The sequence below is a fragment of the Mesorhizobium xinjiangense genome (assembly GCF_009749525.1).
GTDB classification, from domain to species: domain Bacteria; phylum Pseudomonadota; class Alphaproteobacteria; order Rhizobiales; family Rhizobiaceae; genus Mangrovimarina; species Mangrovimarina xinjiangensis.
On record NZ_WOAC01000030.1, the window covers coordinates 1 to 51,611 of the forward strand.

The window sequence follows — 51,611 nt, forward strand, 5'->3', positions numbered from 1 at the left end:
CGCCGCCGCGGACGGCCGCGGCCCTGCCGGACAGCGCAGCAGCGCCGCCCTTCGCGGCCAGCATGGCCCCGCCGCCAGCGGCGACGCCTGCACCTGCGACCGCAAGCCCGGTTCCCACGGCTGCGCCCGCGCCGAGCTGCGGGCCGCCCGAGACGATGCCGTTTGCTATGCCGGGGCCGAAGATGCCGAGGCCGAGCAGCGACAGAGCGGCGAGCACAATCGCCATGGCGTCATCGATGGTCGGGGCCGCCCCGCCGAAACCGGCCGTGAATTGCGAAAACAAGGTGCTGCCGATACCGATGATGACGGCGAGCACCAGAACCTTGATGCCGGACGACACCACGTTGCCGAGCACCTTTTCGGCCATGAAGGCGGTCTTGCCGAAAAGGCCGAAGGGGATCAGCACGAAGCCGGCAAGCGTGGTCAGCTTGAACTCGATCAGCGTCACGAAAAGCTGGATGGCGAGGATGAAGAAGGCCAGAACGACCAGCGCCCATGCGAACAGCAGGCACGCGATCTGGATGAAGTTCTCGAAGAACGCGATCCAGCCCATGAGGTCGGAAATGGAATCGAGCAGCGGACGCCCGGCGTCGAGGCCGGTCTGCGCCACGCGACCCGGCCGCATAAGGTCGGCAACGGAAAAGCTCGTCCCCGATGCCATGAGGCCGAGGCCGGCGAAACTCTCGAAGACGATGCGGGCGAGGTTGTTCCAATTGCCGATGATGTAGGCGAAGACGCCGATGAACAGCGTCTTTTTGACCAGCCGTGCGATAATGTCGTCATCCGCGCCCCATGCCCAAAAGAGCGCGGCGAGCGTCACGTCGATGACGATCAGGGTGGTGGCGATGAAGGCGACCTCGCCGCCGAGCAGCCCGAAACCGCTGTCGATGTAGGAGGTGAAGACTCCGAGGAAATTGTCGATGACGCCCGTGTTGCCCATGTGTCAGCGCGCCTCGCTGCGATCACGGCCGAGGAAGCGGTCGCGGGATTCAGCCCATGCGGCGAGGCAGCCGGCGTCACTCGCCGCCGCCTCGCCGAGCTGCTGGCAACGGCGCAGGGTTTCGCGCAACGGATCGGCCGGGGGCTGGAAGGCCGGCGCAGAGGGTGGCGCGGAAGGCTCGTCCTTCCGCGCCATGTCGATTGCGGTCACTGTCAAGGCAATCGCAACGAACACCACGGCCCCGAGCCGGGCCAGCATCTTGCCGTCCATGGCGAGCCTCCCGGTCAGTTGTTGCCGTTGTTGAACATCTGAGCGTTGCCGGGCTGGTAGCCGGTGCCGGGTGTCAGAAACCGCTCACGCTGGATGCGGCCCTGTTCGGCGGCGGTCGCGCGCTCGGCCTCGGTCAGCGCGCCGGCGCGGCCGTTCGCCGAGATGACCGCGATCAGGTCGGAAAGCTGCTGTGACTGGAGTGCGAGAAGCTGATTGCCGGCCTGCGTGGCTTGCAGCGCCCCGGTCGCACCTTGGCTCTGGCCGACAAGGGCAGCCATCTCGGCGCGGTTACTGTCGATATTGCCGACCGCCCCCGCCTGCACGCGCATAGCGTCCTGCAAACCGCCAACCGTGTTCTCCCAGCGGCCGCGCGCGTCGGCGACAAGCTGGGAGTCGGTCGCCGATAGCGAGACATTGCCATATTGCTTCTGGAACGCTTGGTCGATCTGGCCGACCTCGAAGGCGATGTTCTGTGCCTGCCCGAGAAGCTGCTGCGTGCGCTGGACGCTTTGCTGGAGCTGCTGGAGCGACGAATGCGGCAGGCTTGCCAGATTGCGGGCCTGATTGATGAGCATCTGCGCCTCGTTCTGGAGGCTCTGAATCTGGTTGTTGATCTGCTCCAGAGTCCGCGCGGCGGTAAGCAGGTTTTGCGCGTAGTTGGTCGGGTCATAGACGATCCGGCCGAAACCGAATTGCGCATGGGCCGGGCTTGCCAGCATGGGCGAAAGCGCGACGGGCACGGCGAGCGCCAGCGCGAGGGCCGAGGCCCCAACGATCTTGGGATAGGTCATGGAAGAATCTCCTGTGTGGGGTGGTTATCGAGCGGGGCCGGCGCGGCGGATTCCGGCCGGTCGGCAAGATTGGTGAGGTTCGGGATCAGGTCGGCCGCCCAATCGACGCCGCGATGACGCAGCCAGCCGGCAAGGAAACCGGCGCGGCCGTGTTCGGCATGGATGCGCGCGATTTCGGTCTGGTCGGATTTGGCGGATGCGGCGCAGAGCGCGAGGCCGACTTCGGACAGGCCAAGCTCGAACAGGCGATTGCCCCTGCGGCTTTGGCAGTAATAATCCCGCTTGGGTGTGGCCCGTGCGAGGATTTCGATCTGCCGGTCATTGAGGCCGAAGCGGCGATAAATGGCGGTGATCTGCGGTTCGATAGCGCGCTCGTTCGGCAGCAAGAGCCGCGTCGGGCAGCTCTCGATGATGGCAGGCGCAATGTTGCTGCCGTCAATGTCGGACAGGCTTTGCGTGGCGAAGATGACGCTGGCGTTCTTCTTGCGCAGCGTTTTCAGCCATTCGCGGAGTTGGCCGGCGAATCCCTCGTCGTCGAGCGCAAGCCAGCCTTCATCTATGATGAGCAGCGTGGGGCGGCCGTCGAGCCGGTCGCCGATGCGATGGAACAGATAGGCGAGCACGGCCGGGGCCGCGCCGGTCCCGACAAGGCCCTCGATCTCGAACGCCTGCACGTCCGCCGATCCCAAATGCTCTGTCTCGGCGTCGAGCAACCGGCCATAGGCACCGCCGACGCAAAACGGACGGAGCGCCTGTTTCAGATCGTTGGATTGCAGTAGCACCGCGAGGCCGGTGATCGTGCGTTCCTCGACCGGCGCGGAGGCGAGCGAGGTCAGCGCCGTCCAAAGATGCTCCTTCACCTCGGGCGTGATGGCGATGCCTTCGCGCATGAGGATGGCGGCAATCCAGTCCGCCGCCCATGCGCGTTCATAGGTATCGTGGATGCGGGCAAGCGGCTGGAGCGAGACGGACGCCTCGTCCCCTTCCGTCAGGCCACCGCCCAAATCGTGCCAATCCCCGCCCATGGCGAGCGCGGCAGCGCGGATGCTGCCGCCGAAGTCGAAGGCGAAGACTTGGCTGCCCGCATAGCGCCGGAACTGGAGCGCCATGAGGGCGAGCAACACGCTCTTGCCCGCGCCCGTGGGGCCGACGACAAGGGTGTGGCCTACGTCGCCGACATGGAGACTTAGCCGGAACGGGGTTGAGCCTTCGGTCCTAGCGTAAAGCAATGGAGCGTCGCCGAAATGCTCGTCCCGTTCCGGCCCCGCCCACACCGCCGAAAGCGGGATCATGTGGGCGAGATTCAAAGTGCTGATGGGCGGCTGGCGGACATTCGCGTAGGCGTGTCCGGGTAGCGAGCCGAGCCATGCGTCAACCGCGTTGACGCTCTCGGGCATGGCGGTGAAGTCGCGGCCCTGAACGATCTTCTCGACCAGGCGCAGCTTCTCTTGCGCCACGCGCGGGTCGGCATCCCATACGGTGACGGTCGCCGTGACATAGGCCATGCCCGCCACGTCCGCCCCAAGCTCCTGCAACGCCATGTCGGCGTCGAGCGCCTTGTTCGCGGCGTCGGTGTCTACAAGGGCGGACGCCTCGTTGGTCATCACCTCTTTCAGAATCGCGGCGATGCTCTTGCGCTTGGCGAACCATTGGCGACGGATGCGGGTTAGCAGCCGGGTCGCATCGGTCTTGTCGAGCAGGATCGCGCGCGTGCTCCACCTGTAGGGGAACGGCAGCCGGTTCATGTCGTCGAGCAGGCCCGGCGTCGTCGCGGTCGGAAATCCCACGATGGTCAGGACGCGCAGATGCGCGTCGCCAAGACGCGGCTCCAGCCCGCCGGTCAACGGCTGGTCGGCGAGCAGTGCGTCGAGGTGCATCGGCACTTCGGGCACGCGCACGCGATGCCGGTTGGTTGAGATAGTCGAATGGAGATAGGTCAGCGTCGCGCTGTCATCCATCCAACGGCACTCGGGCATGAAGCCGTCGAGCAAGGCCAGCACGCGGTCAGTGCGGTCGATGAAGCCGCGCAGCAGCTCCCACGGGTCCACGCCGGTTTTCTCGCGGCCCTCGTAGAGCCATGTTTCCGCACGGGCGGCTTCCTCGGCCGGGGGCAGCCAGAGGAAGGTGAGGAAGTAGCCGGACACGAAATGCGTGCCCGCTTCCTCGAACCCGGCCTTGCGCTCGGCATCGACCAGCGCCGATGCGGGATCGGGAAACATGCTGTCGGGATAGGTCGCGGCCTCGCTGCGCTGCGCCTCGACGAAGATGCTCCAGCCGGAGCCGAGACGGCGCACGGCGTTGTTGATGCGACCGGCGACGGCGACCAGCTCGGCCGCGACGGCGGAATCCAGATCCGGACCGCGAAACTTCGCGGTACGCTGGAATGAGCCATCCTTGTTCAAGACGACGCCGGAGCCGACCAGTGCCGCCCATGGCAGATAGTCGGCGAGCCGGGTGGCGGTGCGGCGGTATTCGGCAAGGTTCATCATCGACGTGCCTCCCTCAAACCGCCAGATGACCGGGGATACGCAGATGCCGCCGCCCGACCTCGACAAAGAGGGGATCGCGCTTTGCCGCCCACACGGCCGCGAAATGACCGATGGCCCAGATGGCGATGCCGACCAGCCAAAGGCGCAGGCCGAGGCCCACGGCCCCGGCCAGCGTCCCGTTCATGATGGCGATCGAGCGCGGAGCGCCGCCGAGCAGGATATGCTCGGTCAGCGCCCGATGGACCGGGACCGTGAATCCCGGCACCGCGTCGAGCTGTTCGAGGCCGCCCGCCATCAGATGAGCGCCCCGCCGCCGAACGAGAAGAACGACAGGAAAAAGCTCGACGCCGCGAAGGCGATGGACAGGCCGAATACGATCTGGATCAGACGACGGAAACCGCCGCTGGTATCGCCGAACGCGAGGGTCAGGCCGGTCACGATGATGATGATGACGGCGATGATCTTGGCGACCGGCCCCTCGATGGACTGGAGGATTTGCTGCAAGGGCTGTTCCCATGGCATCGACGAACCGGACGCATGGGCGGCCGGGGCGAGCATGAGGCTGATGGCGAGGGTGGATGCAGCGGTCGCGGCGAAGCGATGGCCGCGCGTAAGGATGCGGATCATTCGGGTTCTCCTGTGCTGGTGGGGATTGCCAATGGGCTGGGATGTGTGATGCGGTAATCGCCGTCCGGCCCCAGCCCCTCGACGCGGGCAAGCTCGGCGAGCCGGCGCGCGGAACCGCGCCCGGCGAGGACGGCAACAAGGTCGATGGTCTCGGCGATCAGCGCACGAGGGACGGTGACGACAGCCTCTTGAATGAGCTGTTCGAGCCGGCGCAGCGCGCCGATGCCGGTGCCGGCATGGATAGTTCCGATCCCGCCCGGATGGCCGGTGCCCCACGCTTTCAGAAGGTCGAGGGCTTCCGATCCGCGCACCTCGCCGATGGGGATGCGATCCGGGCGCAGGCGCAGCGAGGAACGGACCAGATCGGAAAGCGTCGCCACGCCGTCTTTCGTCCGCATGGCGACAAGGTTGGGCGCGGCGCATTGCAGCTCGCGCGTGTCCTCGATGATGACGACGCGATCCGCCGTCTTCGCCACCTCGGCGAGCAGCGCGTTGGTCAGTGTGGTCTTTCCGGTGCTGGTGCCGCCCGCAACGAGGATGTTGGCGCGGGAGGAAACGGCCGCGCGTAGCGTCGCGGCCTGATCGGCGGACATGATGCCCGACGCCACATAGTCGTCGAAGCTGAACACGATGCTGGCGGGCTTGCGTATGGCAAAGGTCGGCGCGGCGACCACGGGCGGCAGTAGGCCCTCGAACCGTTCGCCGGACTCCGGCAGTTCGGCCGAGACGCGAGGGCTGCGGGCATGAACCTCCGCGCCGACATGGTGCGCAACCAGCCGCACGATGCGTTCGCCATCGGCGGCGGACAGCCGCTCGCGCGTGTCGGACAGTCCTTCGGAAAGGCGGTCGATCCACAACCGCCCGTCCGGGTTCAACATCACCTCGACTACGGCCGGGTCTTCGAGCAGTCGCGCGATTGCCGGCCCCAATGCCGTGCGCAACATGCGTGCGCCGCGCGCAATGGCTTCCGGTCTTTGGTGGTTAGTGGTCATGTCGGCCCCGGTTTCTGGCGGGGACGCGACAGGCGATCCCCGGATCGGGGTCGATTAAGAAAGCCCGGAATTGGGCCGGTTCAACAAGTATCTAAGCGGCGGCGGTGATCGGCGGCGAACGGCGGTAAATAGGATGGGTCCGAATACTTACTCTTGATCGCCGTTGCTCTCGGACTCGTCCGGCAACGGATTGTCGGGAAGTGAGTCGAGGTCACGCGACAGCTCTTTGAGGAACCTGTCGCCCGTCGCCAACCGCCGGCCGAGATTCTGCATGAAGCCCTCGAACCGCTCCGCGCCTTTGGCGCGGGCGGCGGATTGTGCGGCTCCCGTAAGCGGCGGTGTGATGGTCATCCAGAAATGGATGAACTGCGCGACCGTCTCGCCGAGGACGGCGAGATCTAGGTCGAGCGTGTCGATCTGGCGGCCGAGCTTGTCCAAACGGCGAGACATGGCGGCTTCAAGCTGGTCGTCGGCATCGCCGGACAGGTAGGACATGACGGCCGCCTCCACGATGGCGGATTTCGAGACATTGCGGCGCAGCGCCACCGAGCGACGCAGCGCCATCGCCTCAATCTGTGGAATGAGCGCGGGGTCGAAATAGAGATTCAGGCGGGTTCTGGTTGCCATGGGCGTGTCCTCAAAGCTCGATTCCATCATCGGGGTTCAACGCCACCTGCCGCGCCACCATCCTCATGCGCTGGCGCATGGCGCGGGCCTTGGCCGCGTCAACGTCCGGCTCGTCGTCCAGAAACTCGAACTCCTGTTCGGGGGATGGCGGCGAGGCGACGATTTCCTCATGCTCGGGCAATTCTGGCTCGCGGCGGATGCCGGCATTGGCCGCATCGCCCTCGGCCCCGTCTGCGGCAGCCGGCGCGGAATGGCTTTCCACCGCGACCACGCGGCCGGACCAATCATCGGCGGATGGGCTGGGCGCCAACGGTGCTGCGGAAAGATCGGGCGGCGGCAGGATGCGTTCCTGAAACCGCGCATCCTCGAAATAGCGCGCCTTGGTGGCGCGGATCGGCGGCGTGCCTGCGACCATCACGATTTCGTCGGTTGGCGGAAGCTGCATGATCTCGCCGGGCGTGAGCAGCGGCCGGGCCGTCTCCTGCCTCGACACCATCAGATGCCCGAGCCATGGGGCCAGCCTGTGCCCGGCATAGTTGGTGGAATCGCGCAGCTCGGTCGCGGTGCCGAGCGCGTCGCTCACCCGCTTGGCCGTGCGTTCGTCGTTCGTCGCAAAGCTGACGCGGACATGGCAGTTGTCGAGGATCGCATTGTTCGGCCCATAGGCGCGCTCGATCTGATTGAGGCTCTGCGCGATCAGGAAGCCCTTGAGGCCGTAGCCCGCCATGAAGGCCAAGGCGGACTCGAAGAAATCCAGACGGCCGAGCGCGGGAAACTCGTCGAGCATGAGCAGCAGCCGATGGCGCTTGCCGGAGCCGGTCAGTTCCTCGGTCAACCGCCTGCCGATCTGGTTGAGGATCAGGCGGATAAGCGGCTTGGTGCGGTTAATGTCGGACGGCGGCACGACCAGATAGAGCGTGACGGGCTGGCGGCTGCCGACCAGATCGGCAATGCGCCAGTCGCAACGCGCCGTCACCCGCGCTACCACGGGATCGCGATACAAGCCCAAGAAGGACATGGCGGTGCTCAACACACCCGACCGTTCGTTCTCGGATTTGTTCAACAGCTCGCGGGCCGAAGACGCGATGACGGGATGAACGCCCGCCTCGCCGAGATGCGGCGTGTCCATCATGGCGCGCAAGGTCGCCTCGACCGGACGGCGGGGGTCGGACAGGAAGTTGGCGACGCCCGCCAGCGTCTTGTCCTTCTCGGCATAGAGGACATGCAGGATCGCGCCGACCAGCAAGCTATGGCTGGTCTTTTCCCAATGGTTGCGCTTGTCCAAACTCCCTTCGGGATCGACCAAAATATCCGCGATGTTCTGCACGTCGCGGACCTCCCATTCGCCTTGCCGGACCTCCAGCAGCGGATTGTAGGCGGACGATCTGGCGTTGGTCGGGTCGAACAGCAGCACGCGACCATGCTTGGCGCGGAAGCCCGCTGTCAGCGTCCAGTTCTCGCCTTTTATGTCGTGGACGATGGCGGATGCGGGCCATGTCAGCAGCGTCGGCACCACCAGCCCGACGCCCTTGCCGCTGCGCGTGGGCGCGAAGCATAGGACATGCTCGGGACCGTCATGGCGCAGATAGTCTTGTGTATGTCGGCCGAGCACCACGCCATCCGCGCCGAGCAATCCAGCCGCGCGGATTTCTTTATCTTCCGCCCATCGCGCCGAACCGTAGGTGGCGACGTTGCGGGCCTCACGTGCCCGGATGATAGACATGAAGATGGCGGCGGCGATGGTGATGAAGCCGCCGGACGTGGCGATGATCGCGCCTTCAACGAAGATTGCGGGCGCGTAGGCATCGAACGAAAACCACCACCAGAAGAAGGCCGGCGGGTAATAGACTGGCAGGCCCGCCAGCTCGAACCATGGTGCTCCAAGCTGCGGTTGAAATCCGAGCCGGAAGGCAACCCATTGCGTCGCCGCCCACGTCATCACCAGAACGATGGTGAAGACTACGGCGATCTGACCCCAAAGGATTCGGCCTCCACGCAATGCAGGCTCCAGTCGGCAAAAGAGACGGAGCCAATCAGAGAATAGCCGAAAGCGGGATGGGCAACAGGAAAGAGGATGCGGGAGGGCTGCCGGATACTATCGACGGTAAATAGGATGGATTCCCTTCACGCTATCCGGCCGAGTGGTCGCCGTCGCGCCACTGGCCAGACGAATCGCCCCAACGGTTCATCCGGCCTGCAAGGTTGAGCAGGTTGCGGAGCGCGGCGCTGCGATTGAACGGCGACCAGACGGCGGTAAATGCAACCGGCTCTGGTTCATCGGCAAAAGGTAGGAAGACGATTCCGGTCGTCGGCAGCAGCGCCGTGGCCGCGCCGACGATGGTGAGGCCGAAGCCCTGCCCCACCATGGACAGCATTGTTCCACGCTCCACATCGAAGCGCAGGATCGACGGCGCGGGCCAGCGTCCGGCATGGCGCAGCACGATATGGTCGTGGACTTGCGGGCCAGTGCCGCCATAGCGGACAAGGAAGGTCTCGCCGGCCAGATCGGTCCATGTGATTGCCGACTGCCCGGCCAGGCGATGTTGTTCCGGTAGCACCGCCACCAGCGGTTCGGTCCAGATCGGGCGAGTATGGCAGTCGGGCAGATTGGGCGTGCCGGCGACGAAAGCCACGTCCAGCCGGTCCGCTCGAAGCTGCATGACCGCATCGCGGGCCGTGCCTTCGCTCATCTCGATCTCTATGCCGGGATGGTCTTCCCTATATTGCGCGATCAGATCGGCAAGGAAGCTGCCGGGTATCAGGGCATGAATGCCAATGCGCAGGCGACCCCATTTCCCTGCTGCCGTCATGCTTGCGGTCTTCACCGCATGGTCGAGCTGATCGACGCCGGCAGCTATCCGCTCGACGAAGTGGCGTCCGGCCTCGGTCAGCCTGACGCCGCGTGCGTGACGCTCGAACAGGAGGACGCCAAGGTCTTCCTCCAGCGCCTTCACACGCGCGCTGACGCTGGATTGCGCCACGCCGAGCGCTTTGGCGGCGTGACGGAAGTTGAGATATTCGGCGACGGCCAACGTCTGGATCAGCGACGCGAGGGGAATGCGACCGCCGAGGATTTGAGACGATCTATCCAGTTGCGCATCTTTCAGACGCCGCCGTCGCATGGTGGCAGGCTACTTTCTCGTTGCCACGCCAGCGGCGAAGATGCCCAACAGAGTAAGAAGCGCGATGCCGAGCGTAACATAGCGAGCGGATTCCACCGCAGATTCCCCGCCTGCCGCCATCAGCGTGCCGGCGAGCGCAGAGGTGATCGAGAAAGCAATAAGTTGTGTGATGGTGATCGCAGCGGCAGCCTTACCCCCTTCGGCGGGGTCGTGGGTACTGCTCATCGCGGCCACACCGAGCAGCGGCCATGCCAGTCCGATGCCGATGCCAGCGAATGCGAGGACGGCCGCCCAAATCAGCACCATCGCAATATCAGCACCTGAGACCTGTAGAAGCCCATAAGCGATCAGCCCGGCCGTCAGCAGCAATGGGCCAACGCGGATTGCCCGGCGGCGGCCGCTCTCACTCTTGACCGACACCACGAAAAGCTGAGCGACGACCCACGCCAACGAGAGAACCGCGCCGAGAAATCCTGCGATCAGCGGGGAGAGACCCGCCAGTTGCTGGCCAAACAGCGGAATGAAGTTCTCCACCATCACGCCCGCGCTCAAGGCAGCGACCGTAAGATAGACCCATTTCAGGGAGTTGCCGCGCCGATAGGTGATGTGCGGAAGGATGGTCTCCCTTGCCCGCCGCTCCACGACGACGAACAGCCAGAGCAGCACTAGACCGATCCCGACCATTGCCAGCGTCGGCCAGCCTATCGGAACGATGGCGCTGAGGCTGATAGCGATGGTGGCAAGGACAAGCGGAATGAGAGAGGCAACGGGAACAGGCGAACGATGCCCCGAGCCGGCCATGCGGCCGAACGCGCGCTGCGCGATGATTCCAAACAGCAGCGAAACCACCGCCAGCGCACCGTAGGACCAGCGCCAGAGTCCGAGTTCCGCGAACACACCGCCAAGGGCCGGGCCGAACAGCGTTCCCAAGCCCCACATGGCTGACACGACGCCGGTTGCCCGCGCCCAATGGCGTTCGGGGAGTGCGGCACGGATCACCGCGTAGCCAAGCCCTGCCAGCAAACCGCCGCCGAGTCCTTGCACCACTCGGCCGACGATCAGCAGTTCCATCGTTGGGCTGGCGGCATTGGCCGCTGCGCCGAGCGCGAAGACGACGAACGCCGTAACATAGGCAAGCGCCGGCCCCTTCCAGTCGAGGATACGGCTGACAAACAGCGAGGCCACAATTGCCGAGATGACGAAGGCTGTCGTCACCCACGCATAATATTGCTGCCCGCCAATGTCCGCGACGATGGAGGGCATCAGCGCAGCGGTGAAATAGAGGTTCATGGCATAGAGCAGGACGCCGCTTGCCATGACCAGAACGATGGCGAGGTGGCGGCCGGACAGAAGATCGGACCATCCGTCCAGATGCGCCGTAGGCGCATTTTCGGGATCGGCCGAATTGGCCGGAGTTGGTGAGCTATTCATTGACGATACTCCGAAACGGGGGAAATTCAGTTAGCTGCGCGCCGGACGGCCAAGGAGAGAGCCAGCACGACAAGCGAAACCAGCAGGACGATGCTGGGAGCAACTGCATGGTCGTAATCGGCGTTCACCAGTGTTGTGAGAGACGCGGCAGCCATCACTATCGCCCCAAGCCCGGCTCCATAGGGCCGCGAGCCAGCGAGGATCAGCAACAGCCCAGCGGCCAGCTCGAGAATGGCGGTTATGTAGTGGAACCAGTCGGGGTACCCCCAAGCCACATAGGCCGCCGCATTTTCCTCTGAGATGAAGATGTTGCCGTAAGCGCCGAAGAGAAAGAAAGCGGCCAGAAGCCAAGCCAGGCTGGTCGCTATGATCGGAAGGGGTCTGTTCATGTGGCCTCGCATCTTAGAAATCGGACCGGCTGAGGCAGCATAGGACTAGACCCACCAGCCGTACCGACATAGATTGAATGCTCACTCTAGTTATGATCGGCGTGCGGTCAAGCTATATTAGAGCGATCGTTCTATGTTTATGGAGGCCCCATGGTCCGCAAGCGCGTTCCCGAGCAGCATGAAGGCAGACGGCAGGAGATTCTCGCAGCGGCACATCGGTGCTTCCTGCGCCATGGTCTGCAAGGCGCGTCGATTTCGATGATCTGCAAAGAGGCGGCTATGAGCCCGGGCCACCTCTATCACTACTTCCCTAGCAAGGACGCTATCATTGAGCAGATGGCCGATGATTACCTTGTCAGCCTCCACAGCCATTTCAGCGGCCACCCCGAAGGCGAACAGACGGCGACTGTTCTGCTATCGGAATTGTGGAGCATGAAGGGGTGGGACGATCTCGGTCATTGCCGCATTTTGTTCGAGTTGTTGGCAGAGGCGGGACGCAACGAAAGAATCAGGGCCATCCTCAAAGAGAACACTGACGGTGTTCGAACATTGCTGACAGAAGCGCTGACAGCGGGTCAGGCGCGTGGCGAAGTCGATTCCGCTCTTGACGCTAAGCACACGAGCGCGGTTCTGGTGGCGGTCCTTGATGCCGCGCCTATGCTGCCGTTGATGACAGCGGACCTTGACTTCGAGGAGAGCCGCAAACTGATCACGACCATGGTCGGCCGATTTCTGAAGCCTCAACAATGAGGCAGATTAGGAAAATGGGGGATGACGGCCGGTCGAAGCATTGGTGCCAGTCGAGCCAAAAATCTCCTTTTGACGCCGCGGATCGCGTCAAGTCATGATAGATATTTCACAATTACCCGCTCCTGATTTGTCCGGATTACAAGCATTTCTGGCGCTGTGTCTCTATACAGCCGTAACATCGGTCACGCCCGGACCGAACAACATGATGGTGCTGGCATCCGGTGTTAATTTCGGCATTCGGCGGACATTGCCACATATTGCGGGCATCAGCATTGGTTTCGCCGCGATGATCGTCATCATGGGGATGGGCCTTGGAATGATTTTCGAGACGTATCCCGTGCTCAACACCGTCCTGCGATGGGTTGGCGGCGCCTATCTTCTGTATCTCGCATGGAAGATCGCCGGGGCCGCAGCACCGGAGGATGCAGAAAGATCGGCTGCCAGACCCTTGGGCTTCATTGGCGCTGCTGCGTTCCAATGGGTCAACCCCAAGGCATGGGTCATGGCGCTCGGTGCCGTCGCCACTTATCTTCCGGGTTCCCCCTCGCTGTCGTCCGTGGCCGCAGCTGCGCTGCTGATGGCAGTGATCAACGCGCCCTGCGTCGGTATCTGGGCTGCGTTCGGTGTGGGCCTCCGCCGGCTTCTTACGGAGCCTGCGAAGCTGCGCGCCTTCAATCTTACCATGGCAACGCTGCTGGTTGTCTCACTCTATCCGATCTTCATGGCATAGATGACAAATGCTGAACACATGATCGTCGTGACCGGTGGTCCCGGTTCCGGCAAAAGCAGTCTGATCGATGCCATGGCACAGCGCGGCTTCCGCACCATGCCCGAGGCCGGCAGGGCGATCATTCGAGACCAGATCAGAATCGGCGGTAAAGCTTTGCCTTGGGCGGATCGCGAACTCTTTGCCGAACTCATGTTGGGCTGGGAACTGCGTTCCTATCATGAGGCACTTGCACGCGACGCGCTTGTCCTGATGGACCGTGGAATACCGGATGTCATTGGTTATCTCACACTCTGCGGCCTGCCTGTGCCTGCTCATTTCGAGGCGGCGGCCAAAACCTACCCTTACAACAAGCGGGTTTTTCTCGCCCCGTATTGGGATGCCATCTTCACGCAGGACACTGAGCGCAAACAGGACAGACAAGAGGCCGAAGCGACCGGTATGGTCATGGCTGAGACTTATGGCAGGCTTGGCTATCAGATAGTCGAGCTACCGCTGGTGGGAATCGAGCAGCGGGCCGACTTCGTTGCTGAAAATTTGAGAGCGTAGAGCGAAGTGACCGTCCTCATCCAATTGGCGCTAACTCATCCAGCAACTTCCGAGGCCGCGCCGGCTTCGCGCTCCGTCAAGATGCGATCGATCAAACCCCATTCCAACGCTTCTTCCACCGTCATGAAGCGGTCGCGGTCCATGGCTTGTTCGAACTCTTCATAACTGCGTTTGCAATGCTCCGCGTAGAGCCGGGTCATGCGCTGCTTGGTTTTCAAGATCTCCTCGGCATGGATCAGCATATCCGACGCCTGCCCTTGGAATCCGCCTGATGGTTGGTGAATCAGGATGCTGGCGTTCGGCAATGCCGCGCGCTCGCCGGGTTCGCCGGCCATCAGCAGGAATGACCCCATCGAACGGGCCGTCCCCATACAAAGAGTATGCACCGGAGCGCGGATGTATCGCATGGTGTCATACATTGCGAGGCCGCTGGTAACGACGCCACCGGGAGAATTGATGTATAGCTGAATTGGCTTCTTGGGATTCTCTGCTTCCAGAAACAGTAGCTGCGCGCAGACGAGCGCGGAAACGGTGTCGTTGACCTCGCCGTTCAGGAAAATAATCCTCTCGCGCAGAAGGCGGGAATAGATGTCGAAAGAGCGTTCGCCACGGCTGGATTGCTCGATGACCATAGGGACGAGTTGCATCGCTTCGCACATAGGCGAACTCCTGTCTTCTAGATTTTGATGTGTTGTTTGAGGTGCTATGCTGCGAGCATAAGCACCGGCCAATTGTTGTTCGCGGCAGGGGGTGTTCGCCGAACGGATCGGGCGTCCACAAGATGATGGATGATCCTCAACCTCGTGCCGCCATGGACATTGGGACCGACTTGGAACGTCACAATGCTTTCGAGGAAAGGCGATTCTTCTTCGCGCATCCGATAGCGGACTTCCTCTCCAGGTTCTGCCGAGATCGGGACAGCATCGGCCAAGTCTTTTTCAGGCAGCCATTTTTCTCGAAGCTCTGGAATACTAATCGCCCGCCAAACCATTTCAGGGGGAGCGTCGATTTCATATTCCACTACGAGATTATCCTTGGGTTTCTTGGCCTCCGTGTCGCTCATTGGTCCATGTCCTTTAGTAAGCTCTTCAAAGCGTCAATTCGCGCAGGCCAATAGGCCCGATACTTCGCCAGCCATTCCGCGATGAGTGCCAGCCCCTCTGGATCGACCTCATAGTTCACAAAGCGGCCCTGACGTTCTTCCCGCACCAGCTTGGCGTTGCGCAGGACAGAGAGATGTTGCGACATCGCCGGCTGACTAATTTCCATACCCTGCCGCAGTGTGACGGCGTTCATGCTGCCGGACGCCAGCTTCTCGAAAATCGCGCGGCGTGTCGGATCGGCCAGAGCTTTGAATATGTCGTTCTGGATCATGACAATAGATAAGCACACACTTATCTGATTCGCAAGGGCGAACCATCATCACAACATAATCCCTCGGTGCCGCCCCAATTGCCACGACACCGATCCGCCCTGCACGACGCCCACGACCTCGCGGCCGAGCTGGCGGTCGATGACCGGCCGCCACGGGACAAGGGTAAACTCATAGGATTTCTCGACCACGGCGAACTTGCCGCTCGATAGCTGCACGGTGCCGGTGAACTTGCCGCTGACGTTCTCGCCGTCCGTGGTAGCGCGGAACGGCAGGCCCTTGCTTTCGACCATCTCCGCGCCGATGCGGGCAACCTCCCGCTCGCGCATGGTGGCGAGAAGGTTGCGCCGGTAGAAGATGCGGCCGTCCTGCGCTCGGGTAGCATCGCCCTGTTCGATATGATGCTCGCGCCGCTGCTCCATGGCCTCGCGCACCTGCTGGCCGAAGCCGGTCGGCGCAAGGTCGGCCGTCTCGCCATGGATCAGCCGCCGGTCCAGCCAGGTCGCGCCGTCCGATCCGATCTGCTTATCCAGATTGACGGGGGAAAGGACGCGAACGCTGGCCTGCCGGTCGCGGCCGGCGTCGTAGGCGGCCGCGCGGCTGACCAGATCATCGGGGATACGCCATTGATCGGCGTCGATCCGCTCGACGATCCCAGCCCGGCGCAACGCCTCCAGCCGGCGGACATGAGCATCGACATAGCCCTCATAGTCACCGCCCGGAACGCGGTCCTCGAATTTCGCCTGCTCCAGATGACGGCTCGGCCGATAGATGCCGTCCTCGGCGATGGCGGTGATGGTGCGGTCGGACGGCCGGGCTGCCGCCTCGGCCGGGCCGATCTGGATGACGCTGCCGATGCGGGCGTCGTCCAGCCGCTCGGGCGCGATGCCGGCGATGTGGTGGGTCCGCCCGTCGATCCCGTCCACCACGATTGTCAGGTTCTCGCCCAACTCATCGGACAGGTGCTTGTCCACGACGCGGCCGACGATGGGCGTCTCGGGCGCTCCGTCATGGATTTGGAAGCTCATGGGATCGCGTTCGCCGCCCTGCTGGCCGAGCGCCTTCTGCATGGTGCGGATGATGTCGCCACGCTCGCCCAGCTCTCGCAGGGCCGGCTCCATGTCCTTGCTCAATTCCCAAACGGCGGGCGCGTGCTCGGTCGCCAGCCCCATCTTCTCCAGCTTGGCGAGCCTGCGCAGGCGCAGCGTCCGCTCGAACTGCCGTTTTGGCTCTGCCGGTTCATGGCGCAGGTCGAGGAAACGGGCATCGGCTTCCTCGACCATGGCGCGGTCGATCCGGGTGAAACGATCTTGGTCGATTTCGGCGGACAGCTTGCGGGTCTGCTCGATCTCGGTGACGGGGCCGAGTTCCAGACCGGCAAGCTCGCTGGCGCGCTCGCGCAGGCCGGCGGAAAGATAATCGCCGTTGATGACTAGATCCCCGCCCGTGTCGTCGCGGCCGTTGACGATGATATGCACATGGGGATGGCCGGTGTTGTAGTGATTGACGGCGACCCAATCCAGTTTCGTGCCGAGGTCGGCTTCCACCTGTTTCATGAAATCGCGGGTGTAGGCCGTGAGGTCCGATAGCTCCGCGCCATCCTCGGGCGAGACGATGAACCTGAACTGATGGCGGTCGTCCTTGCCGCGATCAAGGAAGGCTTGCGGCTCGGCGCGGTCCTCGGTCGCCGAATAGAGCTGGCCGCGCTCGCCGTCGCGTGACGTGCCGTCGCGCTGGACGTAGCGCAGATGCGCGCGGGCACGGCCGCCCTTCCATGCGGCCCGGACGCTGCGCTGCTTGACGATGACGCGGCGATTGCCGGGTTGGCGATGATGCCAATGGCCGGAGATGTTGCGGGCGCGGACGAAGCTCGCGCCCCGGCCGCGCTTCACGCCCTTGCCGCTGGCGACCACGGCACGGGACCGGCCCGGCGATGACGGGCGGGCGGATGACGGCATGGAAGGATCGCGGGAGGCCGCTGCCTGATGCTGGCGGGTGATCTTCTTGACCTGCGTGAAAAAGCTCTTGGTCTTGCCGGCCTTCGGCGTGTCGGATCGGATGCGGCCGGGCTTCGGACGGAAGCGGTTTTCGTCGTCGGCGCTCAAGGGCGCGACTCCAGCCCAAACCGCCGGAAAACGGCCGATCTGCGCCTATGGTGCCGCTCGAAACCCTGCAAAGCCAAGGCTTTGCACGAAATCGCGGCACGCGGCCCCTCAAAACCATGGTGCCGGAACCGGCAACCTAACCAGTGTGCAGACAACAATAATTTCCAGAAGCGGCCCGATAGGGTGCCGTCTTCTTTAATCTTGCCCTCCGCCCTTTCTGTCTTTTCTGCCCCTCCTGCCGGGAATCCTGCCGGGCGCAAACCTGCCCGACCGGATGCCGAAACCAGCGCCGCCGAGCGCGGGAACGCCGCCCTCATGGCGTTCCCCCGTCGCTGGCGCTCGCCACGAAAATGCTGCCGTCCTGCGGCTCCGCACGGGCGGGGTCGCGCGCCGGAACGGCAGCGCGGCCGTCGCCTGTTTGCACCTCGGACGGCGGCGCGGCGGCAGCCCGCGTGTCGGCCGGACGCATGACGAATAGTGGTGCCTCGCGCCAATCGGGCGGCGGTGCCGGTTGCGGGGACGGCGCATCCGATGGAGCCGCGCCGCCAAGGATCGGGGCGAGCGCGGCGACATAGGCGCGTGTCTCGGCGGGCAGTGGGCGGCCCGTCGCGCGGTGCTCGTCATAGCGACCGGGGCCGGCGTTATAGGCCGCAAGCATCGCGCCGACATTGCCGTAGCGGTCGAACATCTCGCGCAGATAGGCCGTGCCTGCGAGGATGTTGTCGCGCGGGTCGTAGGGATCGCGGCCGAGGCCATGGCGGACGCGCAGGCCCGCCCATGTGTCGGGCATCACCTGCATCAATCCCATCGCCCCGGCCGACGAAATCGCGCGCACGTCGCCCGCGCTCTCGGCGCGCAGCACCGCGACGATCCAATGCTCGGGGATGCCGAACCGCTGCGACGCCTCGGCGATGTGCGCCGCATAAGGATGGGCGGCGACCGGGCGCTCGACCGACGCGGATTGCGCGACAGCGACGCCCGATCCGATGCAGACGGAAAGCGCCCCCGCCAGCAGCAGGACGGCATAATGCCATGCCGGCCTGTCTCCGCTTCGCCGCCAGTCTGCCAGCGTGCTCGCTGCGGTCAAGGGCAAGGCGCAAGCGCCGGCCGATGGCCGCCCCTGACCTTCGCTGCGCGCGCCGGCCGTCTGGTCGCCGAGCGGGACGAAGGGATGAGACGGCTTTTCCGCGAACAAAGGGATGCCGGTCTTTGACCGGATGGCGGGCCGGACTCGCGCGACCGTCATTCCTCATCCTCGATCTTCCGGGCGTGCTTCCAACGCAGGGTCCAGACCGAAGGATCGTCGTTGGACTGGAACAGTTTGGCGCGGATCGGGGACGGGAAGATTGGCCCCTCCAATCGCATCGACAGGAACTCGCCAGCGTTCTCGCTGGAGTCTTTCCATGCGGGGCCGGCGTCCGGGCCGTCCTCGCTATCGAGGTGCACGCGATAGTCGGGCGCGTTCTTCATGTCGCTCGGCTTGGCCGGGACGATGAACAGCTTTTCGTGGAGGCCGAACGAATGAAGCTCCCCCGCATAGCCGGTTTCGGTGCGGGTGAAGGTGCCTATCTCTGCCATGGGAAATCTCCTGCGTTTGGTTTTCGGGGGTGGTTTCAGTGCGTCGGCGCGCGCCACTCGTAGCGGCCGACGCCTTCCTCATCGGTCCAGAGCGGGACCGCTCGGCCGATGACGGAAGCTGCGGGGATGGGTCCGAAGTAGCGGCCGTCGAGGCTGTCGCGGACCTCCCAATTCATGAGGAAAAGCTGGCCGTCGCCGATGACGCGGCAGCCCTGCCAGATGGGCAAATCGCGGCCGAGGCTGTCGCGCTCCAGCGCCTCGCCCATCTCGATCCCGTCAACCGTGATCGTGCGGCCGGCGCGGCAAACGCGCTGTCCGGGCAGGCCCAAGACGCGCTTCAACAGCGGGACGCCTCGCGCGATATAGCCGCGCTCGACCATGAAGCCGACGAGCGGTTCGGGCGGCATGATGGCGACCAGCTCGGGCACGTCGATCCGGTCGGCCGGCTCGACGGTGTAGAAGCCGACTGGCGCGCTGGCGGTGGCGTTCCATATGAGTTTCGTCGGCGTCTCGACCGCGCTTGCAGCAGCGATGCCGATGACGGCGAGCGCCGTCACCGTGAGGGTGCGGCGGCGCGTCATGGGTCGATCCTTCGGCGATGAAGCCAAGCGGCATGTCGCTCGGGGGTGTAGGCGTGCGGCTCCAGATTGGCGGTCAAACGGTTATGGACGTGCCGCCAATGCTCCGGCGAGGCGTCGGCCGGATCGAGGCCGAGCGCATCCACGGCGTCGATAGCGACAAGCGCGCGCTGCACCTTGGGCCAGCTATCGAGGCGCAACAGGATTTCGCCGCCGGGGCGCACGAACGGCAATGTCTGGAACGGCTCGCCGCGACCGATGGCCCGCATGATGTCGATGCGCGAAACGACAGTGCCGTGCTCGCCCTTCGCCCATCGCACGAAGGCAAAGACGCTGCCCGGCGCGAAGCCGACGACACTCCGGCGACGGTCGATGATCTGCTCGTAGCTCTTGCGGCCGAAGCGTATCCAGTGCTCGACCTTGCGTTTCTCGAAGGTCAGCTCGACCAGTGTTGTGAAAGGCGCAGGCCCGTCCGGCAGCGGACGGCCGTGCGCGCTGCGGTGGGCGCGACGGGTCATTGTTCGTCTCCGGTGATGTGCTGGGGGCTGCGCAGGCGCAGCGCGTCGGGCGCGGCCGTCATGGCTCGCCCCTTCGGGCAGAACCGGCACCACGCTTCGCCTGCGCGCGCGTCAAAGAAAAAGAGTTAGATTCTCTGTTAGATAAGTTAGCGGTCGGATTCCGCTTTTCAGGCCAAAGCGTTAGCTGCGGTTCGTGCGCCTGATCTGCCGATAGTGGTGCGCCCGATGTGCCGATACCCCGTGCGCCTGATCTGCCGATGGCATTAACAGGGTTATCAACAGTGCCTGTTGACAGGTTTTCGGGGCGGATGCGTAGCATCTCGCGGCCGTCTTCCCGCTCGATCTGGAGCAGGTAGCCGGGGAGTTGTTGGCGGGCCGCGATCCGGCGCAGGTCGAGCGCGAAGTCGGACGGCCGCGCGAGGCTGCCGGATTTCTGATGAAGGTGCGCGACCTCGAAAATCCAGCCGTGGCGCTGGTGGCCGGCGTGTTTTCTGGCGACGCGGTAAAGCCATCGTTCGATGCCGCCAGTCAGCCGGAAATAGGCCGGGTCGATGGTCAGGACCAGCGAACGGTCGATGACGCTGTTATAGAACCATTCGGGCAGGACGAACTCCATGCCCTCGACGCGGCCGGCGCGCGTCGTCATTTCCTCCCACTCGTTGATCCACGAGAATTGCCGGCGACGCCAATGCGGGCCATTGCGGATGGTGGTGGCAATGACGGTCGATTGCAGCCGCGCCAGCGCGGCTTTCAGAAGCCGGTATTGGTGATTGCCGGTCGGCCGCCCGATGGCGCGCAACAGATGGTAAGGCGTAAACCGGACAAAGCGCGACGTGGTGAGGCCGTTATTCTCGGCCGCGACGATCTGCGAGGCCGCCCATATCAGCACATCGGCGTCCCATATGGTCGCCATCCCGTGCTCGGGCATCCCGAACACCTGCACCTCTATGTCGGCGGCCTTGTAGAGAATCGGCTTTGTGCGCGGGGTCTTCGCCAGCGAGAAGAATGGCCGCTCCATCAAGTCGCGCTGGTCGCGCGGCGGCGCGTCGCCCGTTGCGACCACGAAGGGGTCTAGGCGGCTGCGCTCGCTGTCCTCGGTCGGCTGCGCGGGGGCATGATCGTCCTCGCGCAGCATCTAGCACTCGTCCCGTTCTTCGGGCGTGAGCGGACGCGCGGGAAAGACCGTGCCGGCGGTCTTGTCGCGGGTGGATTTGCGCTCGCCCGCCGCGCTCCAGTCTTCCAGATCGCGGACGGTGTAGAGGACGCGACCGCCGACTTTGCGATAGGTCGGCCCGGTGCCATAGGTGCGATGCTTCTCAAGGGTGCGGATGGATATGCCGAGGAAGCGCGCGGCTTCCTTGGTGCGCAACAGGCGCGGCGGCAGGCCCGCAAGTGGGTTGGGCATGGATCACCTCCAGTCGGGATTGGGCTGCCGGGGACGGCAGCGGACTGTGGCGAACGATGGCGAGGGATCGGCGGCGCGTAGCGTGCCGCATTTGCGCCTATGCGCTGGCGGCACCCCCCTTCGGGGCGGTGCGTTGCTAATAGTTGAGGGATTTCAGCGGCTCGCTGCCTGCTGCGCCGAATAGGCGAAGACATTCACGGCCGGTTCGGATAGAAACGTAGACGGAGCAGACGCGCTGCTCTGGGGCGTAGTAACCCCTGACTAGCGGTTGGTGCCGGCCGTGACGGCACCACCATCCTCGAACCTTATGGTCGGGGAGCTCATGGCGTATGTCCAGGGCTTCTCGCCTAAAGGTCATGGGGCCGTCTAGTCACGGTTACTAACTCCCCGATCACCAGGTAGAGGGGCCAATTGCGGGGGCGCACCGCAAGCAAGGCTCTCTGGAACCTAGGGGGAATGGCTATGCGGGTTCCCGTCGAACTCGATCCCGATGTAGATGACGAAGCGCCGACCGGCGACACCATAACCGTCTATGACGAACGGCATTACGTCACCTATCTGCGTTTGCTGGATGCGAAGGCCGAGGGCGCGGACTGGAAGGAAGTCGCGCAGATCGTGTTGCACCGTGATCCGGTCGCCGATGAACTTCGCACCCGCCGTTGCTGGCAAAGCCATCTCGAACGCGCACAATGGCTGTCGCGTGGGGGCTATCGGAAGATTCTGGAGCAGGCGTCAGCCAACAAGGAGTGAGGGTCACGCTAGCACGGTTAACGTTTGCTGGGTTTGATCGGATAATGGAGCAGTAGGCGATAGCCCCCGCGCATCATTTTGATGCCGTGCGCGACCAGGCGGCGCGCTTTGTTCTTGCGCGGATCGTTCTCAAAGTCTTCCTTGGTGCCGCGAAAGGCAAGCAAGACTTCGGCGATGGTGCGATAGCTCTCGCCATGCAGCCGAGCGTCGAGCGCGCGCAGGGATAGGATATGCCATTGCCGGAGTTGGGCGGGGACCGCTCGAAAATCGGAACCGGGTGCGCGGCCGTTGAGGGATCGCCAGAAGCGGCGCGCCGCGTGCGTGCGCAGCTCCAGAAATGAATCCATGGGCAGCGTCACGGCATAGAAAGCGTCGGCATCCGGCGCAGCCTCGGGCAGCCAGAATTGGTGCGCGACGCCATCCACCTGCCAGATGCCGTGCCAGCCATCGTCGGCGCGGCGCAGGTCAAGGCCGTCGAGATGCGCCAGCGTCAATATTGGTTCGGTGTCGTCGTCCTTGTGATCGACGGGCGACAACATCACGGCTTGCGGTTGAAGGCGCGGACTCCAGATCGGCGATTGCTGGTCATGCGGCGCTTCGGGGTCGCACGGGAAATCGCAAACCCCAGCGATGCGCGAACGCTTCAAGGTCGCGGGTGGCCGTCCCTTCGGTCAATGCGACGGTCTGGCAGTCCTGACGATATTCGTCGTTGCGGCGCAAATATTCCCAAGCGAAACCAGCGGCAGGGATGTGCTTTGTGTGCCCGTATGCCGCCGGTGATCGCCAATCGATGCTGAGCATGGCGTCACCTCCCCAAGCCGGGATGCTGGGCAGCGCCCGGCAAGAAGAGGTTCAATCATCACTGGAAATATAGAAGCCGCTCAAAGCAGATACCTTGAGCGGCTAACCCGATCATTTTAGGTATTTGGGCTTGGCGACAGCCGGTGATTCCGCGACGCGTGCCCGTATGAGCACGAACAGGCAGTCATGTTTCACCTGTTGGAAAACACATGCACCTCACCGTCCGCAGTTTCGATGGTGAACAGGTCGCCGCCAATCTCAGCGTCGCGCGCCATCGCCTGCCAATCGACATAGTAGCGTAGTGCCTCGGGGATCGTGACGCTCTCGGTGATCAATTCCTCCATGTAGTCGGCGAGGCTGGCGAACTGACCATGATAGCAATCCTGCAAGGCGGTTTCGGCTTGGTCCATGTCGCCGCTGAACTGCTCCAACAGGCCCGCGCCTAGTGCGCCGTGTTCTGCGATGAAGGCGGCCATCCGCGCCACGCTGTCGATGCCCGCATATTCGGAGATGCTGACGCCCTCGAAGCCCTCATAGTCATGAATGGCGTACTCCTCCGCTTCCTCGACCGGAGAACGGGCAAGCATCGCGGCAATCTCGTCCCTGATCTGGTCCGCGTCCTGATCCGCGTCGATCCAAGCTCCATGCAGAAAACCGTTATTGTAAGCTGCAAGGCAGGCGACATAAATGCGGGGGCTGCTGTCGGATACGTTGGTCATATCTCTGATCCTCGGGTCTGAAGGTCAGCGAAGCGGAACGCCGCGCCTGACCTTCTGGCCGTCGCCGAGACCGGGTGTGCAAACGGAGTGAGGCTTCGCGGGGAACCGGCTGCACGGAGCGCGGCACGCACGTAGGAAGCTGGGCGGAAGCCTCTCGAAGTGCGCCGAGGGCGGAGCCCTAAGTTCTATGAAAGGGGATAATTCAGTATTACGCTCGCAGGCTCATCTGGCTTGGCTCTCGATTCAGTCAAGCGAGCGCATCCTGCGAGAGAATATCCGCTTCTGGAAATAGTCCGAGCCCGCGAATATGCGCAATCGCCGCTGCGGGATCAGCGACGAAAAGGATAACGACCAAGTCTTGCCGCGCGCGTGTGCAGCAAACGTAGAAAAGTCTCCGCGTCCGCTCGACGCCTGTTTCGCCACCGTCCTGCAAAGTCTTTTTGTCTCGCGCAGAAAGCTCTTTCAATCCGAGGTATTTCTCGTAGGAGAATTGAAAGTGCGTGCCTTCCTCGTCATCGAGGACGACGAGCACACGATCGAACTCGGCCCCCTTCACGCCTTGCTGCGTGGAAAAAGGCGATTCGTCGTTAACGTAAGCCTGGTATGGTCGAAGCTGCTTAGCCGGACAGGCTAGGAACGCGGCCATTGAATTGATCTCGTTTGAAAGGCCTTCCTCGCCTTCGTCTACGTTGTCATCGGCCTCGACTTCGGCCTCGTTCACAGCAACATCCTCAAGGTACGCGGACAGGCGCGGGTCGAACTCTACCAAGCGACTTTCCTTGGCAAGAGTCAGCACGTCACGAATGGTAGCCTGCGACTGAGGTCCCATCAGCTCACCGACCTGATTGCTCACCGCCTGAAGTTCATTGAGCCTCTCGGCGATGTTCACGCCTTGGAGGTTGGCCTTTTCTAGCAACGGTGAATGGAGCCGAAGCAGCCGCATCGTCTCGAAGTCTCGCCCGTCCCGAACAGCCTCCGCAAGCGGCAGTAGAAACGACACCAACGGGCGCAGCGGCCAGGCGGACGCGTCCAGAAAGCCATTCTTGAAGGCCTCAGGCGCCTTATCGTTGAGCGCCGCATACAGATCGCCGAACCCCAATCGCTTCGCTGCCATGCGATGCACGATCACCAACATTTTAACCGGGTCGTTCTCGTCGGCGGGCTGCCACAACTCGTCATCGTTTGCGTTCGCAATCCACGCCCGAACCTGCGCCACGCGTTCGTCGCGATGAGCATCTGTCGGCAAGACAAACAATCGCGCCGTTCCGATCACCGGCACTTCCTGATCACCGTTTTTTTTCTTTCGGCCACCAATCTGAACCAGATCGTCACCTTCACGCCGAATGGCGTTTGCGAGATTCAATATCGAGGTGGGCGAACGGAAATTTTCCGGCTTGGGGATCGCCCGCCAATCGTCGGGTTTGGGAACTGTGCCGATGCCGGTGGGATAGATGCGCTGCATCGGATCGCCGAAGAACCCGAGGCAGAAGCGGGCCTGCTCCTGCTGCTGGACCGCCATCAACGCTTCGACAATAATGGGAAAGGTATCTTGGCTCTCATCCACGAAAACAAACGGAAATTGTTGTGCGACGAGAGTTCGGAAAAGCGGCCGTTGAATCATCAACTGCGAAGCCATTTTGATAATGTCATCGTGGCCGAGGATACCTTTGGCGTAGTCAGTTCCTGTTCCATAAGTGAAGCTGCGAACTTGAGTGATAGCCTCACGCTGCTGCTCGTAGCGCGTTATATCGTGGGCGTTCTTGTCTCGCGTTTTCTGCTGAACGCGTGGGCCAAAATTGGCGGCATCGTGCTGTAATTCTGTGATCCGCTCGTCGATCCTGTTTGCAACCCAAGCGGCGATATCTTGTTGGAAGCCGCGTGCGATCGACCAAAGAAAACTATGAATCGTGGAGACGTGGACGAGAGGATTGTTTCCCACGTCAGCCCAAATCTCTCCGGCGGCGATCTCTGTATAGGTTATGCAGGCCACGCGCTGCCTGCGTAGTCGCAAACGCTCGCCATGGATGGCAAGGATCGAGGCGAGCCCCTTGATCAGCGAAGTGGTTTTACCCGACCCCGCGCCGGCGACCATGTTAAAACTGGTCGGCGGCTGAGATTCCAAGCACAGCCGAAGATCTACGTCGGCCTGTGTGTCAGGCTGTTGAGCGCGGCTACTCACCGACTACACCACCTTCCAGTTCGGCCTCAACTTCGAGATCGACCTGCGCCTTAAGCCAAACCAGACCGTCACGGATGTACGTCGGAACCTGCCACTCTTCCGGGCGGGCCGTAAGTACGCCAAGCGCGAACTTGGTCTTGTCGAATTTATCGCCGCTGACCCTCTTGTGAAGGCCGGCTGCCAACGCCGCCGGGTCCGCTAGTGCACCACGGAGGCGTAGACCCAATTTCCTCTGCTCCGCGCTCTGGCACCATTCGGCGTTTTCCAACCCGAACGCTTCTTCCAACGTCCGACCTGCCAGCTCTACGTTCTGACCATTCCATGCGACTGGAACGGGCGTCTGATATGCCACGCGGACACGGGGCGTCACATCCGCCGGCGTTTCTTTCTCTTGCTCCGGTGCTGCGAAAAGCTCGTCGATCGACAGCTTGGCCGGAAGCCATTTCACGAGAGTCTGGTTGGAGGTGACTGCCCCGGCTACACCGGGCAAGCACTTTTTTCCGTAACGACGGGCGGGGGCAGGATCGGCGGCATCGCCAGCTTGGGCGGCCGGAGCATCACCACCGAGTAGTTCATCGACATCGTTGGCAGCGTCCACCTCAAGGGCCTCGACTTCGATCTCCAGCTCGTCATCGTCGTCATCATCGCCGTCATGATCAGCAGGCAACAAGGTAACACTGTCTACGTCGGTGATGATCAGCGTGACGATCCCGAGGAATTCGATCAGCGATTTGAATTTATGGCCGAAGGCACCGCCCACCTCCAGAATGCAAATGCAGGAGGATCGCAGCGATGTCGCCGCCTTTGATATCATGATCGGGAGCAGCAATCGCTCGACATTGCCCTCCACGAGCACAGCGGCGTCAGAGAAGAACAAATCGCAGTGGGTGAGTTTGAGATACCTTTGCAGGAAATCGCGGTGTTCGGTTTCCTGCGCATAGAACGCGGAGAGGTTGAGCACTTCAGTGACTTGATCGTTTCCAACCAAATCGCGCCGGAAGTAGCGGATCGGCTGAAAGCCCCGCTCGTACAGGATGTGCGGCGAGTGGGTCGTAATGACCGCTTGTGTGGCGAATGATCCTCCCGCTTCGCCCGGAATGACGAGCAAGTCGAGTATGTTGCGAATGAAAACCTGCTGGAGCTGCGCGTGAAGGTGTGCTTCTGGCTCCTCGATGAATATGAGATGGAGAGGCGCACGCTTCTCCTCTTCAGCTTTCCAGCGCTCCTGAAGGTCGAGCACTTCGACCACCATATAGATCAGGTTTTTGAAGCCGAGGCCATTGTAGGTGTCGGGCAGCATGATTGTCTGCGCGGCTTCGCCCACGATGTAGTGGACGCGCGCATCCTGTGTCATGATGGACGCGGGGTTCAGGGCTGACTTGATTTCTAGCCTTGGGTTATTGAGGCCGGGATAACCCAAACGCCCCAACCGCTCCAATGTGCCTTTGAAAACTTCCGCGAGATGCTTGTCGAGGCCCACCTCAGAATCGAACAGCGCTTTGAGCGCCTGATGATCGTCCTGACGTTGATCGAGATTGCGTTGATAGAAACGGCTCAGACGCTTCGACAAATCCTCCGAACGGCCGCTTCCGGAAGCAGTTGAAGGGTCCGCGAGGTGCCGCTGTGCATTGAGAAAATCTACCTTGATAAGTGATTTTAGTACAGCGCTGCCGCCGGGCTCGTTACCCAACGGCAGCGGCTGATATCCCTCCACCGCCTGAAACTTCGCATCAAATTGCCTGTGGTCGAGGACGTAATATCGCAACTCATACTCGTGTCTCAGTTCTTTAAGCAGGTAAGCCGATAGCGATTTTGGCCAAGGCACATAATCGCCTGCGCCGCCGACCAGCGCCGCCGCTTTGGCCCGACCATCGTCGCGAGCGGTGCGATAACGCTGGATCAATTCGGTGATGTTTCTGGGCGCGAGTTCAACGCGGATGCCAACAAGCGTCCCAACCCAAGATGTCGAAGGCAGAATGGGGATGACAAGATAAAGGTCTTCGGCTCCCACCTCGAACCAAAGATCGAGTGAGACGGTTGGGAACTCAGCCTCGGCGACCTGCCCCTCTCGTTCGCCAATCTCATCGAGCAGCGGCCAAGCGTGCGAGCTAAAATCGTACAGTGAGAAGGAATCTTTACCGCCCGCGAGGAACATCTGCATCGCCTGCGTCGCGGAGGTTTTTCCGCTATTATTCGCCCCAACGAAAATGGAGATGTCGGACGCAAGCTCGACATGCACGTCCCGAAGCCGTCGGAAATTTCTCAGTCGATAGGAATGTAGGTGCATCGTTCCCCCCCGCTACGAAGACTATCGGTTACCTCCCTGCCTGTGAATATTAAATAGACACCGTTTCGGTGGTGAGCATCGAACGCTTTCCCCTTGTCCACCTCGAAGTTATTCAGCGAGCCAATCGTTCAGCATCTCAATCAGGATAGCGAAGTCACGACCTTCACCGGGGCCACCTTTATGAATGATTCCCGCGACCGCATCGTTATGGTCTAGGAGGGGGCCGCCGGACATTCCTTGCGACAGCTTCTGTGTCACCTCGATCAGCTTGACACCATGTTTGACAGGCAGCGAACTCACCTTCCCGTCCCGGACATTTAGCCTATCGCCTGGGCCAAAGCTTGGATATCCGACAGCAACCAGCCCTTCACCGACCACGACGGAATGGTTCGACTGCTCAAGTTCGAAATACTCGGTAGGCGGGATTGCATGTTCGAGAATAGCAAGGTCACGAGGCTCGTCGCGCTTGAGTACTTTCGCCTTGAAGGCATTAGACGGCTTGCTCGGATGGTAGACCTCGACTTCTTCCACGCCCGCGACGCAATGGGCAGCAGTGACTAAGCCGACATCCTTGAGGAAGAAGGCGCTTCCCTGAGCCATATCGCCCTCGAAATGCTCGACAACCCATACAGCCCTGTCGCGGACCTCAGCCGCAGTCGGTGTCACCTCGATCTTACGCTCTGGGAAACTAGTGTTGAATCGAACTGCGATCGATCGAAATACAGGATCAGATTGGCCCCGGATGTGGCGGAGCCAAGTGATCTTTCCCTCAAGATGTTTACCTAGATCAGATGTACCGCCATGACTACTCTCAAATTTCTTCTGCGCAGTTTTCTTTCCTAGATTCTCCACTGAATAGATTGCCGCGCGAATATTCCGGACATAGCGTCGATCAACATTGAGAAGTTCGTTAATCTTGAGTCCCGTAACTGTTCGACGCGAGTGCTGGTCGGCATAGTGTGCTTTGTCGTGGTTTATCGCAAATCCGTTGGTAACGATGATATTGCGGAAAGCCGGCTTAAGCTGATCGGGCGCAAAATGTCCCGAGGGTGGGACCGCCTCGAACAGCGCCGTCATTGGCTGGTGGCTCGAAAGCGTGATGTCGTCCGCGTAGCGCGTATAGATACACCGCGACGCCTTCGCGAAAGCGAGTAGCTCCTTATCTAAGCGAAAGCAGATCATGTTGGAGAGGACGGGACTCGTCGGCGCGCCTTGCGGCAAGTGAGAGTTGTGACAGCACAGTCGGCCAATGATGCTCGCCACCCGGCTGTCGATGCCAAGTGATTCGAGGACGCCGGTGACCCGATTTTCGGTGATCGACGGAAAGAAGTCCTTCAGGTCGATGTTGAGCACAAAGCGCTTGCGCAGATGCGCTAACGCATTGGTTTTCACGGATTTTCCAGCGACAAAGCCATGGACGGGATTCCGGACGCGATAGAGATGGTAAAGCAGCGCCGCGATCTTCCGCTGAAGGTATTTGAGGCGCTTGTCGGGCGCGTTGATGATTCTGGACTTGCCGTTCCCCTTAGCGATCTCGAATTGGTGGTACATGCGACCACGAAACCACCAGATCTTTTTCAGTTCTTTGGCCGACACGCCTAGGTAGGCAAGAAGCGCCGCCTCACTAGCCAGTTCGGGAGGAATTGCGACCCGGACGACGGGGATACCAAAAAAGGACGGCGGCACGAGGTCTCCCTTCCAATCACGCCATGTGTCGCATTGTCGATATGGCGCGCACGATATGTGCAGACATTAGCTCTTACGCCGCAGTTACTACAGCGCGTATGCGAGGGGAGACCTCGTGAAGCAAATCTATCAACTCGCGGAGGAGTCATCTAGACTATATGTTCGCGCCGATCGACGATTTCCGCGTGTTAGACTCTGTTCCTAGGTATCGTCTTGGAGGGCTATGGCGTAGGTGTAGTTCTCCGTTTCGTCGGCTTCGGCCCGCCAAACACCGCCGATTACCGCACAAATTGCCGAGCTATCTCTTTCATTATCAAACGGATAGCGTCTTTCAGGTGGTTGTCGTACGCGCAGGGGTTCTCGCGCGCCCTACCAGTCGGCATAGCCGTTCGCTTTCCTCGCTGGGAAACCACAACTCTGACCCGGCGGCTACGTCACCGGTGGCGGGGTCACTTCGGTCACGCCGTCGAAGTGGAAAACTACGCTCGGCTCGCCTTTCTCGGGCGCTGGTGAAGCGAGGCTTTTCGTCCAGAAGCGGGTGGGGCCGCGCACCCTGCCTTTCTCCAAAAACGCGAAGACGGGAACGGGCGGCAGGCTGATCGTGTTCTTGCTGAGGCGTTTGTCTTCCTGAGGAGCGGGAACAACAACTTGGAAGGTCATGTTGCCGAACGCCAGTACCATTACATACATTGGCCCGGCTTGGTCGCCCGGTTTTCGCCGCAACAGCATAACGCGCGTGTGCGCAATGGGCATGGGGCCGGGGGTCCAACTGCGTATGCAGCTGTAATTCGTTCCGTCGTTGATCTGGTGTGTTGCAATGTCCGGTTCGCGCAGCCAGCGCAAGGCTTCTGGAACCTTCTCGATATCGCTTTCGTCCATGAGGGTGAGGGCAATTTTCACAAGCGCCTTGTATGCGCCGAGCGGACGATAGGCGTGCGGGGAGATCGTGACCGTCAGTGTTTTCTTGTTGTGGTCAATTGCGGTGATGGGGTCGCCTTCGTGCTCCTGTATGAGGAAACCGCGAGAACCCATGTCGATGCGCGACTTCTTCTGACCGGTCTTGGCGGAAGGAACGCCGCCTTTGCCCAGAACCTGGCCTGCGGACCGTTCCAGCAGCGTCATCTTGCCGAGGTCATCCTCGAAAGTTGCGAAACGGGCGTTGCATTCATCGCACTCATAAAGGCTCACCAACGTGCCGTTGCCTGCGAGCTCAGGCACGGCGTGCGCTTCCTTGCGGAACGTGACGGCCGGTGCGGATCGGGAACAGAAGCGGCAGATTTTAGGCTCGTGACCCAAAATCTCGTTGTGCCCGCGCGCGGCTATCACGCGGTTGATGGCGATGTCGTAGTGGTCGGTGTAGTACGCTATGCCTTGTACCGTCATTTTAAGGTTCATCGGCGTGAGACCGGGGAAGTGCGCTTCAACAGGCATTAATCATCTTCCGTTTCTTCCTTATCTCTACGACAGTGCTGGCGGCATCCGCTAACCTATCAGTATAACTGCCGATAGCACGCCACAGCCCATTTCGCTCTTCCTTGCCCGTGAGGTGATTTTCGGGCGGATGTGTAATGGCCGCATTCAAGTTGGCAAACTGCGATAGCTGCCATGGTGGGCAACCGACTGCGAAGATGGGCGCATCGAAAGCTAGTCTACTGGAGAGATGACCATGACCCTGCGCGTATGCACCGCAACTGAAATGACGGCTGGTGAGAGGCAGGAGTTCATCGCCTTTGTCCTAAAGGGCGCTCAGGTGAACGAACATACGCTTCCCGACCTTGTAGATCGGGCAGTCGCGTTGGTGACGCTCCACGACGGAGAAACCCTGATCGGAACCGCCGCCGTCAAGATTCCAAACGTCGGTCACCATTACGGCGATTTTACCAAGGCAGGTGTAAAGGAGCGCGCCGCCGAGTTCCCGTTCGAACTTGGCTGGGTTCATTCATCTCGAAGCGGTAACGGAAACGGGCGCAAGCTGGTGGCAGCGGCTGTCGAGGCGGTTGGCAGCCGGAGCGTTTATGCCACAACCAAGACCGGTCAGATGAAGCACATGTTGCCCGACTACGGCTTTGTGGTTCTCGGCCAACCCTTTCGGTCGACACAACACCCGGATGCAAAACTCAGCCTGTTTGTTCGGTCTTTACCCTCGGCGTGAGGGGGTAGAGGCACCACTCTTCTATTCTTGCTCTCCGATGACGATAAATGAGATAGCCTGAGGTCGGCGTTGTCATTATGTTCTGGCTGAGGAAGAGAAGAGCTGCATGGCAAGAGCACCTGATACCAACGACATTGAACGCAGCTTTCAGGATATACCTGAGGACAAGACCACGGAGGCCGAGCAAACCGCCTTCCTGATGGACTTAGGCTGGCATAAGGGCTTGAGTTGGGATGACCTGCTGAAGTCGAGGCGCGTTCTTATTATTTCTGAGGCAGGTGCAGGCAAAACCTATGAGTGCCGCGCGCAGCAGCAGTCGCTATGGACAGCCGGCGAGCCCGCTTTTTATGTAGAGTTGGCCGACCTCGCGCGCAGTAACCTGCGTGATTTACTGTCGCATGAGGAAGAAACTCAGTTCGATGCATGGCGCACTGCGCAATCCGATGTTGCGACCTTCTTTCTCGATTCCGTCGATGAGCTGAAACTCAGTCTTGGCTCGTTCGAGCAGGCGCTGAAGCGCTTGGCGAAGGCGGTAGCCGGACAACTCGGCCGGGTCCGCGTGATTATCACTTCCCGACCTATTCCCGTTGATGAGCAACTTTTCCGCCAAATCCTACCGGTGCCGGATGAGGCCGACGAAGTGGCGACCAGCGAAGAGTTCGCTAATATCGCGATGGCACGTCGACCGCAGAAATCATCCGATGAACAAACTGCGCGGGATTGGCGCAACGTTGCATTGCTGCCCTTGTCTAGTGCCCAAATTAAGCAAATGGCGAGCAAGGAAGGCGTGGATGATCCAGATACGCTGCTCGCCGATATCCGGCAGCGTAACGCCGAGGAATTTGTACGCCGACCGCAGGACCTGATCGAGCTATGTGCTGATTGGCGCGAACATCGTCGCGTTCGTTCGCATCGCGATCAGGTGTCGAGTAACATCGCCGTAAAGTTGAAGCCACGTGAGAACGGTAGGGAAAATACGGCTTTGTCTCCCGAAGAGGCATCGGAAGGTGCCCAACGCTTGGCGCTGGCGGCCACCCTTAGCCGCAAGCTCACCTTGCGCCATAGCGCCGAGGCTGACCGCGATGGCGATCCGACCGAAGCGCCGCTTGATCCTTCAAATATTCTTCACGATTGGACGCAGGGCGAACGCACGACCCTGTTGGAACGGTCGCTTTTCGGCTTTGCTTCCTACGGCCGAGTGCGCTTCCACCACCGCTCGGTGATCGAGCATTTGGCGGCTGAGCACCTTCTCGCGCTACGCAAGAAGGGTATGCCGGTCAGATCGATCAAGCGCATCTTGTTTACAACAACGGCGCAGGGGGAAGCAGTGGTCAAGCCGTCACTGCGTCCGGTCGCTGCTTGGATAGCGCTGCGCGACGATGCCATTTTCGAAGAAGTGCTGCGGCGCGAGCCGGATGTCCTCCTGAATTTTGGCGACCCCGAGTCGCTTTCATTACTGCAACGGCAACGAGCCCTACGCGCCTATGTCGAGCGTCATAGCGCGGGCGGATGGCGTGGATTGCGCGTGCCAAGCATCCAACTTCACCGCTTTGCGGCGGCCGACTTGGGGCCGGAGGTCAAGCGCCTGTGGAAGGGCGGCATCGAGAACCACGAAATCCGCGAAATTCTGTTGAATCTGATCGGTCTTGGGAAGATGACCGATTGCGCAGATATTGCCTATAGCGTCGCAGTCGATGCTTCTGCCCCCTATGGCGAACGGATTGATGCGTTGGATGCGCTCATCCAACTAGACGATCCTCGCCTTGCTGCGATCAGCACGAGCTTGGCTGATGACGCGGCGCTTTGGCCGAACCGCCTCGCACGTGCTGCACTGCTGCGGCTGTTCCCAGTCCACCTGCCCGTGGAACTCCTTTGCAAAGCGCTCGCACAAATCACGGAAAAGAAGCGCTCGGCTGGCGACATTTCATGGAATCTCCCGCGCTTGATCGAGCATGTCGATCTATCACCGGATATGTTTAACGCACTGCGTCATGGGCTTACCGAACTGGCGGTGGAAGGCATCGCCTGGAACGAAAAGCACTGGCCGCATCTCGCCAGCAAACGACAATTTCTCTTACCGGCTCTGGCCGCGACCTGCTTCCGTCAGATTCAAAATGGCGTCACCACGCCAGAAGTAATGCGTTCAACCGCGATTGCGTTACGGCTGGCAGAACGCGAGTACGACCACACCGAGCCCGCCAAACAATTGACTGCGGCACTCCCTGGCTTGCCGCCAGATGCCCGGCGCCTCATGTTCGAGGCCGAAGACGCATTCCTGCAAACGTATCATCCGCTGACGGACCCCTTCAAACGCTATGCTCGCTTGGCTTTTCACGGGGCGGCGATGCATCTAGGTGCCATTGATGCAGATTGGGTGCTTGCATCGCTTGCCGATCGCGGCCGCAACGCTGACGCCCGCGCGATGATGCTCGAAGCGGCGATCCGCATCCGCGACGACAATGTTGAATGGACCGATCATCTGTCAGCGTTGAAACCGCATGTTGCCGATCTGCCGGAACTGCTTGAACGCCTTGACCAGCTTGCCCAGCCGCAAAAAACAAGCCCCGAGGAGCAGCGCTGGCAACGACAAGATGCCAAACGACAGAAGCACGAAGAACGCCGCGACGCGAAAGCCCACGCCAGTTGGGCGATGTTCTGGCGCGAAATTATCAATGATCCTGACGCGGTGTTTGCCACCGATCGTTCTGAGAACACGGCTTGGAACCTCTGGCGGGCAATGGAACGCAGCGGTGAGGAAAGCCGGGCGTCAGGCTGGAACCGGCGCTTTATCGAGCGACACTTTGGCAAGGAGGTGGCCAACCGGTTGCGCCTCGCGGTCATGGCATTTTGGCGCAAGGACCGCCCGACCCTGCGAAGCGAGCGCCCGGAGGAAGAAAAAGGCACTTATCTGACCCGGTGGCAGCTTGGTTTAGCGGGGATCGCCGCCGAGGCCGAGGATCCCCAATGGGCTGAAAAACTCAGTGAAGAAGAAGCGAAACTAGCGCTCCGCTACGTTTCCATTGAGTTGAATGGCTTTCCGGTTTGGCTTGAAGGATTTGCCGCCGTGCATCCGGCAGCGGTTGACGCCGTGCTGGGAGCGGAATTGACAGCGGAGCTCGATGAACCAGCCATCGTCCATTCCGGCATGCTGCAAGATATTCGGTATGGAACCCCCACTGTAGCGCGTCTTTTCGTGCCGCGCCTGCGTGCCTGGTTGGATACGGGAAAATGGCGGCTTGGCCACAATGAGGATGAGACGGCCCGCGCGAACCGGCTTCGCCAAGTAGTTCAAATCCTCGTGCAACATGGCGGCGCCAGCACCATCGCGCATATACACGCGCTCGCGAAATCTGAACTGGCAGAAGGTGCGAAAGATGCAGTGAGCAGCATCTGGCTCCCGGTCCTGATGCGTCTCGATCCGGCCGACGGCATTGATGCGCTTGAGAGGACCATACAGCCGCATCCTCCGGCAAAATTCGGTCCAGCGACAGATTGGTTCAGTTCTCTCTTCGGCGACCGGCACGGCGATGGTGAAACCTACCTCTCGGCGGCCGGCTTCACCCCAGAATTGCTGCTGAGGCTCGCACGCCTTGCGTACCATTATATCCGTCGGTGCGACGATATGGTGCGTGAGGAAGGTAGCTTTTCTCCCAACGCACGGGATCATGCAGAACGTGGCCGAAGCAATATTATCAACGCGCTTCTATCGACCACCGGAGCCGAAGGCTGGGCCATCAAACTCAGATTGGCCGATGATCCGCTCTTTGCCGATTTCAAAGACCGGGCGTTGGCAATGGCCCGCGAGCGGGCGGCCGAAGAAGCGGATGCAGCCGCCTTCGCCGAGGCCGATATCGTGGCGCTCGACCGATATGGCGAACTTCCGCCGCTGACGCGCGATGAGATGTTCGTGCTTATGACTGACCGGCTGGACGACATCGACGACGCCTTGCTGCGTGACGACTCACCGCGTGCGGCCTGGGCACTCATCGACGATGAGAAAATCATGCGTCAGCAGATCGCACGCGAGCTTCGCACCAGCGCCAATGCCGCTTACACGGTCGATCAGGAAGCGGTGACGGCAGATGAGAAAGAAACCGACATCCGCCTTCGCTCTACCGGTTCAGAGCATGAGGCGATTATTGAATTGAAGATCGGCGAGAAAGACCGCTCTGCTGCCGACCTGAAAGCCACAATCAAAGACCAACTCGTCGCCAAATACATGGCAGCGGAAAATAGCCGCGCTGGCTGCCTGCTAGTGACCATTAAATCTCCCCGCACATGGCTGCACCCGGAAACCGGCGCGGCATTAGACCTAGCCGGGCTCATCGCCATGTTGAATGAGGAAGCCGCACGGATTGAGCAAGAAATGGGAGGTAACCTACGGTTGACGGCGCGGGGTCTCGACCTTCAACCGCGTCTGTCAACTGAACGCACAAAGTCACGCGGACGTCAGCGAAAAGCTTCGTCCGAGCAAAAGCCGGAAGAAGCAGTCGCCGAGTGAGTGGGTTTCACCAACAGTGCAGATCACACACCCAAATTGTCTCCTTGATGTTTGGGATGCTGAATAGTCAAATTCCGGACATAGCCGCCGAGGTGAGCGTCTCCCCAATCTGACCGGTTCAGCGATACCCGCATTCCGTCGACTATCCAGGTTTCCGGTTCGGAGGCATGAGCGCGGGCGTAGATCGTCGTCGCCCGTTCAGCGTCGAACGCCTTCGTGAGCAGGGTCAGCGCGCGTTCATCGAAGGCGCGCTGCGCTTCCCTCGTGTCGTTTTGGTTCGAGCCATCGAGTGCCAGTCGAAGCCGCGTCACGGCGCGCTCGTTACCGGTGAGGTAATAGGAAATTCGATCGGCCAGCACTTTGTCGTTCAGCTTTACTGACGGAATGTGTGCGAACCACTCGTACTGCGTGCGGTGATAGTCGTCGGTGACCAGGCCGTATTCTTCAAGGAATAGCCGCGCCGCGTAGGGCGACCAGCCTTCAGCGCGCATAACGGTGGGCGGATTCTTTTCTATTTTGATGCGTCGTCTGATTTCCCAGATGGCCTCTTTAACGCCCTGCTTGTCGGCGATGTCGCGCCCACGAATATCTCGTGCGAGGCGCTTTACTCCGTCGATATTCCAGCCAAACGCAAACAGAGCGCGCCATCGCGCATAGCGTACGATGGGGGCCTGCTTTGGTCTCACCTGTAAATGGATGAAGGCTTCCTCGTAGGTCATATACACGGCGAGTAGAAAAATGAATGGAATGAACATTAGCCAGAGCAGCAAGGGCAGCCCGAATTCGCGCAGTGTGTTCAATGACCAGAATTCGGAAATGCTAGTGGCAACCAACCAATAGCTAAAGCCGAGGATAGCGAGGCCCGCCAGAATCTGGAGCCCGCGCAGCAGGCCGAGCACTCGGGGGATGCCGGGTTTGTCAGTTTGATGTTCGCCGACCGCTATAAGGAGAGCGAGAAGCACAAGTGCCGGAAGCATGAGCAGTTCGACCCAAAGTGGAAAGCTCACCAGCTCGGCGATGAACAGAATGACGGCAGATAGAGTGAACGCATCGCGCACCAGCTTACGTAGCACATGCGGTTTGTCCTTAAGTCGCTGGGCTTCAAAGATGCTGGTGAAACCGACCGTCAACCACCATAGCAGGGTGGATTTGAGATTGGGCCAGTCCCATAGATTCAACCATGCGAGCAGCCAGACACAAGCCGCCACGTAGAAGGACATGAGCAGCCAGATCAGTGCGAGCTTCGGCATAAAGAAGACGCGCACGACATTAAAGGCTAGAGGGCGTCCCTTTTTCCACAGGAGCACAGCGGCCAGTAGCAGGCCTAGATAAACAAGAGCGGCAATCTCACGATTGCTCAGGTCGAATCCGAAGCTGGCCGATGTGAAGGACATATCTTTTTAGATAGCACCTAACGTTCGACGGCAATCGCTCACTCGAACATGAGAACCCTCATACGGCTCATCGCTCCCAAGTTGTTTGCCCCGACGTGCGGTACGCGGGACGCGCAGCACGGCTTTAGATGTCATTTTGGAGGGCTATAGCGTAGACGTAGTTCTCGGTTTCATCGGCTTCGGCCCGGCAGGTATCGTGGTGCCACCTGCCGGAACGGGAGGGATTCGAACGCAAGGGATCGCTCCTCTTTTGACGTAAGCGAAGAAAACTCATGAGCAGTAAGTTCGCATCCAGAGCCACGACCTCAGGCATCCCAACGAAAGCGTGCCTTAGAGGGCTATAGAGTAGATGTAGTTGTCATCTTCACCCGGTGCGGTGCGCCAAATACCGTCGATTGCCCTCCACAATACGCTGTAGCCGCCGAACGTACACCTATGCATAGAATGAAGGACAGTCGGTGCGCGAGATGGCGTAGAAACGACGGCGTTCGGCGGTGAAAAAGTTCGAATCGCTTACGGTCGAACTACGCATTTGGCTGTCCCTGACGTCGGAAATCTATGTGGCATCGCCCCATCAGCACGCTGTCTGAGGTAGCTAAATGTGTGAACGGGGCGGATCCAGGCGCCGACACCAATTCGCCGCTCGTGTAATCATCACTATTCGTCGAGTGCCTCCAGCACGAGTTCCGCCGTAAGCGCGCTGCTGTACTGCTGCTGGCCGGTGATGAGACGCCCGTCGCGAATGGCAAACGGTTCATTGGCGCCACGGCACAGGAAGCTGGTGCCCTTGATGCCAGCGGCCTCGCTCTGGATGGTGTAGTCGTTGAGCGTCATGCCGAAGGCGGCGTTGACCTGCTCTTCCTCCTCGTCGGTGAAGCCGGTCCATTTCTTGCCGTCAGCGAGCAGCTTTCCGTTGGACAGGCGCGTCCACAATAGAAGACCGGACCCGTGGCAGATCAGCGTGACGATCTTGCCCTTCTCATAGAAGGACGCGATCAGCTCATGCAGCGCTATATCATCCTTGAAGGTCAGCAGCGGACCGCCGCCGCCCGCCACCCACACCGCGTCATACTCGTCCACCGACACGGCGCTGATCGGCAGGGTGTTCTTCAGCATCGCCCCAAACTTCGCATGATGGACGAAGCCCAGGCTGATCAGATCGTCGGCATAGGCGCCGTCCGGCGTGCGTGGATCGCTGTGGGTGTCGAACATCACCTCGCCGCCCTTCGGCGAGGCGAGATCGACCTGATGTCCAGCCTCGGTGAACATCAGGAAGGCGCGCGTCATTTCCTCGGCGAAGAAGCCGACCGGAAAGCCCTTGAGCTCCGTCGTGTTGGAAACAATCGACAGGATGCGGCGTGGCTTGCGCTTAACGCCGATGCGGGTATCGATTTTCAGGTCTGATGCTGGCATTTGAAAGGGCCTTTTCTTGTTTCGTTTTGCAGGATGGCCGGAGAGCGCCTTGCCGTGGTCATGGTTGCGGCGCGCGGGAAGCGCCCATAAGCGTCGCACGAGGCTGCGATGGCCTCGGCATGCCCCCAAAAGCTATTTGTCAGCGATGCTATTTCAGCGTGAACGTGTCGGCACTGCACGCGCCCAAAGCGTCCGGACTGTATTTGCGCCAGTCGTCGATGCTGAGCATTCCGATGCGAACAGACCCTTCACCGAGCTGATTGCTCATATCCATGACGGTGAGCCATCGCACCGGTTCGTCGCAAAAACCGTTCTTTCCCTTGTTCTGCGAGAAGAACGCGTCGGCGTTGAGGACCTTGTATACGTTTCCGCCGTAGTCCGTGTCGTTTCCGTTGTTCCAGACGTCAGAATACTGGAGCGTCAGTTCCCCTTTAAGCTTCGAGAAACTCGCCGAGGTGCGACTGAGCTTCATCGTCGTCCCCAAGGTCGAAGACGTGCCATTGGACAGCGCGGAGTAGGACCGCACATTGTCGGTCGGCATGGGGTCGACTTTTGATTTCGCGGCGGCGCCGAAGGCCAACAGCAAGCCAACGGGAGCTGCGACGAGTATGCCGGTCAAAGTTCTGCTTCTGGATTTTGTCATGGACTTTCCTCTCTTGATCCCTATCCCTGAAAGCCGCCCGCTTCGAGAAACTCTGCTTCCAGCGCAGTTGTGGCGCGGCCCAGCATGAAATTGCGGTGCGGAAAGCGTCCAAAAAGGCGGATGATGTCGCAGTGGCCTTCAGCGTGATCGAGCCATGGCTGCCCCAATCGAGCATTGAGTTTCACCGATAGGTGCTGGTCGGCGATATCTTCCGAATGCGCGAAGGGTAGGCAGAAGAACAGCCGCAGATCCGGCTCGACCTGCTCCATGTGCCCGGCATCGAGCGCCAGACGGGCGTAGTGCCGCGCCAATGGGTCGGTCGCATACATGTGCGCTGTCCCGCGAAACGCATTGCGCGGGAACTGGTCGGTCAGGATCAGCAAGGCGAGCGCGCCTTTCGGGTTTTCGATCCAGCCGTCATGTCGCCGCGCCGCGACCGCCATGTGAAGATCGAAGTAGCGGTCCCGGAAGATGCGATCGAAACCCTCATCCTTGTCGAACCACCGACCTTGCGCCCCAGCGTCCTTCCAGAAGCCGACGACCTCCGAAATCAGCTCCTCGTCTCCTCGGGGTCGCATCCTGAGCGCGGCGATCATGATGAAGCCTCCCGCTCCGTAGGTTGGCCCTTGCCTGGAGCATTGCCATGGATCAGGTCGCGGCCGGCATAGATGCCGTCGGCGGTCTCAAGGGCGAAGCGCTCGGAATCGCGTTGGCGAACGTCCTCCATCACGCGCACGCGTTCCTCCTCGTCCACATCCATCATTTCAAGCGCCTTCTGGCCGAGTGCCAGCGCCGATTCGAAGGTCTCACGGATCTGATAGTCGACGCCTGCATGGATCAGTTCGATGGCATGCTCGCGATCGAAGGAGCGCGCCAGAACCGGCACCAGCGGGAACTCTGCCTTGACCAGCTCCGCGATCTTCAGACTCGCCTCGCGGTCATTGACCGCGATGACGACAAGGCGGGCGTCATGAGCGCCGGCGGCATGAAGGATGTCGAGGCGCGCGCCGTCGCCAAAATAAACCTTGAACCCGAAATCCTGCGCATTGCGGATGGCGTCCGTGTCGGTCTCGATGATGGAGATTGAGCAACCATTCGCCAACAGAGGCTGACTAACGATCTGGCCGAAGCGACCGAAACCGATCAGGAGCACGCCCGCTGATAAGCCTTCGGCGGCCTCGACCCCATCCATCGATGGAGCGGGCTTGGGTATCAACCGGTCGTGCAGGATGATCATCAGCGGGGTGACCGCCATCGAGACGATGATGGTCGCCGTCAGGATGGCGTTGGCCTCGCCGTCGATGATGCCGACCGATGCGGCCGCAGCATAGAGCACGAAGGCGAATTCGCCGCCCTGTGCCATCAGCACAGCGCGTTCGATCGCTTCCCGGTTGCCAGCCCGGAACAGGCGGGCGACCGCATAGATGCCAATGGTCTTCAGCACCATGTAGGCGATGACGGCGACGAGGATGAGGCGCCAGTTGGCGGCGATCACCGCAAGATCGAGCGACATGCCGACGCCCAGGAAGAACAGGCCGAGCAGGATGCCGCGGAACGGCTCGACATCGGCCTCGAGCTGGTGGCGGAAGGAAGATTCCGACAGCAGCACGCCGGCTAGGAAGGCCCCCATCGCCATCGACAGGCCGCCCAATTGCATGGCGAGCGCAGCGCCGAGCACGACGAAGAGCGCCGCTGCCGTCATCACCTCGCGCGCCCTGGCCTTGCCGAGAATACGAAACAGCGGGTCGAGCAGATAGCGACCGGCGACGATCAAGCCAAGGATCGACGCGAGGCCGATGGCGACGCCAGTCAGCCGACTGGTGAGCGTGGCGTTTTCGCCGCCGGGCGCCAGAAAGGCGACAAGCGCCAGCAGCGGCACGATGGCCAGGTCCTCGAGCAGCAGGATCGCGACGATCCGCCGGCCTTTCGGCAGCCCCATCGCACGGCGCTCCTCGAGCATCTGCATGACGATAGCAGTCGAGGTCAGCACGAAGCCCGTGCCCGCGACGAAGCTCTGAGGCACCGAATAGCCGAGCGTCAGGCCGACACAGGTGAGCAGCCCGATGCACAACGCGACCTGGAGAAGGCCAAGACCGAAGATCTCGCCCCGCATCGACCACAGCCGCGAGGGCTGCATCTCCAGCCCGATGATGAACAGGAACATGACGACGCCGAGCTCGGCGACGTGCAGGATTGATTGCGTATCGGAGAACAGGCCGACGCCGAACGGTCCGATCACTAATCCCGCGGCAAGATAACCGAGCACGGAACCGAGGCCGAGCCGCTTGAACAGCGGCACAGCGACGACCGCCGCGCCGAGCAACACGACGACCGGAATGAGATCGAAGCCGCCATGTGAGGCGGCCTCAGCAGCATGCGAAACAGTATCGGCGGCCATCGGTCAGACCCTTGCCCCTTGCCAGGCGACCAGCCCGGCGATGACAGCCGGCAAGGCGAAGACGACGAGGAGGATCGGCAGTTCCTGCGCCACGGTGTAGCCAGCCTTGTTGACGCCGACCCACATGTTGACGAGCGCCACGACCAGCCAGACAGGCACGAACACTTTCACCGCCGCAGCGACCCCGGCGACATCTCCGCCCCAGAGCTTCCCGAACAGGGCGAACACGCCGAGCAGAAGGACGCCTCCGATGATGACAAGCAGCATGTGCATGTATGGTCCTTCCCCTCGTGATGGCAAAAGATCGGCCTGGCTTTATGGACAGGCCGCCCCGAACTTGCTTGCCCGAGATCCTACTTGGTCGTGTAACCGCCATTGACGAGAATGGTCTGGCCGGTCATCCACCAGCCCTCCGAGACCATGAAGCGGATATAGGGCACGATGTCCCCGATGTCAGTCAGGCCGGTCTTGGAGAAGTTGGACAGCGCCGCCGCGGTCTTGTGATAGGCGACCGCATCTTCCCCCTCGGCCGGATAGAAGAAAGGGGTGTCCATGGGGCCGGGGCCGATCGCCGTCACCGAGATGCCGCGCTCGCCGAACTCCTTGGACGCTGCCCGCGTGAAATGCTCGACCGGCGCCTTGGTGCCGGCATAGGCGGCGTAAAAGGGCGTGTAGGCGCCGAGCAGCGACGTGACCAGCGTGCAGACCTTGCCGTTGTCGTTGAGATGCTTGCCGGCTTCCTTGAGGAAGAAGAAAGCGGTCTTGGAATTCACCGCTGTCATCTCGTCGTATTCCGCTTCCGATATTTCGACGATTGGCTTCTTCAACACCTTACCGACGGTGTTGATGGCGATGTCCGGCTTGCCGATGGCGGCGACCGCATCGGCGAAGAGCTTCTCCATCGCGCCCGCCGTGGTGAGGTCAGCCTGGAAGGCGACGGCCTCTGCGCCGGCGGCCTTGACGGCGGCGACGGTCGCGTCGGCATCGGCCTCGGTGGACGCGCTATTGTAGTGGATGGCGATCGCCTTGGCGCCGTGGGCGGCGAGATCGCGCGCGATCAGCCCGCCGAGGTTCTTTGCGCCGCCGGCGATGATGACGGTTTTGCCTTTGATGCTGTGGTCGGTCATGGGGTGGCCTCCTTTGCCAGTATGGCGACCACATCGGCGGCCGCTTTCGTTGGGAAAACATATCGTCTAGGATTGACTGATAAAGATGGTCATTCTGACATCACCTGTCAGAATATCGGCACAATGAAGGACCACTCTCACATTGGATCGTATCGACCTATTCCGCGTCTTCACCCGCGTCGTCGAATGTTCGAGTTTCACTCGCGCCGCCGACACGCTCGGGATCCCGCGCTCATCGGTGTCGGCGGCCGTGCAGGAGCTGGAGAGTCGCGTCGGCGCGCGCCTGCTTCATCGCACCACCCGCAAGGTCTCGCCGACGCAGGACGGCACGGCCTTCTACGATCGCTGCCTGCGTGTCATCGCCGATGTTGAGGATACGGAAAGCCTGTTTCGGCAGACTGCGGCCCAGCCGTCAGGCAAGCTTCGGATCGATGTCCCGGGCCGCATTGGACGTCTCATCATTGCGCCGACGCTGCCGGAATTTCTCGATCTCTATCCGCAGATCGATATCGACCTTGGCGTCACCGATCGCGCGGTGAACCTGGTCGAGGACAGCGTCGATTGCGTGCTGCGCGTGGGGCCGCTCGACGATTCCGGACTGATCGCAAGGCCGATCGGTAGGCTGCCGCTCATCAATGTCGCCAGCCGCGCCTATCTGAAGCGCCATGGCAATCCCGAAAGCCCTGACGATCTCGGCGACCATTGGGCTGTCAACTATGCTTCGCCCTCCAACGGCAGGGTCGAAGATTGGGAATGGGTAGAGCATGGCGCGCTGCGCTCACTGCCGTTGCGTGGGCGCGTCACCGTCAACAGCGCCGAGGCCTATATCGCCTGTTGTCTGGCTGGCCTCGGCTTGATCCAAATCCCGGCTTATGACGTTCGCGCCCATCTGGAAGCGGGAGAACTAGTTGAGGTCATGCCGGATCACCGCGCGGAACCCATGCCCATGACATTGCTCTATCCGCACAGGCAGCATCTCTCGCGACGACTACAGGTCTTCGCCGATTGGCTTGAGGCGCTGCTCAAACGGCAGCTCTTGAAATAGGCGGCCCGCTACGTGCAGTCCGATTACTGTCGACTACATTCGTGTGACAATAAAGGATGTTGGCGGGAAGGCATTTCTTGAAAATGGCGAAGTCAGCCAAAGTGGCGCGCCATTTCAGAACAGAACGATGAACGTCGAACGCAGCCGTTTCCCCGCTCGAAGAGGCGATCAGCGTTCGGAACAATGCCGACTTCGATCCCATGATGTGAACCTCGTAGTCGGCAACCTCGACGCGCTGCGCAAAAGCACGAAGATGATCGCGGCGGTAGCCGCCATCGTCAAGCCGTATCCGCTCGAGAGAATGGGTACGTCATTCTCGGTAAACAGTGTGCCATCGGCTCTTGGACAAGAATCCTGAACGAGGTGCGGAGAAATGTAGCCTGCTAGATATGGCGATGGTGCCCCAGAGCCGAGCTATAATGCGGTCTCACTTGGCATTTTTGCTACCGAATACCTCCGCCAAATATTCAAGAAATACCCTGACTTTACGCGGGGTGTGGCGTCGCTGAGCGTAGAAGGCGAAGATCGGTTGCTCGATGGGTTCATAATCCGGCAGCAGCCGCACCAGGCGGTTCTCCGCTATATCCTGGGCGACCATGAAGTCGGCCAAGAGCGAATAGCCCCCTCCCGCTAGGCAGGCGTTTCTCACTGCTCGCGCTGAGTTCATTGTCAGTTGCTGCGGCACTTCGAAGTCAATGACCTTTCCCTCATACGAAAACCTATGTAAGCGCCCCCATTCCCCGCTGACCTGAGTAACGGATGGGCAAGCTCTGATCTCGTCTAAGGTCTGGGGTGTCCCATATTGTTCGCAGAACTGAGGCGAAGCGACGAACACGATCCTTTGCGTGAAAATCCTCTGCGCAATCAGGGATGAATCGTTCAGCGGTCCTACCCGGATGGCGACATCGAAGTGCTCCCCAATGAGATCGACCAATCGATTGCCGAGGTCGATTGAGAGGTCGAGCTGTGGGAAGCGTCGCCTGAACTCGGGAACCGCTGGCGCAAGGCGCTCATTGCCAAAGGCCGCTACGCAGGAGACGCGGAGCTGGCCGCGAGGGGTCTCGTGGCGTTCGCGCACCGCGCTCCGCATCAGATCAAGCTCCTCCAGGAGGCCGGTGCTCTTTTGCACGAACTCCATCCCGGCATCCGTCAGATTGATCTGCCTCGTGGTGCGATTGAAGAGCCGTACGCCGAGATCGGCCTCCAAGTCCGCCACGATGCGGCTCACGGAGGCAGGCGAAAGGCGCAAATCCCGGCTCGCAGAAGAGAAGCTGTTATGCCTGGCGACGGCCACGGCCACCTTCATGGCCTCGATCATATCCATGCGCCATTCTTCCGAAATTCAAGACAATGTCTCTCGCCTGCCTCCCATTAACACGGAAATCGGATTCATGCATCAATGCGGCGAACGCTCAATTTGAGGAGACGAACATGTCCACGAATCCTAGCTGGATACTTCGGAGTTACCCGACCGCAATGCCCTCCGTCGAGAACTGGACGTTGGAGGACGGTCCAATTCCCGAGGCTGCGGATGGCGAACTGCTGGTGAAAACCTTATGGCTCTCCGTCGATCCCTATATGCGGGGTCGGATCAGTCCAGCGAAGAATTACGCGACTGGTTTTAAGCTTGGCGATCTGATGCGCGGGGGCGGAATCGGCGAGGTCGTTGCGTCTCAGTCTCCAGACTTCAAGGCGGGGGACGTCGTGATGAGCGACTATTTTGGTTGGCAACCGTTTAGCGTTATCCCGGCCGCGTCAGCCAAGCCAGTGACAACTACGGGCGCTCCGATTCAGTCCGCGCTGAGCTATCTCGGCATGCCTGGTCTCACCGCCTACTTTGCCCTCCTCAAGACCGCAACTCCGAAGGTGGGGGATACGGTGTTGATCTCTGCCGCTTCAGGAGCGGTGGGACAGATTGCGGGCCAGATCGCGCGGATCAAGGGGTTCGACCCGGTCGCTGTCGTGGGTTCGGACCAGAAGCTGGAATGGTGCAGGGAGCTTGGATACCGGACCGGCGTCAATCATCGGAGCTCGGTTGATCTCGTGGCAGATGTCGCCACCGCATGCCCTAACGGCGTCGATGTCTTTATCGACAACACCGCCGGGCCAATTCACGATGCAGCCATGTTGAACCTCAACACCTTTGGCAGGGTGGTGGTCGTCGGGACTATTGCCTTGGCCGACCGATTTGACCAGCCCGACATCGGTCTCAGGCATCTCAGAAGGACGCTGATCACCCGTGCGCGGATCGAAGGGTTCTTGCTCGATGACCACGAGGGAGAATACGAGATCGCGATTGCCGATCTGCTGTCATGGTACAAGCAAGGACTGCTTCAGACGCGGGAAGATGTTGCGGAAGGGATTGAGACCGTGCCCCATGCGTTCGTTCGGATGTTGAAGGGGGAGAACTTCGGCAAGCAACTGGTCAAGCTATGATGCTCTGCACGACGATCTGTCCGCTTCGGGCCAACTGTTTTGTGTACGCGTTACTGAAGCGGATAATTCCAAGGCAGCAGTTCGTCGATCCAGCTCTGCCTGTGGCCATTGACGATGGCGGTAAGTGTGGCGGTTAGGCGGGCCTGCGGGTCAGCAGCATTGAGTTGCCAGGTCTCGACCGAGGAAGCGCTCGTGTCCGATAGCGCCCCGACCGAGGACGGAGCGCTATGCCAGCGAAGTCGGTTCATGGTGATCCTGCAGCGTCGCGGGCGTGTATCTCATAGAGGCCGAGCGGATAAGATCGCCGTCTTATCGCAACCGTCCTCGACGCAGGACAAGCCGCCTTTATCGCTGCATTTTCTGGAAGATGTCGGCGATGCGATGGAACGCTTCCTTAGGCTCCCACGGCGGCATGCGCTGACCTTTCGGGTGGTCATCAGGGTAGGTTTTCACGAGCGAGAAGCTCATCATGTCGAGATCACGCGCACCCTCTCTATGACGAAAGGCCGGGAACGAGAAGACGAAGATGAAGACACCATTCACTCCCGCCTTTTCGAGAAGTCCAAGCTGTTCCGCCGCATAGTCAGCTTGCTCGCGCTCGCTCCGGGTGGGCACGATACCGTCCGTGAAGATGCCGGTGCCATCGGGATTGGTTCCCTGAAGGCGCATGAAGCCGCCGGCCCCAAGAGCGCTAGCACCCTCATAGGCGCAGGACCCCACTTCCATCACGATGATCGGCTTACCGATCCGATAGCGATCCAGCGCGGCAACATATTCCTCGGGAGGTTCGCCGGCGCGGTAGTGGTCCAATCCGACGATGTCGAACAGACTCCAGTCCACCATTTCCCACATGCCTGCGGAATAGGTCACCTGCCCGTTGAACGCCTTGCGGACTCCGGCAACGATGCCGCGCAGCGCGTCATTGAGCATCGCCGACTTCTCCTTCAGGAGCGCTGCCGTCTTCTCGGACTGCATATCCTGAAAGAGGGCGGCAAGGCCGGTCACCCGCTCAATCACGGTCGAGCCGTCGAGAATACCCAGATTAAACAGGGTCGCCTCGCAACCGGCGACAAAGATGATGTCGGCGCCTTCCTTGCGCAGTTCCTCAGCAGCGTGCGCTGCCTGCGCGTAGTAATCCGCCAACTCAGTGACAGGCACATTCATCTTCCAGGGATTGAAGAAGATCGTCAGGCCCTCAGCATGGGCGCTGCGCGATGCCGCAACCAGTCGGTCAATTTCCTCACCCTCGATGCGGATAGCATTCGCATGCATCTCCTTCGCAATCACCCTGATGTCATGGGCGGCGAGTGCGGGGTCGAACGGCTCGACCGAGTAAGGCTGGCCGATATTGAACCTGAGGCCAACATCGTAAACAATTCCACGGTATTTCATATTATCTTCTCTTCCTGCTGCGAGGGCTGGGGCCCTTGGCAGCGTTGCGACCGCGACCGCACCGGCGGCCATGGACAAAACGGTTCTTCGCTTCATCTGTTTGCTATTCCGGCTTTTCCGTTCAGCTTTCGCCATGTGAATAGTTGGCAGCTTCAGGCTTGGTTCGGTCCAAGAGCCCTTCAAGGAGCAAACTCAGGACACGCGCTCCGCGCTTTGCCCTCATCTCCGATCGGTCTTTGCCGGTTCCGCCCAACAGCATGCCGATGACGATCGACAGGTCATCATCAGTCAAATCACGACGGAGAACGCCGTTCTGTTGCGAAACTAGCAAGAGGGGACGAGCTATCGCGATGACGCGTCGGCTAATGTCCGAAAGCTTCTCAAGTCCAGACGCGCTTTGGACCAATATCTCCGAAAGCGCCAGACTGCGGGCACAGTCATCGCCCACAGCCCTTAGAAACTGCAGACAGGCATCCGGTCGCTCCATCCATTTGGCCGCAATCTCGTGCAGCCGCTGGATATCGGTTTCAAAAATCGCGAGCGCCAGCTCCTGCCGGTCCGCGAAATGACGTGACAGCGTCATGCGACTAACACCCGCCAGGTGGGCGATGCGTTCGAGCGGAACGTCCACCCCGTTCTCGTCGAACTCAGCCCTGGCGACGCGCACGATCTCGTCGCGGTTGCGACTTGCATCCGCGCGCTGGGCGCGGGCAGGAACGGGCAGCTGTTCTCCCGGCATATTCACTACCTCAACACTCCAATCACCGGGAAACGTGCATCGACGCACCTTTAATGTCAAGCTATGTGTGCATTGATGCACGTTTATTCCGTGGGCGTGCAGAAAAACCGAAGGGCTCGTCAAAATGCCTCCGATCTGGGGCTCGGCTGCGCGCCTGGCACGGATCAGTTGATGCTGCGCGCCCTGCGCAGAACTCCAGAAAACTCCGAACGCTTCCCGCAAGATGTGCTGGAGTTGCAGGCTTTTCTTGCCTCCGCTGGTCCTGATCAGAGTATCGCGGCTGTCGATGGCTCCCTGAAAACCCCGGCGTTGGCTTGTCGGACGAGTTCGTCGACCACAATACGGACTCTCGGAAGAATGGTGCGGGTTGCTGGCCAGACTGCGCTGAATGATGATCTTACTTGGGAGTGGTTCGGCAGCACCGCGCAAAGTTCGTTTCGTTCGAGATGGAGGTGAACCAACGATTCCGGCACCTGGCAGAGACCAAAACCGGCAACGGCCATGTCGATCACGACTTCGCCGTCACTCAGCAGATGCGTTGCCGGCGGACTGATCGCGCGAACTCGACCACCTCCGTCGAGGAAGCGCCATGACGCCGGTCGATCAGGCCGACTTCCCAAGATGCATGCGTGCTTCTGCAGATCCTCGATGCTGGCCGGTGATCCCGCTTCTGCCAGATAGGCCGGCGCCGCACAGAGAACCAGCCGTTGGGAACCGAGCGCCCTGGCGGCGATATCGCTGCGATCTGGCAGTTCACCGAACCGCAGGCATAGATCCACGCCCTCATCCACGGGATCGATGACACGATCGGAGAAGCTGGCCGCAAGGCGGAGATCGGGGTGGTTTTTGAGAATCTCCAGCAGGATCGGCATGGCGACACGTCGGCCGAAAGCCGCCGGCATGTCGACGCGCAGCACGCCACGAACGGTGCTGGCCCGTGATTGCGCGGCATCTTCTGCAGCCCGGAGCTGTTCAAGTGCCCCTTCCGCCTGTTCGAAGAAAGCAGCACCCTCCGGAGTCAGGGAAAGGCGGCGCGTTGTGCGATGCAGCAGCTTGGTGCCAAGCCGGGCCTCTAACTGAGCCACGGACTTGGCGACTGCCGACTTGGTTATACCAAGGTGAGCCGCGGCTGCGGTGAACGAGCTGGATTTTACCGCGCTAATAAAGATGCCCACACCCGCGAAGGAGTTTGATGAAGACATTGGTTAGACCTCCATTGTCAACTCAAACTCTACAATTGGTCGAGCAATCTGGCAATTGTTGCTGAGCGCGGCAGGAGCCATATCTGGACCCAGTCAAAAGGAGTTGCTGTTGTCCCGATTGTTCGATCCCTTGAAGGTCGGCGCCCTCATGCTGCCGAACCGCATCATCATGGCCCCCCTTACCCGCAAGCGCGCCGGCCTCGAGCGAGTGCCCAACGCGATGATGGCCGAGTACTACCGACAACGTGCCGGTGCCGGGCTGATCCTGAGTGAAGCTACGTCCGTGTCTCCGCAGGGCGTCGGTTATAGGAGCACGCCGGGCATATGGAACGATGCCCAGGTCGAGGGCTGGAAACAGGTCACCCACGCCGTTCACCAAGCAGGCGGCCGCATCTTCCTGCAGCTATGGCATGTGGGCCGTATCTCGGATCCGGAATTGCTCGATGGCCAGCTTCCGGTTGCGCCAAGCGCGATTGCCGCTGCCGGTCACGTTTCCGCATTGCGACCGAAGCGGCCGCATCCGGTGCCCCGGGCATTGGAGACTCATGAGATCCCCGGCATTGTCGAAGACTTCCGCAGGGGCGCGGAGAGAGCGAAGGCAGCAGGCTTCGACGGTGTCGAGCTGCATGCGGCCAACGGCTATCTCATCGACCAATTCTTGCAGGACAAGACCAATAAGCGCACCGATCGCTATGGTGGTTCGGTGGAGAACCGCGCCCGGTTTCTGCTCGAAATTGTCGATGCTGTTATCGAGGTCTGGGGCGCCGACCGCGTAGGCGTGCATCTACGCCCGCGGGGTGAGGAGCACGACATGGGTGACAGCAATCCCAGGGCCATTTTCGGCTACGTCGCCGACGAGCTCGCCAAGCGCAAAATCGCCTTCATCTTTGTTCGCGAGATCGAAGCGGAGGATAGCCTGCTCGGCGAGATCAAACGGCGGTTCGGTGGTGTCGTCATTGCCAACGAACTGATGTCGAAGGAAGACGGCGAACGCTTCATTGAGGCCGGTATAGCCGACGGGCTCGCCTATGGTCGGGACTACATCGCCAACCCGGATCTCGCTGAGCGGCTGCAAAGAGGCCTGCCTCTCAACGCGCCGAACAAGGACACGTTCTATGGAGAAGGTCCTGAGGGCTATACGGACTATCCACGGCTGGTGTCGATGGGGTGAAGCCGCCATGGTGCGCGCCGTTCGGACCTAAGGTACATCATGACGGCGGAACGGGAGGGATTCGAACTTAGAGGTTTTCTCCTCGTTTGACTTGCGAGACGAAATGCCAAGATCAGTAAGTCGGATCCAGGGCCACAAACCTAAGCCGTCCAGCTAAAGCGGGCCCTAGAGGGCAATAGAGTAGACGTAGTTATCATCATCACCCGGCGCGGCGCGCCATCGTCCAATGGTCCGTTCCGGACACATTGGTTACAGTTTATATCGGAGACATGGGTAACACTTTCGGCCCGAAGGGGTTTTGAAGTGGTTCCAGTCT

Annotated in this window: 50 protein-coding genes and 3 pseudogenes; 11 read left to right on the forward strand and 42 right to left on the reverse strand. The window is 61.0% G+C overall.

The features are described from left to right. The 12 genes from trbL to GM909_RS23040 all read right to left on the reverse strand — a co-directional run. Nucleotides 1-940 (reverse strand): P-type conjugative transfer protein TrbL (trbL, locus tag GM909_RS22985; RefSeq protein WP_157019552.1); only part of this gene is annotated, 940 nt, incomplete at its 3' end. A gap of 3 nt (nt 941-943) precedes the next feature. Further along, nucleotides 944-1,210: a putative entry exclusion protein TrbK-alt gene (gene trbK-alt, locus GM909_RS22990; protein ID WP_157019553.1), complete on the reverse strand. Its 267-nt coding sequence runs from the start codon at nt 1,208-1,210 to the stop codon at nt 944-946. 14 nt (nt 1,211-1,224) lie between these two features. Further along, nucleotides 1,225-2,001, reverse strand: a complete 777-nt coding sequence (gene trbJ / locus GM909_RS22995) for a P-type conjugative transfer protein TrbJ (RefSeq protein ID WP_157019554.1) — start codon at nt 1,999-2,001, stop codon at nt 1,225-1,227. After that, entirely contained in the window at nt 1,998-4,490 is a 2,493-nt protein-coding gene (gene trbE, locus GM909_RS23000; protein ID WP_157019555.1) for a conjugal transfer protein TrbE, read from the reverse strand. The genes trbJ and trbE overlap by 4 nt, the downstream gene beginning before the upstream one ends. Before the next feature lie 13 nt (nt 4,491-4,503). Beyond that, entirely contained in the window at nt 4,504-4,785 is a 282-nt protein-coding gene (locus GM909_RS23005) for a VirB3 family type IV secretion system protein (RefSeq protein WP_157019556.1), read from the reverse strand. Beyond that, complete coding sequence (locus GM909_RS23010) at nt 4,785-5,117, reverse strand: TrbC/VirB2 family protein (protein WP_157019557.1); 333 nt, start codon at nt 5,115-5,117, stop codon at nt 4,785-4,787. Before GM909_RS23010 ends, GM909_RS23005 begins: the two co-directional genes overlap by 1 nt. Next, on the reverse strand, nt 5,114-6,109 hold the full coding sequence (gene trbB, locus GM909_RS23015; protein ID WP_157019558.1) for a P-type conjugative transfer ATPase TrbB: 996 nt from the start codon (nt 6,107-6,109) through the stop codon (nt 5,114-5,116). The genes GM909_RS23010 and trbB overlap by 4 nt, the downstream gene beginning before the upstream one ends. A 147-nt stretch (nt 6,110-6,256) precedes the next feature. Further along, on the reverse strand, nt 6,257-6,736 hold the full coding sequence (locus tag GM909_RS23020; RefSeq protein ID WP_198174371.1) for a CopG family transcriptional regulator: 480 nt from the start codon (nt 6,734-6,736) through the stop codon (nt 6,257-6,259). Between the two features lie 10 nt (nt 6,737-6,746). Continuing rightward, nucleotides 6,747-8,735 (reverse strand): conjugal transfer protein TraG, encoded by a 1,989-nt coding sequence (locus GM909_RS23025; protein ID WP_157019560.1) that lies wholly within the window; start codon nt 8,733-8,735, stop codon nt 6,747-6,749. A gap of 130 nt (nt 8,736-8,865) precedes the next feature. Next, nucleotides 8,866-9,858 carry a LysR family transcriptional regulator gene (locus tag GM909_RS23030; RefSeq protein WP_157019561.1) on the reverse strand — a complete coding sequence of 331 codons (993 nt, stop codon included), beginning with the start codon at nt 9,856-9,858 and terminating at the stop codon, nt 8,866-8,868. A 9-nt stretch (nt 9,859-9,867) separates the two neighbouring features. Further along, nucleotides 9,868-11,289 carry an MFS transporter gene (locus GM909_RS23035; protein ID WP_157019562.1) on the reverse strand — a complete coding sequence of 474 codons (1,422 nt, stop codon included), beginning with the start codon at nt 11,287-11,289 and terminating at the stop codon, nt 9,868-9,870. Between the two features lie 26 nt (nt 11,290-11,315). Next, nucleotides 11,316-11,678, reverse strand: coding sequence for a DoxX family protein (locus GM909_RS23040; protein WP_157019563.1), 363 nt, complete (start codon nt 11,676-11,678; stop codon nt 11,316-11,318). A 150-nt stretch (nt 11,679-11,828) separates the two neighbouring features. On the opposite strand from GM909_RS23040, the gene GM909_RS23045 reads away from it, so the two are divergent. The 3 genes from GM909_RS23045 to GM909_RS23055 all read left to right on the forward strand — a co-directional run bounded on the left by GM909_RS23045 (nt 11,829) and on the right by GM909_RS23055 (nt 13,704). Then, entirely contained in the window at nt 11,829-12,428 is a 600-nt protein-coding gene (locus GM909_RS23045) for a TetR/AcrR family transcriptional regulator (protein ID WP_157019564.1), read from the forward strand. A gap of 94 nt (nt 12,429-12,522) precedes the next feature. After that, the gene (locus tag GM909_RS23050) at nt 12,523-13,158 is read left to right on the forward strand and encodes a LysE family translocator (protein ID WP_157019565.1); all 636 of its coding nucleotides are present in this window, start codon (nt 12,523-12,525) and stop codon (nt 13,156-13,158) included. Nucleotides 13,159-13,176: 18 nt separating this feature from the next. Beyond that, the gene (locus tag GM909_RS23055; protein ID WP_157019566.1) at nt 13,177-13,704 is read left to right on the forward strand and encodes an AAA family ATPase; all 528 of its coding nucleotides are present in this window, start codon (nt 13,177-13,179) and stop codon (nt 13,702-13,704) included. 35 nt (nt 13,705-13,739) lie between these two features. Here GM909_RS23055 and GM909_RS23060 read toward each other — a convergent pair whose 3' ends face one another. The 11 genes and pseudogenes from GM909_RS23060 to GM909_RS23105 form a co-directional block, all read right to left on the reverse strand. After that, nucleotides 13,740-14,363, reverse strand: a complete 624-nt coding sequence (locus tag GM909_RS23060; protein ID WP_157019567.1) for an ATP-dependent Clp protease proteolytic subunit — start codon at nt 14,361-14,363, stop codon at nt 13,740-13,742. Between the two features lie 44 nt (nt 14,364-14,407). After that, a complete protein-coding gene (locus tag GM909_RS23065) occupies nt 14,408-14,767 on the reverse strand; it encodes an SRPBCC family protein (RefSeq protein WP_157019568.1) in 360 nt (119 codons plus the stop codon). Further along, nucleotides 14,764-15,078: an ArsR/SmtB family transcription factor gene (locus GM909_RS23070; protein WP_157019569.1), complete on the reverse strand. Its 315-nt coding sequence runs from the start codon at nt 15,076-15,078 to the stop codon at nt 14,764-14,766. Before GM909_RS23070 ends, GM909_RS23065 begins: the two co-directional genes overlap by 4 nt. Before the next feature lie 48 nt (nt 15,079-15,126). Then, nucleotides 15,127-16,359, reverse strand: coding sequence for a DUF3363 domain-containing protein (locus tag GM909_RS26530; RefSeq protein WP_407941347.1), 1,233 nt, complete (start codon nt 16,357-16,359; stop codon nt 15,127-15,129). Between the two features lie 171 nt (nt 16,360-16,530). Next, nucleotides 16,531-17,034, reverse strand: a pseudogene (locus GM909_RS26535) (relaxase/mobilization nuclease domain-containing protein); the annotation flags it as partial. 460 nt (nt 17,035-17,494) lie between these two features. After that, nucleotides 17,495-18,427, reverse strand: a complete 933-nt coding sequence (locus tag GM909_RS23080; RefSeq protein WP_157019571.1) for a lytic transglycosylase domain-containing protein — start codon at nt 18,425-18,427, stop codon at nt 17,495-17,497. Continuing rightward, nucleotides 18,424-18,759: a DUF736 domain-containing protein gene (locus tag GM909_RS23085; RefSeq protein WP_039191259.1), complete on the reverse strand. Its 336-nt coding sequence runs from the start codon at nt 18,757-18,759 to the stop codon at nt 18,424-18,426. The genes GM909_RS23080 and GM909_RS23085 overlap by 4 nt, the downstream gene beginning before the upstream one ends. A gap of 35 nt (nt 18,760-18,794) precedes the next feature. Next, nucleotides 18,795-19,340 (reverse strand): S26 family signal peptidase, encoded by a 546-nt coding sequence (locus GM909_RS23090; protein ID WP_157019572.1) that lies wholly within the window; start codon nt 19,338-19,340, stop codon nt 18,795-18,797. Then, nucleotides 19,337-19,855: a DUF2840 domain-containing protein gene (locus GM909_RS23095; protein WP_157019573.1), complete on the reverse strand. Its 519-nt coding sequence runs from the start codon at nt 19,853-19,855 to the stop codon at nt 19,337-19,339. Before GM909_RS23095 ends, GM909_RS23090 begins: the two co-directional genes overlap by 4 nt. Before the next feature lie 58 nt (nt 19,856-19,913). Then, a complete protein-coding gene (locus GM909_RS23100) occupies nt 19,914-20,990 on the reverse strand; it encodes a replication initiator protein A (RefSeq protein WP_157019574.1) in 1,077 nt (358 codons plus the stop codon). Next, nucleotides 20,991-21,260 (reverse strand): helix-turn-helix transcriptional regulator, encoded by a 270-nt coding sequence (locus tag GM909_RS23105; RefSeq protein WP_036284017.1) that lies wholly within the window; start codon nt 21,258-21,260, stop codon nt 20,991-20,993. Nucleotides 21,261-21,722: 462 nt separating this feature from the next. Here GM909_RS23105 and GM909_RS23110 point away from each other — a divergent pair, with 462 nt between their 5' ends. Then, nucleotides 21,723-22,010, forward strand: coding sequence for a DNA -binding domain-containing protein (locus GM909_RS23110; RefSeq protein WP_157019575.1), 288 nt, complete (start codon nt 21,723-21,725; stop codon nt 22,008-22,010). Between the two features lie 17 nt (nt 22,011-22,027). Here the strand turns inward: GM909_RS23110 and GM909_RS23115 are convergent, their stop codons facing one another. The 7 genes from GM909_RS23115 to GM909_RS23145 form a co-directional block, all read right to left on the reverse strand. After that, a complete protein-coding gene (locus GM909_RS23115; RefSeq protein ID WP_157019576.1) occupies nt 22,028-22,549 on the reverse strand; it encodes a DUF2285 domain-containing protein in 522 nt (173 codons plus the stop codon). Between the two features lie 46 nt (nt 22,550-22,595). Continuing rightward, complete coding sequence (locus GM909_RS23120) at nt 22,596-22,811, reverse strand: transcriptional regulator domain-containing protein (protein WP_157019577.1); 216 nt, start codon at nt 22,809-22,811, stop codon at nt 22,596-22,598. A gap of 191 nt (nt 22,812-23,002) precedes the next feature. Next, nucleotides 23,003-23,530, reverse strand: coding sequence for an antirestriction protein ArdA (locus GM909_RS23125; protein ID WP_157019578.1), 528 nt, complete (start codon nt 23,528-23,530; stop codon nt 23,003-23,005). A gap of 247 nt (nt 23,531-23,777) precedes the next feature. Continuing rightward, complete coding sequence (locus GM909_RS23130; protein ID WP_235912036.1) at nt 23,778-25,652, reverse strand: UvrD-helicase domain-containing protein; 1,875 nt, start codon at nt 25,650-25,652, stop codon at nt 23,778-23,780. Between the two features lie 49 nt (nt 25,653-25,701). Further along, the gene (locus tag GM909_RS23135; RefSeq protein ID WP_157019579.1) at nt 25,702-27,996 is read right to left on the reverse strand and encodes an ATP-dependent nuclease; all 2,295 of its coding nucleotides are present in this window, start codon (nt 27,994-27,996) and stop codon (nt 25,702-25,704) included. A gap of 108 nt (nt 27,997-28,104) precedes the next feature. Further along, nucleotides 28,105-29,682 (reverse strand): reverse transcriptase domain-containing protein, encoded by a 1,578-nt coding sequence (locus GM909_RS23140; protein WP_235912038.1) that lies wholly within the window; start codon nt 29,680-29,682, stop codon nt 28,105-28,107. Nucleotides 29,683-30,111: 429 nt separating this feature from the next. Continuing rightward, nucleotides 30,112-31,113 (reverse strand): hypothetical protein, encoded by a 1,002-nt coding sequence (locus tag GM909_RS23145; protein ID WP_157019580.1) that lies wholly within the window; start codon nt 31,111-31,113, stop codon nt 30,112-30,114. 235 nt (nt 31,114-31,348) lie between these two features. Between GM909_RS23145 and GM909_RS23150 the strand changes: the two genes are divergently transcribed. After that, complete coding sequence (locus tag GM909_RS23150) at nt 31,349-31,834, forward strand: hypothetical protein (RefSeq protein ID WP_157019581.1); 486 nt, start codon at nt 31,349-31,351, stop codon at nt 31,832-31,834. A gap of 106 nt (nt 31,835-31,940) precedes the next feature. Continuing rightward, complete coding sequence (locus GM909_RS23155) at nt 31,941-36,335, forward strand: P-loop NTPase family protein (protein ID WP_157019582.1); 4,395 nt, start codon at nt 31,941-31,943, stop codon at nt 36,333-36,335. Nucleotides 36,336-36,358: 23 nt separating this feature from the next. Here the strand turns inward: GM909_RS23155 and GM909_RS23160 are convergent, their stop codons facing one another. From GM909_RS23160 to GM909_RS23190, 7 genes are all read right to left on the reverse strand, one after another. Beyond that, nucleotides 36,359-37,729: a hypothetical protein gene (locus GM909_RS23160; protein ID WP_157019583.1), complete on the reverse strand. Its 1,371-nt coding sequence runs from the start codon at nt 37,727-37,729 to the stop codon at nt 36,359-36,361. Nucleotides 37,730-38,386: 657 nt separating this feature from the next. Continuing rightward, nucleotides 38,387-39,142: a type 1 glutamine amidotransferase domain-containing protein gene (locus GM909_RS23165; protein WP_157019584.1), complete on the reverse strand. Its 756-nt coding sequence runs from the start codon at nt 39,140-39,142 to the stop codon at nt 38,387-38,389. 148 nt (nt 39,143-39,290) lie between these two features. Further along, complete coding sequence (locus GM909_RS23170) at nt 39,291-39,785, reverse strand: hypothetical protein (RefSeq protein WP_157019585.1); 495 nt, start codon at nt 39,783-39,785, stop codon at nt 39,291-39,293. Between the two features lie 20 nt (nt 39,786-39,805). Further along, on the reverse strand, nt 39,806-40,381 hold the full coding sequence (locus GM909_RS23175; RefSeq protein ID WP_407941346.1) for a DUF924 family protein: 576 nt from the start codon (nt 40,379-40,381) through the stop codon (nt 39,806-39,808). Continuing rightward, complete coding sequence (locus GM909_RS23180; protein WP_157019586.1) at nt 40,378-42,183, reverse strand: monovalent cation:proton antiporter-2 (CPA2) family protein; 1,806 nt, start codon at nt 42,181-42,183, stop codon at nt 40,378-40,380. The genes GM909_RS23175 and GM909_RS23180 overlap by 4 nt, the downstream gene beginning before the upstream one ends. Before the next feature lie 3 nt (nt 42,184-42,186). Further along, nucleotides 42,187-42,456 carry a hypothetical protein gene (locus GM909_RS23185; RefSeq protein WP_157019587.1) on the reverse strand — a complete coding sequence of 90 codons (270 nt, stop codon included), beginning with the start codon at nt 42,454-42,456 and terminating at the stop codon, nt 42,187-42,189. An 80-nt stretch (nt 42,457-42,536) separates the two neighbouring features. Further along, nucleotides 42,537-43,310 (reverse strand): SDR family oxidoreductase, encoded by a 774-nt coding sequence (locus tag GM909_RS23190; RefSeq protein WP_157019588.1) that lies wholly within the window; start codon nt 43,308-43,310, stop codon nt 42,537-42,539. A 142-nt stretch (nt 43,311-43,452) separates the two neighbouring features. Here GM909_RS23190 and GM909_RS23195 point away from each other — a divergent pair, with 142 nt between their 5' ends. Next, nucleotides 43,453-44,355 carry a LysR family transcriptional regulator gene (locus tag GM909_RS23195; RefSeq protein WP_157019589.1) on the forward strand — a complete coding sequence of 301 codons (903 nt, stop codon included), beginning with the start codon at nt 43,453-43,455 and terminating at the stop codon, nt 44,353-44,355. Between the two features lie 127 nt (nt 44,356-44,482). Further along, on the forward strand, nt 44,483-44,713 hold the full coding sequence (locus GM909_RS23200) for a hypothetical protein (RefSeq protein ID WP_157019590.1): 231 nt from the start codon (nt 44,483-44,485) through the stop codon (nt 44,711-44,713). Between the two features lie 69 nt (nt 44,714-44,782). Here GM909_RS23200 and GM909_RS23205 read toward each other — a convergent pair whose 3' ends face one another. Then, nucleotides 44,783-45,679, reverse strand: a complete 897-nt coding sequence (locus GM909_RS23205; protein WP_157019592.1) for a LysR family transcriptional regulator — start codon at nt 45,677-45,679, stop codon at nt 44,783-44,785. 107 nt (nt 45,680-45,786) lie between these two features. On the opposite strand from GM909_RS23205, the gene GM909_RS23210 reads away from it, so the two are divergent. Then, nucleotides 45,787-46,791, forward strand: a complete 1,005-nt coding sequence (locus GM909_RS23210) for an NADP-dependent oxidoreductase (RefSeq protein WP_157019594.1) — start codon at nt 45,787-45,789, stop codon at nt 46,789-46,791. Between the two features lie 50 nt (nt 46,792-46,841). Here GM909_RS23210 and GM909_RS23215 read toward each other — a convergent pair. The 3 genes and pseudogenes from GM909_RS23215 to GM909_RS23225 form a co-directional block, all read right to left on the reverse strand. Continuing rightward, a pseudogene (locus GM909_RS23215) lies at nt 46,842-46,985 on the reverse strand (transposase domain-containing protein); the annotation flags it as partial. 151 nt (nt 46,986-47,136) lie between these two features. Next, nucleotides 47,137-48,183 (reverse strand): hypothetical protein, encoded by a 1,047-nt coding sequence (locus GM909_RS23220; RefSeq protein ID WP_157019596.1) that lies wholly within the window; start codon nt 48,181-48,183, stop codon nt 47,137-47,139. Nucleotides 48,184-48,304: 121 nt separating this feature from the next. Further along, the gene (locus GM909_RS23225) at nt 48,305-48,922 is read right to left on the reverse strand and encodes a TetR/AcrR family transcriptional regulator (RefSeq protein WP_157019598.1); all 618 of its coding nucleotides are present in this window, start codon (nt 48,920-48,922) and stop codon (nt 48,305-48,307) included. Between the two features lie 132 nt (nt 48,923-49,054). Between GM909_RS23225 and GM909_RS26150 the strand changes: the two are divergent. Continuing rightward, nucleotides 49,055-49,216, forward strand: a pseudogene (locus tag GM909_RS26150) (alkane 1-monooxygenase); the annotation flags it as partial. Here the strand turns inward: GM909_RS26150 and GM909_RS23230 are convergent. Next, entirely contained in the window at nt 49,189-50,124 is a 936-nt protein-coding gene (locus GM909_RS23230; RefSeq protein WP_157019600.1) for a LysR family transcriptional regulator, read from the reverse strand. The pseudogene GM909_RS26150 and the gene GM909_RS23230 overlap by 28 nt on opposite strands. Nucleotides 50,125-50,233: 109 nt before the next feature. Between GM909_RS23230 and GM909_RS23235 the strand changes: the two genes are divergently transcribed. Continuing rightward, nucleotides 50,234-51,295: an alkene reductase gene (locus tag GM909_RS23235; protein ID WP_157019602.1), complete on the forward strand. Its 1,062-nt coding sequence runs from the start codon at nt 50,234-50,236 to the stop codon at nt 51,293-51,295. The last annotated feature ends 316 nt before the right edge of the window (nt 51,296-51,611 follow it).

What these genes read in the sequence shown, in the direction of transcription:
- trbK-alt (WP_157019553.1), bottom strand. Translation starts at nt 1,210, where the DNA reads ATGGACGGCAAGATGCTGGCCCGGCTCGGGGCCGTGGTGTTCGTTGCG.
- trbJ (WP_157019554.1), bottom strand. Translation starts at nt 2,001, where the DNA reads ATGACCTATCCCAAGATCGTTGGGGCCTCGGCCCTCGCGCTGGCGCTC.
- trbE (WP_157019555.1), bottom strand. Translation starts at nt 4,490, where the DNA reads ATGATGAACCTTGCCGAATACCGCCGCACCGCCACCCGGCTCGCCGAC.
- GM909_RS23005 (WP_157019556.1), bottom strand. Translation starts at nt 4,785, where the DNA reads ATGGCGGGCGGCCTCGAACAGCTCGACGCGGTGCCGGGATTCACGGTC.
- GM909_RS23010 (WP_157019557.1), bottom strand. Translation starts at nt 5,117, where the DNA reads ATGATCCGCATCCTTACGCGCGGCCATCGCTTCGCCGCGACCGCTGCA.
- trbB (WP_157019558.1), bottom strand. Translation starts at nt 6,109, where the DNA reads ATGACCACTAACCACCAAAGACCGGAAGCCATTGCGCGCGGCGCACGC.
- GM909_RS23020 (WP_198174371.1), bottom strand. Translation starts at nt 6,736, where the DNA reads ATGGCAACCAGAACCCGCCTGAATCTCTATTTCGACCCCGCGCTCATT.
- GM909_RS23030 (WP_157019561.1), bottom strand. Translation starts at nt 9,858, where the DNA reads ATGCGACGGCGGCGTCTGAAAGATGCGCAACTGGATAGATCGTCTCAA.
- GM909_RS23035 (WP_157019562.1), bottom strand. Translation starts at nt 11,289, where the DNA reads ATGAATAGCTCACCAACTCCGGCCAATTCGGCCGATCCCGAAAATGCG.
- GM909_RS23040 (WP_157019563.1), bottom strand. Translation starts at nt 11,678, where the DNA reads ATGAACAGACCCCTTCCGATCATAGCGACCAGCCTGGCTTGGCTTCTG.
- GM909_RS23045 (WP_157019564.1), top strand. Translation starts at nt 11,829, where the DNA reads ATGGTCCGCAAGCGCGTTCCCGAGCAGCATGAAGGCAGACGGCAGGAG.
- GM909_RS23050 (WP_157019565.1), top strand. Translation starts at nt 12,523, where the DNA reads ATGATAGATATTTCACAATTACCCGCTCCTGATTTGTCCGGATTACAA.
- GM909_RS23055 (WP_157019566.1), top strand. Translation starts at nt 13,177, where the DNA reads ATGATCGTCGTGACCGGTGGTCCCGGTTCCGGCAAAAGCAGTCTGATC.
- GM909_RS23060 (WP_157019567.1), bottom strand. Translation starts at nt 14,363, where the DNA reads ATGTGCGAAGCGATGCAACTCGTCCCTATGGTCATCGAGCAATCCAGC.
- GM909_RS23065 (WP_157019568.1), bottom strand. Translation starts at nt 14,767, where the DNA reads ATGAGCGACACGGAGGCCAAGAAACCCAAGGATAATCTCGTAGTGGAA.
- GM909_RS23070 (WP_157019569.1), bottom strand. Translation starts at nt 15,078, where the DNA reads ATGATCCAGAACGACATATTCAAAGCTCTGGCCGATCCGACACGCCGC.
- GM909_RS26530 (WP_407941347.1), bottom strand. Translation starts at nt 16,359, where the DNA reads ATGGTCGAGGAAGCCGATGCCCGTTTCCTCGACCTGCGCCATGAACCG.
- GM909_RS23080 (WP_157019571.1), bottom strand. Translation starts at nt 18,427, where the DNA reads ATGACGGTCGCGCGAGTCCGGCCCGCCATCCGGTCAAAGACCGGCATC.
- GM909_RS23085 (WP_039191259.1), bottom strand. Translation starts at nt 18,759, where the DNA reads ATGGCAGAGATAGGCACCTTCACCCGCACCGAAACCGGCTATGCGGGG.
- GM909_RS23090 (WP_157019572.1), bottom strand. Translation starts at nt 19,340, where the DNA reads ATGACGCGCCGCCGCACCCTCACGGTGACGGCGCTCGCCGTCATCGGC.
- GM909_RS23095 (WP_157019573.1), bottom strand. Translation starts at nt 19,855, where the DNA reads ATGACCCGTCGCGCCCACCGCAGCGCGCACGGCCGTCCGCTGCCGGAC.
- GM909_RS23100 (WP_157019574.1), bottom strand. Translation starts at nt 20,990, where the DNA reads ATGCTGCGCGAGGACGATCATGCCCCCGCGCAGCCGACCGAGGACAGC.
- GM909_RS23105 (WP_036284017.1), bottom strand. Translation starts at nt 21,260, where the DNA reads ATGCCCAACCCACTTGCGGGCCTGCCGCCGCGCCTGTTGCGCACCAAG.
- GM909_RS23110 (WP_157019575.1), top strand. Translation starts at nt 21,723, where the DNA reads ATGCGGGTTCCCGTCGAACTCGATCCCGATGTAGATGACGAAGCGCCG.
- GM909_RS23115 (WP_157019576.1), bottom strand. Translation starts at nt 22,549, where the DNA reads ATGTTGTCGCCCGTCGATCACAAGGACGACGACACCGAACCAATATTG.
- GM909_RS23120 (WP_157019577.1), bottom strand. Translation starts at nt 22,811, where the DNA reads ATGCTCAGCATCGATTGGCGATCACCGGCGGCATACGGGCACACAAAG.
- GM909_RS23125 (WP_157019578.1), bottom strand. Translation starts at nt 23,530, where the DNA reads ATGACCAACGTATCCGACAGCAGCCCCCGCATTTATGTCGCCTGCCTT.
- GM909_RS23135 (WP_157019579.1), bottom strand. Translation starts at nt 27,996, where the DNA reads ATGCACCTACATTCCTATCGACTGAGAAATTTCCGACGGCTTCGGGAC.
- GM909_RS23145 (WP_157019580.1), bottom strand. Translation starts at nt 31,113, where the DNA reads ATGCCTGTTGAAGCGCACTTCCCCGGTCTCACGCCGATGAACCTTAAA.
- GM909_RS23150 (WP_157019581.1), top strand. Translation starts at nt 31,349, where the DNA reads ATGACCCTGCGCGTATGCACCGCAACTGAAATGACGGCTGGTGAGAGG.
- GM909_RS23155 (WP_157019582.1), top strand. Translation starts at nt 31,941, where the DNA reads ATGGCAAGAGCACCTGATACCAACGACATTGAACGCAGCTTTCAGGAT.
- GM909_RS23160 (WP_157019583.1), bottom strand. Translation starts at nt 37,729, where the DNA reads ATGTCCTTCACATCGGCCAGCTTCGGATTCGACCTGAGCAATCGTGAG.
- GM909_RS23165 (WP_157019584.1), bottom strand. Translation starts at nt 39,142, where the DNA reads ATGCCAGCATCAGACCTGAAAATCGATACCCGCATCGGCGTTAAGCGC.
- GM909_RS23170 (WP_157019585.1), bottom strand. Translation starts at nt 39,785, where the DNA reads ATGACAAAATCCAGAAGCAGAACTTTGACCGGCATACTCGTCGCAGCT.
- GM909_RS23175 (WP_407941346.1), bottom strand. Translation starts at nt 40,381, where the DNA reads ATGATCGCCGCGCTCAGGATGCGACCCCGAGGAGACGAGGAGCTGATT.
- GM909_RS23180 (WP_157019586.1), bottom strand. Translation starts at nt 42,183, where the DNA reads ATGGCCGCCGATACTGTTTCGCATGCTGCTGAGGCCGCCTCACATGGC.
- GM909_RS23185 (WP_157019587.1), bottom strand. Translation starts at nt 42,456, where the DNA reads ATGCACATGCTGCTTGTCATCATCGGAGGCGTCCTTCTGCTCGGCGTG.
- GM909_RS23190 (WP_157019588.1), bottom strand. Translation starts at nt 43,310, where the DNA reads ATGACCGACCACAGCATCAAAGGCAAAACCGTCATCATCGCCGGCGGC.
- GM909_RS23200 (WP_157019590.1), top strand. Translation starts at nt 44,483, where the DNA reads ATGAACGTCGAACGCAGCCGTTTCCCCGCTCGAAGAGGCGATCAGCGT.
- GM909_RS23205 (WP_157019592.1), bottom strand. Translation starts at nt 45,679, where the DNA reads ATGGATATGATCGAGGCCATGAAGGTGGCCGTGGCCGTCGCCAGGCAT.
- GM909_RS23210 (WP_157019594.1), top strand. Translation starts at nt 45,787, where the DNA reads ATGTCCACGAATCCTAGCTGGATACTTCGGAGTTACCCGACCGCAATG.
- GM909_RS23220 (WP_157019596.1), bottom strand. Translation starts at nt 48,183, where the DNA reads ATGAAATACCGTGGAATTGTTTACGATGTTGGCCTCAGGTTCAATATC.
- GM909_RS23225 (WP_157019598.1), bottom strand. Translation starts at nt 48,922, where the DNA reads ATGCCGGGAGAACAGCTGCCCGTTCCTGCCCGCGCCCAGCGCGCGGAT.
- GM909_RS23230 (WP_157019600.1), bottom strand. Translation starts at nt 50,124, where the DNA reads ATGTCTTCATCAAACTCCTTCGCGGGTGTGGGCATCTTTATTAGCGCG.